The 57,671-nt window shown below is 42.8% G+C and carries 47 protein-coding genes and 2 pseudogenes (1 of these 49 running past the window's edge); 31 read left to right on the top strand and 18 right to left on the bottom strand.

All coding sequences use genetic code 11. The features are described 5' to 3' along the window. The 9 genes from idi to G7B18_RS17530 form a co-directional block, all read right to left on the bottom strand. Positions 1 to 292: the 5' portion of an isopentenyl-diphosphate Delta-isomerase gene (idi, locus tag G7B18_RS17570; RefSeq protein ID WP_164111754.1), read on the bottom strand. It extends 233 nt beyond the left edge of the window; only the first 292 of its 525 coding nucleotides appear in the window; its start codon is at positions 290 to 292; its stop codon lies beyond the left edge, outside the window. 47 nt (positions 293 to 339) lie between these two features. Continuing rightward, positions 340 to 1,029, bottom strand: a complete 690-nt coding sequence (locus G7B18_RS17565) for a lycopene cyclase domain-containing protein (RefSeq protein ID WP_164111755.1) — start codon at positions 1,027 to 1,029, stop codon at positions 340 to 342. Then, on the bottom strand, positions 1,026 to 1,484 hold the full coding sequence (locus G7B18_RS17560) for a sterol desaturase family protein (RefSeq protein ID WP_164111756.1): 459 nt from the start codon (positions 1,482 to 1,484) through the stop codon (positions 1,026 to 1,028). The genes G7B18_RS17565 and G7B18_RS17560 overlap by 4 nt, the downstream gene beginning before the upstream one ends. Before the next feature lie 2 nt (positions 1,485 to 1,486). Next, positions 1,487 to 2,323 carry a phytoene/squalene synthase family protein gene (locus G7B18_RS17555; protein ID WP_164111757.1) on the bottom strand — a complete coding sequence of 279 codons (837 nt, stop codon included), beginning with the start codon at positions 2,321 to 2,323 and terminating at the stop codon, positions 1,487 to 1,489. A 114-nt stretch (positions 2,324 to 2,437) separates the two neighbouring features. Next, positions 2,438 to 3,919, bottom strand: coding sequence for a phytoene desaturase family protein (locus G7B18_RS17550; protein WP_164111758.1), 1,482 nt, complete (start codon positions 3,917 to 3,919; stop codon positions 2,438 to 2,440). An 8-nt stretch (positions 3,920 to 3,927) separates the two neighbouring features. Next, positions 3,928 to 4,338 (bottom strand): hydroxyisourate hydrolase, encoded by a 411-nt coding sequence (gene uraH / locus G7B18_RS17545; protein WP_164111759.1) that lies wholly within the window; start codon positions 4,336 to 4,338, stop codon positions 3,928 to 3,930. A 39-nt stretch (positions 4,339 to 4,377) separates the two neighbouring features. Then, positions 4,378 to 4,971 (bottom strand): MarR family winged helix-turn-helix transcriptional regulator, encoded by a 594-nt coding sequence (locus G7B18_RS17540; protein WP_164111760.1) that lies wholly within the window; start codon positions 4,969 to 4,971, stop codon positions 4,378 to 4,380. 243 nt (positions 4,972 to 5,214) lie between these two features. Next, positions 5,215 to 5,541 (bottom strand): zf-TFIIB domain-containing protein, encoded by a 327-nt coding sequence (locus tag G7B18_RS17535; protein ID WP_164111761.1) that lies wholly within the window; start codon positions 5,539 to 5,541, stop codon positions 5,215 to 5,217. A gap of 104 nt (positions 5,542 to 5,645) precedes the next feature. After that, positions 5,646 to 6,290: an HdeD family acid-resistance protein gene (locus tag G7B18_RS17530; RefSeq protein WP_164111762.1), complete on the bottom strand. Its 645-nt coding sequence runs from the start codon at positions 6,288 to 6,290 to the stop codon at positions 5,646 to 5,648. Positions 6,291 to 6,588: 298 nt separating this feature from the next. On the opposite strand from G7B18_RS17530, the gene G7B18_RS17525 reads away from it, so the two are divergent. From G7B18_RS17525 to G7B18_RS17435, 20 genes and pseudogenes are all read left to right on the top strand, one after another. Then, entirely contained in the window at positions 6,589 to 8,529 is a 1,941-nt protein-coding gene (locus G7B18_RS17525) for a polysaccharide biosynthesis protein (protein ID WP_164111763.1), read from the top strand. 365 nt (positions 8,530 to 8,894) lie between these two features. Next, positions 8,895 to 11,804: a SusC/RagA family TonB-linked outer membrane protein gene (locus G7B18_RS17520; protein WP_164111764.1), complete on the top strand. Its 2,910-nt coding sequence runs from the start codon at positions 8,895 to 8,897 to the stop codon at positions 11,802 to 11,804. 19 nt (positions 11,805 to 11,823) lie between these two features. After that, positions 11,824 to 13,422, top strand: coding sequence for a RagB/SusD family nutrient uptake outer membrane protein (locus G7B18_RS17515; RefSeq protein WP_164111765.1), 1,599 nt, complete (start codon positions 11,824 to 11,826; stop codon positions 13,420 to 13,422). 479 nt (positions 13,423 to 13,901) lie between these two features. Then, on the top strand, positions 13,902 to 14,483 hold the full coding sequence (locus G7B18_RS17510) for an RNA polymerase sigma factor (protein WP_164111766.1): 582 nt from the start codon (positions 13,902 to 13,904) through the stop codon (positions 14,481 to 14,483). Between the two features lie 108 nt (positions 14,484 to 14,591). Next, positions 14,592 to 15,776 carry a FecR domain-containing protein gene (locus G7B18_RS17505; RefSeq protein ID WP_164111767.1) on the top strand — a complete coding sequence of 395 codons (1,185 nt, stop codon included), beginning with the start codon at positions 14,592 to 14,594 and terminating at the stop codon, positions 15,774 to 15,776. Positions 15,777 to 15,946: 170 nt separating this feature from the next. Next, on the top strand, positions 15,947 to 19,456 hold the full coding sequence (locus tag G7B18_RS17500) for a TonB-dependent receptor (protein ID WP_240452898.1): 3,510 nt from the start codon (positions 15,947 to 15,949) through the stop codon (positions 19,454 to 19,456). A 13-nt stretch (positions 19,457 to 19,469) separates the two neighbouring features. Continuing rightward, the gene (locus G7B18_RS17495; protein ID WP_164111768.1) at positions 19,470 to 21,257 is read left to right on the top strand and encodes a RagB/SusD family nutrient uptake outer membrane protein; all 1,788 of its coding nucleotides are present in this window, start codon (positions 19,470 to 19,472) and stop codon (positions 21,255 to 21,257) included. A 47-nt stretch (positions 21,258 to 21,304) separates the two neighbouring features. Next, positions 21,305 to 22,999 carry a right-handed parallel beta-helix repeat-containing protein gene (locus tag G7B18_RS17490; protein ID WP_164111769.1) on the top strand — a complete coding sequence of 565 codons (1,695 nt, stop codon included), beginning with the start codon at positions 21,305 to 21,307 and terminating at the stop codon, positions 22,997 to 22,999. Between the two features lie 6 nt (positions 23,000 to 23,005). Continuing rightward, a complete protein-coding gene (locus tag G7B18_RS17485) occupies positions 23,006 to 24,157 on the top strand; it encodes a YdcF family protein (protein WP_164111770.1) in 1,152 nt (383 codons plus the stop codon). A 21-nt stretch (positions 24,158 to 24,178) separates the two neighbouring features. Next, positions 24,179 to 25,054 carry a phosphodiester glycosidase family protein gene (locus G7B18_RS17480; protein ID WP_164111771.1) on the top strand — a complete coding sequence of 292 codons (876 nt, stop codon included), beginning with the start codon at positions 24,179 to 24,181 and terminating at the stop codon, positions 25,052 to 25,054. Positions 25,055 to 25,312: 258 nt separating this feature from the next. Beyond that, on the top strand, positions 25,313 to 25,930 hold the full coding sequence (locus G7B18_RS17475; RefSeq protein WP_240452897.1) for an RNA polymerase sigma factor: 618 nt from the start codon (positions 25,313 to 25,315) through the stop codon (positions 25,928 to 25,930). A gap of 73 nt (positions 25,931 to 26,003) precedes the next feature. Then, positions 26,004 to 27,206, top strand: a complete 1,203-nt coding sequence (locus G7B18_RS17470) for a FecR family protein (RefSeq protein ID WP_164111772.1) — start codon at positions 26,004 to 26,006, stop codon at positions 27,204 to 27,206. Between the two features lie 108 nt (positions 27,207 to 27,314). Then, complete coding sequence (locus tag G7B18_RS17465) at positions 27,315 to 30,824, top strand: SusC/RagA family TonB-linked outer membrane protein (protein WP_164123621.1); 3,510 nt, start codon at positions 27,315 to 27,317, stop codon at positions 30,822 to 30,824. A gap of 10 nt (positions 30,825 to 30,834) precedes the next feature. Beyond that, complete coding sequence (locus G7B18_RS17460; RefSeq protein WP_164111774.1) at positions 30,835 to 32,175, top strand: RagB/SusD family nutrient uptake outer membrane protein; 1,341 nt, start codon at positions 30,835 to 30,837, stop codon at positions 32,173 to 32,175. Between the two features lie 174 nt (positions 32,176 to 32,349). Further along, the gene (locus tag G7B18_RS17455; protein ID WP_164111775.1) at positions 32,350 to 33,492 is read left to right on the top strand and encodes an Sb-PDE family phosphodiesterase; all 1,143 of its coding nucleotides are present in this window, start codon (positions 32,350 to 32,352) and stop codon (positions 33,490 to 33,492) included. Positions 33,493 to 33,508: 16 nt separating this feature from the next. Beyond that, the gene (locus tag G7B18_RS17450; RefSeq protein WP_164111776.1) at positions 33,509 to 36,763 is read left to right on the top strand and encodes a SusC/RagA family TonB-linked outer membrane protein; all 3,255 of its coding nucleotides are present in this window, start codon (positions 33,509 to 33,511) and stop codon (positions 36,761 to 36,763) included. 47 nt (positions 36,764 to 36,810) lie between these two features. Continuing rightward, positions 36,811 to 38,556 (top strand): RagB/SusD family nutrient uptake outer membrane protein, encoded by a 1,746-nt coding sequence (locus tag G7B18_RS17445; RefSeq protein ID WP_164111803.1) that lies wholly within the window; start codon positions 36,811 to 36,813, stop codon positions 38,554 to 38,556. 14 nt (positions 38,557 to 38,570) lie between these two features. Then, the gene (locus G7B18_RS19160) at positions 38,571 to 38,933 is read left to right on the top strand and encodes a hypothetical protein (RefSeq protein WP_240452896.1); all 363 of its coding nucleotides are present in this window, start codon (positions 38,571 to 38,573) and stop codon (positions 38,931 to 38,933) included. Beyond that, positions 38,934 to 39,446, top strand: a pseudogene (locus G7B18_RS17440) (AGE family epimerase/isomerase). Continuing rightward, positions 39,370 to 40,527: a sialidase family protein gene (locus tag G7B18_RS17435; protein ID WP_164111777.1), complete on the top strand. Its 1,158-nt coding sequence runs from the start codon at positions 39,370 to 39,372 to the stop codon at positions 40,525 to 40,527. The pseudogene G7B18_RS17440 and the gene G7B18_RS17435 overlap by 77 nt, the downstream one beginning before the upstream one ends. Positions 40,528 to 40,883: 356 nt before the next feature. Here the strand turns inward: G7B18_RS17435 and G7B18_RS17430 are convergent, their stop codons facing one another. Continuing rightward, entirely contained in the window at positions 40,884 to 41,384 is a 501-nt protein-coding gene (locus tag G7B18_RS17430; RefSeq protein WP_205600275.1) for a GNAT family N-acetyltransferase, read from the bottom strand. Between the two features lie 566 nt (positions 41,385 to 41,950). Between G7B18_RS17430 and G7B18_RS17425 the strand changes: the two genes are divergently transcribed. Beyond that, complete coding sequence (locus G7B18_RS17425; protein WP_164111778.1) at positions 41,951 to 42,547, top strand: TetR/AcrR family transcriptional regulator; 597 nt, start codon at positions 41,951 to 41,953, stop codon at positions 42,545 to 42,547. A gap of 107 nt (positions 42,548 to 42,654) precedes the next feature. On the opposite strand, the gene G7B18_RS17420 is transcribed toward G7B18_RS17425, so the two are convergent. The 3 genes from G7B18_RS17420 to G7B18_RS17410 form a co-directional block, all read right to left on the bottom strand. Next, complete coding sequence (locus tag G7B18_RS17420; RefSeq protein ID WP_164111779.1) at positions 42,655 to 43,692, bottom strand: LacI family DNA-binding transcriptional regulator; 1,038 nt, start codon at positions 43,690 to 43,692, stop codon at positions 42,655 to 42,657. Positions 43,693 to 43,760: 68 nt separating this feature from the next. After that, a complete protein-coding gene (locus G7B18_RS17415) occupies positions 43,761 to 44,096 on the bottom strand; it encodes a phosphoribosylpyrophosphate synthetase (RefSeq protein ID WP_164111780.1) in 336 nt (111 codons plus the stop codon). Positions 44,097 to 44,271: 175 nt separating this feature from the next. Continuing rightward, positions 44,272 to 44,640 carry a hypothetical protein gene (locus G7B18_RS17410; protein ID WP_164111781.1) on the bottom strand — a complete coding sequence of 123 codons (369 nt, stop codon included), beginning with the start codon at positions 44,638 to 44,640 and terminating at the stop codon, positions 44,272 to 44,274. 217 nt (positions 44,641 to 44,857) lie between these two features. Between G7B18_RS17410 and G7B18_RS19320 the strand changes: the two genes are divergently transcribed. After that, a complete protein-coding gene (locus tag G7B18_RS19320; protein WP_317164279.1) occupies positions 44,858 to 45,541 on the top strand; it encodes a helix-turn-helix transcriptional regulator in 684 nt (227 codons plus the stop codon). Positions 45,542 to 45,546: 5 nt separating this feature from the next. Here G7B18_RS19320 and G7B18_RS17400 read toward each other — a convergent pair whose 3' ends face one another. Then, a complete protein-coding gene (locus tag G7B18_RS17400; protein WP_205600274.1) occupies positions 45,547 to 46,932 on the bottom strand; it encodes a nucleotide sugar dehydrogenase in 1,386 nt (461 codons plus the stop codon). 151 nt (positions 46,933 to 47,083) lie between these two features. Here G7B18_RS17400 and G7B18_RS17395 point away from each other — a divergent pair, with 151 nt between their 5' ends. The 4 genes from G7B18_RS17395 (at position 47,084) to G7B18_RS17380 (ending at position 50,809) form a co-directional block, all read left to right on the top strand. Next, complete coding sequence (locus tag G7B18_RS17395; protein WP_164111782.1) at positions 47,084 to 47,284, top strand: PLDc N-terminal domain-containing protein; 201 nt, start codon at positions 47,084 to 47,086, stop codon at positions 47,282 to 47,284. Positions 47,285 to 47,314: 30 nt separating this feature from the next. Next, on the top strand, positions 47,315 to 49,306 hold the full coding sequence (dnaG, locus tag G7B18_RS17390; RefSeq protein WP_164111783.1) for a DNA primase: 1,992 nt from the start codon (positions 47,315 to 47,317) through the stop codon (positions 49,304 to 49,306). Between the two features lie 74 nt (positions 49,307 to 49,380). Further along, positions 49,381 to 49,734 carry a YraN family protein gene (locus tag G7B18_RS17385; RefSeq protein WP_164111784.1) on the top strand — a complete coding sequence of 118 codons (354 nt, stop codon included), beginning with the start codon at positions 49,381 to 49,383 and terminating at the stop codon, positions 49,732 to 49,734. A 37-nt stretch (positions 49,735 to 49,771) separates the two neighbouring features. Then, entirely contained in the window at positions 49,772 to 50,809 is a 1,038-nt protein-coding gene (locus G7B18_RS17380) for a glutaminyl-peptide cyclotransferase (protein ID WP_164123619.1), read from the top strand. 11 nt (positions 50,810 to 50,820) lie between these two features. Here G7B18_RS17380 and def read toward each other — a convergent pair whose 3' ends face one another. Beyond that, a complete protein-coding gene (gene def / locus G7B18_RS17375; RefSeq protein WP_164111807.1) occupies positions 50,821 to 51,438 on the bottom strand; it encodes a peptide deformylase in 618 nt (205 codons plus the stop codon). A gap of 224 nt (positions 51,439 to 51,662) precedes the next feature. Between def and ruvX the strand changes: the two genes are divergently transcribed. Both ruvX and ybeY read left to right on the top strand, forming a co-directional pair. Next, positions 51,663 to 52,076 (top strand): Holliday junction resolvase RuvX, encoded by a 414-nt coding sequence (gene ruvX / locus G7B18_RS17370; protein ID WP_164111786.1) that lies wholly within the window; start codon positions 51,663 to 51,665, stop codon positions 52,074 to 52,076. A gap of 2 nt (positions 52,077 to 52,078) precedes the next feature. Beyond that, positions 52,079 to 52,513, top strand: coding sequence for an rRNA maturation RNase YbeY (ybeY, locus tag G7B18_RS17365; protein ID WP_164111787.1), 435 nt, complete (start codon positions 52,079 to 52,081; stop codon positions 52,511 to 52,513). 59 nt (positions 52,514 to 52,572) lie between these two features. Here the strand turns inward: ybeY and G7B18_RS17360 are convergent, their stop codons facing one another. Further along, positions 52,573 to 52,992, bottom strand: coding sequence for a nucleoside-diphosphate kinase (locus tag G7B18_RS17360; RefSeq protein WP_164111788.1), 420 nt, complete (start codon positions 52,990 to 52,992; stop codon positions 52,573 to 52,575). 105 nt (positions 52,993 to 53,097) lie between these two features. Between G7B18_RS17360 and G7B18_RS17355 the strand changes: the two genes are divergently transcribed. The 3 genes from G7B18_RS17355 to G7B18_RS17345 all read left to right on the top strand — a co-directional run bounded on the left by G7B18_RS17355 (position 53,098) and on the right by G7B18_RS17345 (position 56,310). Beyond that, on the top strand, positions 53,098 to 53,946 hold the full coding sequence (locus G7B18_RS17355) for a 4-hydroxy-3-methylbut-2-enyl diphosphate reductase (RefSeq protein ID WP_164111789.1): 849 nt from the start codon (positions 53,098 to 53,100) through the stop codon (positions 53,944 to 53,946). A 71-nt stretch (positions 53,947 to 54,017) separates the two neighbouring features. Beyond that, positions 54,018 to 55,046: a ferrochelatase gene (hemH, locus tag G7B18_RS17350; protein ID WP_164111790.1), complete on the top strand. Its 1,029-nt coding sequence runs from the start codon at positions 54,018 to 54,020 to the stop codon at positions 55,044 to 55,046. A gap of 7 nt (positions 55,047 to 55,053) precedes the next feature. Next, a complete protein-coding gene (locus G7B18_RS17345) occupies positions 55,054 to 56,310 on the top strand; it encodes a metallophosphoesterase (protein ID WP_164111791.1) in 1,257 nt (418 codons plus the stop codon). Positions 56,311 to 56,350: 40 nt separating this feature from the next. On the opposite strand, the gene pfkA is transcribed toward G7B18_RS17345, so the two are convergent. Continuing rightward, the gene (gene pfkA, locus G7B18_RS17340; protein WP_164111792.1) at positions 56,351 to 57,325 is read right to left on the bottom strand and encodes a 6-phosphofructokinase; all 975 of its coding nucleotides are present in this window, start codon (positions 57,323 to 57,325) and stop codon (positions 56,351 to 56,353) included. Positions 57,326 to 57,447: 122 nt separating this feature from the next. Then, positions 57,448 to 57,671 (bottom strand): annotated as a pseudogene (locus G7B18_RS17335) (hypothetical protein); the annotation flags it as partial.

The following is a 57,671-nucleotide window of genomic DNA, read 5'->3' as shown; positions in this document are numbered from 1 at the left end:
AGTAAAGGTGGCGGAGCTCGCAGCGTATGCCCATCTCGTACTCCAGGCGCTCGAGTGCTGCGCAATGGATGTCCTCGTCCAGCTGGGGGTGCGAACAGCAGGTATTGGTCCATAGACCGCCGCCGTGGTATTTGGAGTCGGCACGTTGCTGCAGCAGAAGCTCGCCCTGCGCATTAAATATAAATACAGAAAAGGCCCGGTGCAGCAGGCCTTGCTCGTGGGCAAGTAGCTTGTCCATCTCCCCTATTGTCTGATCATGCTCGTCTACGAGTACAACTTTGTTTCTGTCCATTGGTAATGTTTTTGTTTTTTTTATTGTGGAATAAAGGGTGATCCGCACTATACGTCGGACTTTTTGAATCTTTTGAAGAAATACAGTACCAGCAAGAACTGGCTATAGCCGTATACGGCGTCTTCGATCGGTATACTGAGTATGCGGATACCGAGAAACTCCTCGGGGTTGTAATTTACGATAGGCGAAGGAAGGCCTGTGCCCGTGAGCACACCGTTGACCGGGAAAAAGCCCAGCATAAGGCAGCTGAATACGAACGATGCTTTGCCGATCCAGTCTGCCCGCTTAATGAAATGCAGGTAGACCAGCGTTAAAATAGTCACCACCGCTGTCAGATGGGTATACATGCGATCCTGGTATACTAAAGCGACGACGGCGCAGATGATGACGCTCACAAATACGATAAGATTGTTGAAGCCCTGGAGCCAGGCCAGCTGGTAATACTTGTCTACGCAGTAGTAGGTAAATATGCAGGAGAACGGGATAAAAATGAAAAAGAGCCATTCTTCGATGGGGAGCCCCGCGAGGCGGAATCCCAGGGTATAGGAGCTGTCAAACCACCATACCCCCTGAGCGGTAAACCAGATGTCCCAGGCAATAAACGGAAGGGCAACAAGAGCCGAAGCCTTGAGGAACGCAGCAAAGTGTAAATGGAACGGAATACGCTTATCAAAAGAGGCTACAAAGCAGATGATAACGGTAAAAAATAAGACGAGGGCGTAGGTATAATGCATCATCGGGGACTGTTTTTAAAATACATCTTGAAATATTTGATGGGCACGTACAGGAAGCCGAAGCACTCGCCGTGGTATTTGCCGGTGTGTCGGTGGTGCTGCTTGTGTGCACGTCGAAGGGCTAAAAAGTAGGGGTTGCGCGTGCGTGTGAAATATTGGAGACGCTGATGGATAAAAATATCGTGCACGAAGAAATAGGCCATGCCGTAAAGCATGATGCCCAGGCCGATGTAGAAAAGGTAGCTGATGCCATCCATCGTGCCTACATACAGCAGGGCTATCGTAGGTAGGGCAAAAATGACAAAGAAATAGTCGTTTTTCTCTAAAGGGCCCTCGGTACTGTGGTCGTGATGGTCGCGGTGCAAAAACCATAGGAAGCCGTGCATGACGTATTTGTGGATCAGCCAGGTGGCGCCTTCCATAAGCGTAAAGGTGGCAAGGGTGATGAGTATGTTCATGGCTATAAATAGGCAGTTTTGTAACGTAAATAACTTTTTAAGGCTACGAATGCTTTTTGTGTATCCGGAATGCGTACCCGGCTGTGCAGGATGTCCTGCGAAGACTTTTTCTTGATCTTACGGAACAGCGATAGGTAGTATTTGTAGGCCAGGTATACCCCAAACATAGCGCAGTGCGGTAGCCGCTTGATGCCGACCAGGGCCTCGCGAAACTCGGCTTCGATCTCTTGCTCGATCTGGCACTTGACCGTATTGTCAAATACGGCCATATCGATATTGGGGAAATAGGTGCGCCCCAGGATGTGGTAGTCCTCTTTGAGGTCACGTAGGAAATTTATTTTTTGGAAGGCCGATCCCAGCTTCATCGCATAGGGCCTGAGCTCCTGGTACTGCGCTGTATCGCCCTTGGTAAACACCTGAAGGCACATCAGCCCGACCACCTCCGCCGATCCAAAGATGTACTCTTGGTACAGCGATGGGCTGTAGTCCAGCTGCTGTAGGTCCATCTCCATACTGTGCAGGAACTGATCGATCAGGGTATGGTCGATCTGGTAGCGGCGTACGGTCTCCTGAAAGGACTGTAAGATGGGATTGAGCGATATGCCCTCTTCAAGGGCTACTGCCGTCTCTACCTTCAGCCTGCTGAGCAGGCGCGCTTTGTCGTAGCCATGAAAACTGTCTACAATCTCGTCGGCCAGGCGTACGTAGCCGTAGATGGCGTAAATGGCGCTGCGGATAGAGGGCTTGAGGGCTAAGATACCCAGGGAAAAACTGGTGCTGTATTTCTGCGTGGTGATCTTGCTTACTGCGTACGAAAGATCGTCAAATAGCTGTTTCATAGCGGGTTGGTTTGTTTTTTAATGGGCCTGTGGAATATCCGGATATACCCTGCTGCAAATGCTGTGCAGGGGGCTTCGTATGCATCGTACTCGTCAAGTTGCTACATGGATATCTCATAATACCTGGGTTTTAAGTTTATGGACTTCATGGGCTACTATCTTGCCGGATATGATGGACGGTGGTACACCGGGGCCAGGTACCGTGAGCTGGCCGGTATAAAAAAGGTTCTTGAGCTGTTTGTTGCGGATTTTGGGCTTTAACACGGCGGTCTGGCTTAGCGTATTGGCCAGGCCATAGGCATTGCCCCCGTAGGCGCTGTAGTCGGCTATAAAGTCGCTTACGCAATAGCTACGCTGGTAGACAATCTGTGAACGTAGATCGGTCAGTCCCGCGTGCCGCTCGATACGGGCCAGCATCTTGTCCAGGTACTGCTCGCGAAGCGACTCCCCGTCCTGTATACCGATGGCCAGGGGCATCAGTAAAAACAGGTTCTCGGCACCGGAGGGTGCTACCGATGGGTCGGTCCTTGAAGGACAGCAGACGTAAAATAACGGGTTTTCCGGCCATTTTTGCGCGCCATAGATATTGTCGATGTGCGCATCGAGATCATGCTCAAAAAATAGGGTATGATGCTTGAGCTGGGGTATCGCTGTATGGATGCCCAGGTAGTAGATCAGACTGGATGGCGCGAAGGTGCGCTGCTGCCAATAGGCCTCGGTATAGTTTTTTTGACTATCCTCGAGCAGGGTCTCCGTATGGTGGTAGTCGGATGAGGCAATAACGGCATCGAAGCGACGTATTGTGCCATTTATCGTCAAAGAGCTCACCCGGTCGCTACTGGTATTTATCTTTTGGACGGTATGGCCAAAGTGAAAACGGGCACCCTGTGCCTCTGCTACCTTTTGCATGGCTAATACCAACTGGTAGAAGCCGCCCATGGGATAATGGGTGCCGAGGCCATAGCCGCCATAGTTCATCAGGCTGTAAAGGGCCGGGATGTTTTTGGGGGATGCACCCAGGAATATTACCGGAAACTCCATCAGCGTACGGAGCTTGGGATTTTTGAAATACCGGGCCACATAGGTCCTGAAATCGGTGAGTAGATCCAACTTTAAGGCGCTTTTGGCAATCTTGGGCGATATAAACTCCAGCCAGCTGTGGGATGGTTTGTTGACGAAGTCTTGCATGCCTACTTCGTACTTGAACTGGGCAGACTGCATGAATTTTTCAAACTGGGCGCCAGCCCCCGGTTCCAGCTGTTCGAACAGCGATCGTAGTTCGGCTATATGGGATGGCACTGCCAGCGGCGTATCCTGGAATACCATTTCGAACTGTGGATCTAAGGGTACCAGCTCGAAAAAATCGGAAGCCTGGTAGCCGAAATCACTAAAAAAACGCTCCATGATGTCGGGCATCCAGTACCAACTGGGGCCCATGTCGAATACAAATCCTTCGTCCGTACGGAACTGCCGCGCCCGCCCGCCCGGCTGGTCATGCCGCTCGAAGACATGGACTTCATGGCCTGCCTGAGCGGCATATGCCGCTGCAGACAGCCCGGAAAACCCAGAACCTATGATTGCTATTTTCTTCTTCATAATCCAGTCTAGTTGCCTTTGTAGGTGGCGTAGCCATAAGGGCTGATCGTAATTGGGACATGGTAATGCGCCTGGTCTTTGATCGCAAAGACAACCGCTACAAAGGGATAAAAACTATCACCGCCATGTTTTGTGAAGTAGGGATAGGTCTCAAAAATAAGTTTGTACGTCCCTTTGTTGTCTTTCGCCTCATCATAAGGTAGGAAATCGCCGACCCGGCCATTGGCGTCGGTCTTTTTGACGCTGACAGGCTCCCATTGATTTTTATCGTTTAATTTTTCCAGTTTAATGACCACATCGGCCGCAGGCTGTCCCGTAGTTATGTTGAGTATATGGCTGGATAGTTGGTGGCTTTTTGACTGGCCGTAGGCTAACGCGCATACCACCAGTAATGTAAATGTACTTATTATAGTTTTCATTGTTGAAATGTGTTTTTAGTTTATAAATTGTTCTTTTGTCTATTTTTGATTTAAATGGATATGGAAATCGTTGAGCTTGTTCAGCAGCCGGGTAAGCTCGGAAAGCTCGGTAACGGAAAGATCGCCGCCTATAATATTGGACAGCTTGCGCATCTTTTCGAGGTGTTGATCCAGCACGCTGCTACCCGCTGCGGTCAGGAAAATCAATTTGCTCCGCCTATCGGCAGCCGAATTCTCTTGTGCCACCCAGTTCTTGGCGATAAGCCGGTTGATCGTCAACATGCCGACGGGCTTGTCGTGGCCCAACGTATTGATCAGCGCCGTCTTGGTAGTCTTGCCGGATAAATTAATATGTAAAAGGTATAAAAAGTCATTTTGACTCGAAAAATCGGAGTCTGAAACGGTGACCCGTGAATAAATACCCGCTATCTTTTTTATTAAGACCAACAGTTCTATCCTGTCTTTTGCCAGATCATCGGTATCGGCACTGGCCGTCGTTCCGGTAGATAAGGCATAGTCTTCGTAAACCCATTTTTTAAAGCCCTGTATCGTAGCGTCGTAAGAGGACTCTGCGTTGGCAGATTCGAAATCTTTTACGAGGTCAATAATATTATTAATCATATTATAATGCATAAGTAGCCTTATTTAGAATACAAGTATACTAAAATATTTTATATTAGTAAAAAAGTAAACTAAATAAACGAATTTGGTATCTTAATATACTATGTGTAGCGGGATAGGGGAATAAGGGCTCTACGACGCCAAAGTAAGGGAGGTATAAATGGAACTGTTTATTGGCGTCGTAGAGCGCTAGGGGGGCTGTCGCCCGGCTACTTGCGAAGGGGCATGGGTGAGATCTTGAAACGGCTGCGCCTGTTAATCAAAATCAAAGAAATCGGAAAGAAAGGATTTCTTTTTTCGAGGGTACTGCTGGTTGTAGTCTCGGCTATCCTTATGGTCTCTGCTGTCGCGATGATCGCGGTGCTGGTGCCGATCGGAGCGGTCGTAGTGGCTGTCGCGCGGACGCTCTTCATAGCGTGGTGCGGCTGCTGCTGGCGCTTGGCTCTGTGCTGCGGCATAATCCATAAGTTTGTCGAGCTCGCCTTTGTCCAGCCAGATGCCTCGGCAGCTCGGGCAGTAATCGATCTCGACCTGATGACGCTCGGTCATGAGTAATGTTTCGTTGCAATTGGGACACTTCATAGTTTTATTTTTTTTAAATAAATAGTCTAACAAATCAAACGGCAAGCTAAGGATTTTGGTTTGTTCTCCCGCTCGCCGTGCTGAAATTTTACCGTTTTTTAACGTTAGGCTCCTCCTTTATGCTGTCTGTGGAACTCATCTTTTAGACTTTGGTACTTTTCTTTCCACGCTGCCGACATGTTGGAATATTTGTTCTTTAGGTTTTTCAGCTGGAAGGCTAATAAGCAGGCCGAGAATCCGACCGCCGTGATGGCGAGTCCTGTCCATATGACCAAGGAAAGCCCTGCAAAGGCCGGGTTCCAGAGCAGGATAAAGCTGAAAATCAGTCCCAATACGGCCCAGGCAGTCATCCAGCCCCAATTCTTGCTGCCGTAATTTTTCAGATCGAAAGAGAAGGACATAAGCTGTATCGATCGGAACATCACGTAAAAGCCGACAATAAAGCTCAACGTGGCAGCGGATAACAGCGGATTGCTGAAAAGCAGTATGCCGAAGAGCGTGTACAGGATACCTCCGGTAAGGTACCAGCCCCAGCCTTCGATCTCCCGCTTGTTTTGTACAGCGAAAATAATCTCAAGTACCCCGGAAATAATAAAGGACCAGGAAAAAAGAAATGTTAACGCCAGAAAAGAAGCTAGGGGCGTGCTGATGGTGTAAAAACCCAATAGGATCAATAGTACCCCGATGATCAAGGGGATGTACCAGTGTTTTACCGAGTTTTGGATCGTTTTGAAAAATGTGTGTTGCATATCTGTGTTGTTTAAGGTATTAAATTAACAAAAAAGGAGGCTATAGGTTTTGTTAATACGCCATGGAATCTAATTGGATAATGGATAAGTTACGATAAATAATACAAATCGGATTGAATGTTTTTTATATCTTGCGTACTATTCGGACTTAATTATATTTTGTTTTCTGTTTTTTGGTATCTTTTTTGTTTAGTTAAATGGTGTTAATCCAGAATAACTGAAAATTAATCAAGGAGATATCTGTAACCAGCACTCCTGTGGGAGTGGACTGGGTGAAACTTAGTTTGTTGTATACTACATGATAGATATTTGGAGAGAAGGACTGCGGATGAACAAGCCGCGCTGGGTGATCCTATTGATCGACCTGCTGTTAATGGCTGGAGCATTTGTCCTGAGTTATGTGTTGATCTTTAAAGAGCGTAATGGAATAACGACGCATAATCTGGTGAATCTGCTGGATCGTATGCTGGGGCAGCTGGCTGTCGTGGGAATGATCTACTTGCTGTGCTTTCTGGGTTTTCAGACCTATCGTTCGGTGATACGCCGTACGGGGATCCGTGACCTGCAACAGGTGTCGATCACGGTATTTACAGCATTAGCGCTGGTCGAAGTGGTAACGCATCTGATTCATTGGAAAATTGAGTTTCTTCCTTTTATGCGGTATATACTGCCTTTTTCGGATACGCAATTGCTCTTTCATGCGTTTATCACTGGTTTTAGTATGTCGTTTGCACGGGTGCTCTATCGGGCGCTATACCACGAACTGTTATGGAACCGTAAGGACAACCGTATCCCGGTGATCTTGTTCGGGGCGGGCAATATGGGGAATACAACGTTTAATTTTATCCAGTCGACCTCTCGGAACAAATACCGTATCGTAGCGATAATGGACGATAACCCAACGCGTATCGGCAAACGGTTGCAGGGATTTAAGATCCATGATGTCTCTAAATTGAATAAGGAGTTTGTACAGCAATATGGAAATGCGCATGAACTGATCATCGCGACAGACCGTAATGTGCCGGAACGCCTACAGCGGGTCGTAAAATTGGCAGAGCCTATTCCTTTGATTGTCAAGATAATACCGGATAGTGCGCGTCTGATGGCCGGTGAGGTGGCTACCCGGCAGATCCGTAGCTTGCGCATAGAGGATTTGTTGGGGCGTAAGGCCATCGATCTGGATAACCCGGAAATACAGCAGGAAATGTGCGATAAGGTGGTCTTGATAACTGGAGGGGCTGGATCTATCGGGGCTGAGCTGGTAAGGCAGATCGGACGTACTGGCTGTTCAAAATTGATTGTGCTGGACCAGGCGGAATCTGCGCTATATGAGGTACAGCAAGAACTGCAGCGTTATAAGGGAAGCGATCGCTTCGTATTTATTGTGGGGAATATCCGTAATGAGGCTTTCATGCGCCGTGTTTTTGAGAAGTATAGTCCGCAGTATGTATTCCACGCGGCAGCGTACAAGCATGTCCCGCTGATGGAGGAAAACCCTTATGAGGCGGTAATGACAAACGTTTGGGGATCATGCAACGTGGCCCTGCTGGCCGATCGGTATGGCGTGGAGAAATTTGTGATGGTCTCGACAGATAAGGCGGTAAATCCGACGAATGTCATGGGAGCAACGAAGCGGGTGGCTGAGATAATCGTGTCCTGCATAAATAAAGATTCTAAAACCAATTATATCGTGACACGCTTTGGTAATGTGCTGGGATCGAATGGCTCGGTAATCCCATTGTTTGAAAAGCAGATGCTCAAAGGGGGGCCGCTGACTATTACGCATCCGGATATTACGCGTTACTTTATGACTATTCCTGAGGCTTGTCAGCTGGTGCAGGAAGCGGGGGTGATGGGCGCAGGAGGGGAGGTCTTCGTGTTTGATATGGGCCAGCCGGTAAAAATCATGGATCTGGCCAAGCAGATGATCCGCCTAAAAGGCTACAGCCACCCCGAGGATATCGATATCAAGGTGGTAGGGCTGCGCCCGGGTGAAAAAATATTTGAAGAGCTCCTGGCAAATGGAGAAACTACCGAAAAGACCCATCACGAGAAGATTATGATAGCCAAGGTCAATACCGATGATCTGGAGCTTAAAAGGCTGAAGATCGAGCTGTTGTGCAATCTCGTAAAGACGGCAGATCCGGAAGAGCATAAGATGGAACTGGTACGGCTTATCAAAGAGATCGTGCCGGAGTTTAAATCGCAGAACTCGGTGTTTGAGCGATTGGACAGCTAAGCTCGATCGTGTCAAAAGAAACTCCCGATAGATAGGCTACAAAATAGTGTACCACCTAAAAAATTTATGATAACAGGCTGATAATAAACTAACGAATCGTATTAAAAGAAGTTTTTTTTTATTTCGAAATCGAAAGTCATGGCCTTTTTTTTCTTTTTTTTGTTACGATACCTTTCATAATTAATAATTTCTTAACATAGGCAGCGAAATGCTTTGTAAGGGATTTAAACTGCTTTTTATGCTATTTTGCTGCTTTTTTTTCATTTAGATTTTAAAGCTTATGGTTTTTGTTTGTTGTTTTTTTTAATAAAGTTGGTTAACTATGCACAAGAATTCCTAAATATTAAAAACAATTTAAAAACTAAATGAAAGCAATTTTACTTTTTTTTAACCTACTTTGCTTTACGACCTGGTCGCTGGCACAGACGGGTGCAGGGCTGACAGGACGGGTCAAAGATAACCTGAACCGACCCGTAGCTAATGCTTCTATTTTGATCAAAGGGTCAAACGTGGGGACGGAGACAGATGCGGGGGGAAACTTTGACCTAAAGTCGAATTCGTCGGCTGTAACGCTGATCATCTCTGCGGTGGGCTATGAAACGCAGGAAATCGTGATTAGGGACTTTTCGAAAACGGTCAATGTCATCCTGGAGGAAGCGCAGCTAGGGCTCGATGAAGTCGTAGTGATGGGCTATAATAAGGTGGATAGGCAGCACGTGGCCTCGTCGGTAGGTCAGTTGGATATGGAGCAGACCAAGTCCAGGCCCATTATGAAAATGCAACAGGCATTTAGCGGAACTATACCTGGGGTGACTATGATGCAGGGCAACTCGCTGCCGGGAAGTACCTTTGGTAGTATCAATATCCGTGGTGTCAGTACGCTGCAGAATGCGGAGCCTCTAGTCATCGTAGACGGAATGGAAATGGATATATCGGACCTAGATCCCAATCAGATAAAGAGTCTGACCGTATTGAAGGATGCGGCTTCGGCCTCCATGTATGGATCGAGAGGGGCCAATGGGGTTATTATTATTGAGACGGAAAGAGGGACTACAGGTAAGTTTAAAGTCAATCTGAATGCTTGGTCTGGATTTAATAAAGCCATAGATCTGCCTCAATTTGTAAATGCAGAAAACTATATGCGCCTCAATAATGAGGCTAGCGGATACCAGGGACAGTCGCTGTCCTACTCGGATGCTGATATCGCTAGGGCACAGTCCGGTGACATAAAGTCGGTAGACTGGTTGAAGGAAGTCATGCAGCGTACGTCTATGGCCCATAACCAATCCGCCAATGTATCGGGCGGTGGTGGTGTGGGGACCTTCAACCTGATGATGGGGCACCTGCGCGAAACAGGCCTCAATGCGATCGAAGGATCACAGAAATTTACGGCACGCTTCAACACGAATGTCAATATCGCAAACAAATTTGTGCTATTGGCGGATTTTTACGCGCAACGCCTCCAAAATGACCGTCTCTTGCAGAATGACGATGGTAACGGTCTCTATAAAGTCGCTTGGCGCATGAATCCAACCCAACAGGTATACTACGATAGTGGGCTGCCAGAGCATTATATATTGCACAATGACCTGAATCCGGTAGCGCGTATCAACCGAGGGGGAATCAAGAACTATATGCACGACAAAAGTGTAATAAATCTACGCCCGCGCTATAATATAACCGATAAACTGAATATTGAAGGAAATGTCTCGTATATGGTCAGTAAATCGGCCAATAAGGAAGAAGTAAAATCTTTTAGATACCTTGACGAAAACGGTAAACCGATACAGATCGTGTCGAACAAAGTGGATGCCTCTCAGGGGGTGAGTGAAAGCCAATTGACGGCTCGTGCACTACTCAATTATACCAACTCCCTGCGTGGCGGAAAAGATAAAATCTACTTTACGGCAGGTACCGAGGTGATGGATCTGACTTATACCAGCTATAAGCAGATATCGAAGGCTTCGTTTTTTGGAAAGCTGAACTATGCATTCGATAATCGTTATATCCTAGAGGCTACTGGCCGTGCAGATGGTAGTAGTAAGTTTGCACCAGGGCATAAATGGGGATTTTTCCCTTCGGCAGCGGTAGCATGGAATATCCACAACGAGAACTTTATGCAAGGACTGAAGGATGCTAAGGTATTGTCTAATCTGAAACTGAGAGGATCATACGGGCTGATCGGTAACGAGAATGTAGACCCTTACCTTTGGGAGGAAGTGGTGAATAATTATGGATGGACGATGCGGGTGCCAAATCCTGATTTCTCCTGGGAAAAGCAAAAGCAATGGAATGTGGGGGTAGATGTGACTACGTTGAAAGATCGGTTGACATTAACCGCTGAGCTGTATGATAAATTCTCTTATGATCTGATCTATTCCAAATTTCCGGTACCTCCACTTACGGGATCGCACTCATTGACGACTGCAGTGAATATCGGGGAGGTGCGCAACAAGGGGGTAGAACTATCTGCAAACTGGAGCGATAAAATCGGAAATGTAACTTACAGTATCGGTGGTGCGTTCTTCGATAATAACAACGAGGTATTGAAAGCAGGATATAAGGATAGCGACACCTTGGTCTTTACAGATAATACAGACAAAATATGGTACAAAGGAATCGCTATAGACAACTATTATGGATTCCAGACTAATGGTTTTTTTAGGGACGCCGACGATGTAGCGAATACGGCAGCTAAAATGGCAAATACACTGCCTGGAGATATTAAGTATGTGGATCAGAATGGCGACGGTATCATCAATGATGCGGACCGCGTCTATCTTGGAGACCCATCGCCGCGCTATAACTACAATGTCAATATGAGTCTGAAATATAAGGGCTTTGACTTTAGTATGGTGGGACAAGGCGTAGGTAAACGTACGGCGAGAATAAGCGATCAAGAGGGCTATCCGGTATTGGTGGACGGTAATACAAACGCATTAGGTGCTCCTAGACAGTATTATGCGGATAATCGCTGGACACCTGAAAACCAAAACAGTAGATTCCCAAGGGTATGGACCGGGACAAGTACGAATGCGTACCTGAGTGATGTGTGGATCGGTAATGCGGCTTACTTTCGTATCAAGGTGCTGCAACTGGGCTATACGGTCAAGAAAATTGGAAAGGCATTCCACAATACGAGGGTATATGTCAATGCACAGGATGCCATTACCTTTACGAAATGGGAAGGCCTAGAGCCTGAAAGAAATGGTGGCGGTGGTAACTATCCGCGTATGGCGACGTATACCATTGGTGTATCTACTTCTATATTTTAAAAGTTAAAGATTGAGAAAGATGAAAAAATCGAATCTATTCTATATTATACTGGCATCGGCTACATTGTCGCTCACAGGTTGTGAGAAGTTCCTGGACAAGACCGACCCTACTGCGACTGATTTTGTGGAATTTTTTAATACCGAGGCCGATGTGCTAAGGGTACTCTACAGTAGTTATATGGATCCGTTTTCGCACGGCACTTATAGACACATCTTGTTCTATATGGAAGATGGAAAGTCGGACAATGCGTATAGCCGTATATCGGGCGATAGGCATCAGCAGGTAGCTAATGGTAATATCAACTCGAATACCGAACCGTTCTTGTTCTACTATCAATTGCATATGAAGCACTTGGGCCGTCTCAATACCTTTATCGCGAGTATGGATGTGCCGTATATGGAAGATGAAGCGTTGCGCAGTAGGTATAAATCTATATTTGAGGCATTGCGTTGCTGGCACTATTTTAAGCTCACGAGCCGCTGGGGAGATGTCCCGTTCCACCTGGAACCAGCCGACCTCGGCTCGGCTCTGCAGCCGACGAAGACAAAAGAAGAGATATTGGAAATATTGTTTCCGCTTGCGGAGGAGATTGCCAATAGATTGCCTAAAGAAATATATACGACAAACGCCTACCTTTTTAATCAATATTCGTTTAAAGCGCTGATTATGCGCTATGCATTGATCAATGGACGCTATGAATTGGCTGCTAGACTCGCCAAAGAGGTGATGGATGGAGGGCTATATGAGCTACATGGAAAATACGGTGATATGTTTAACTATAAAGCCGATAAGACGAATAAGGAATTTGTGATGCGCTTTGATCGCGACAGTAGATCGGGAGGAAGTATTACATTCAATGTCATGGCGCCGCAGTCGAAAACGGGGCATGGACAATCTTATCTAGTGCCTCTTAAGGCATTGGTAGATGCTTACTGGACAAAACAGGGAAGGCCGATCGATGCTTGTCCATTGCATACAAAAGAGGAATACGAACTGAATCCTAAACTGAACCGAGACCCGAGACTGGCGGAAAGTATATTTATGCACGGGGATACATTCAACGGTGAAAAACTGGATATCTATGATCCAAGTACATCGGTATACCACGAGAAGGCTAGAGCGGGTAAGTCGGGATTTTGGTTCAAGAAATGGGTAGACCAAGCCGATGCGGCCAAATCATCCGGTAATATGGATGTTGGTTTCTTGCGCTATGCGGAGGTATTGCTGACCTATGCGGAAGCTAAGATCATGATGAATGATGTGGATGACCTCGCTAAAAAATGTATCAATGATGTACGGCGTAGAGCAGGATTGGACATGAGTGTGGCGGATGTGACACTGACTGCCAAGTCGCAACAGCAGTGGATCGATCTGATACGGAACGAGCGCCGTACGGAATTTGCGGGTGAAGGCTTGCGCTATGATGATATCCTGAGATGGAAAATAGCAGAACAGGTGATGAACCAACCGGCAATGGGACACAGTAGATTGGTAGATGGCAAGGTGGAGACGCTGAAGGTGGAAGACCGATCCTTTAAGGATAATAACTACCTGTGGCCATTCCATGAGAATAGCCTCCGCGTAGAACCGGCCCTCAAGCAAAATCCAGGCTATTAATAGTTTAATGGATACGAATATGAAAACGCCCACCTTGGTAAAAGGTGGGCGTTGTTTTTTTTATTATCCGTTGAAAGTAAATGGTTTGGGGGCTGCCTGAATTAGTAAAAAAATAGCTCGATAAAAAATGGCTTAATAATTGTATAAGGTTGCACATTAAAAAGATAGAACTAAGCTTAATATTAGAGAAAGTTCCGGTTTTGTCGGAACTTGCAGGCGCCGGTAGTACATCGACGCCTGCTTTTTTTTGCTCGATAAAATCCGCAGTTGAACCAAATGGGGCTAATTTGTTCTCCGGTAATGGAATTCAAGAAAAGAATGCATTTCTTTCTACCCCGTTGGCGTAAATGTAGAGCGGTAATTTATTCCTTAACATTGGGCTAACATTGGAGTGGTATCTTTGGCGCAGATTGGATTTTTAGATAAATGTGTATACCTTTATCCTGAATCTAAATTGTCTGCGGTAACTGCTGGAGATCATGGTAACAAGCACAAAGGAGATATTGGTACAAATCAAAAATGGTGACAGGGAAGCCTTTAGGTCGCTATATGATACATATGCCCCTTTTGTATTTGATTTGGGATCTAAACTCTTGAAAGATTCTGGACTGGCCGAAGAGATGGTGCAGGATTGTTTTGTTAAAATATGGGCTGCCCGTAGCGAGATTCGGGAGGATCAAGAGATATGGCCACTGATCTATGTGGTAGCGAAGCGACTTTGCTTTAATCAATTGCGGCACGCCCGTGTAGCAAGAAAATATCTGGTTCAGCTGGATGATGTGCTGATCAACGATGTGGAACAGCGCTTAAACGTACGCGAACTGGAAAGCCAATTGGAATATTCCATAGAAAACTTACCCGAACAGCAAAAAAGGGCTTTAAAATTGAGCCGAATGGAAGGCTACACCCATCAGCAGATAGCGGTAGAGATGGGGATCTCGCCAAATACGGTCAAAAATCATATCACCCAAGCGCTCAAGAATCTAAAAAAGACGCTGCCCCAAGCGGATTATAACTTCTTGATAATAGCTTATGGCGTATGGCTAATGGCGTATGGCTAATGGCTTATGGCTTTTGGCTAATGGCGTATAGCTTTTAAAAGAAAATACACTTTCGACTAGTCCTATCACTCGACTTGGGTGTACTACCTATAATCAAGGATAAGAAAATTGGACAAAAATAGATTACGACTTCTTTTTAATAAATACCTGAAAGGTACGCTGGACGCTTCGGAAGAGGAAGAGTTTGATGCAATGATGGCTGCTGTGGAAAAATCTGAGTTCTCAAATTTGGTGGATGAATCTATTGAATTGGTGGAAAATACGGCTTTCGAACGGGATAAAGTCTATCAGAACATTGAAGCAGAAATGGACGATAAAGAACCTGCGCTTGTACTACCGCTGTATGCAAGATGGAAGCAATGGGGTAAGATTGCTGCGGTGCTCTTATTAGCTGGACTAGTGGGTATGGTCGCTTATCGGTTGTGGCCAGGAGATCTTGCGGTGGAAAATTTGACCGAAGCCCCCTCGATGGAGCTATCCAAAGATATCGAATTGCCGGAAGAGGACGCTATGATCACATTGGCGGATGGAAAGCAGCTATCACTGGCGGATGTGGGCAAGGATACGCTGCATTATAAAGGGCTTGCCCTGTTGCGCGCTAAAGACGGAACGATTGAGCTAAAGCAGGATCGTGCGGGTGATTTTTTTAAGGCCGACGAAAAACATCGGTTTGCAGCGCCTAAGGGACAGACCTTAAGGTTGAAGTTGCCTGATGCTTCGGTAGTGAACCTCAATTCGGATTCGCAGGTGGAAATTTATGCTTCATTTGGTAAAAGACAGCGTGAGTTGACATTGTCCGGGGAAGCTTTTTTTGAGGTCGCTCATGATAAGGCTATTCCCTTTGTGGTTCATGCGAAAAATACAGCGGTCACTGTATTAGGAACACAGTTTAATATGTCGGCATATAAAGAAGATGGTCTGACGGCAACGACGCTGGTGTCGGGTTCGGTACAGGTGGAAGCAGGAAATGGGCAGGTGCGTATAAAGCCGGGGCAACAGGCACGGGCAGGAGCTACCGCTAAAATACAGGTGGAAGATAATGTGGATATGGGGAGCATTTTAGCATGGCGGGATGGCTATTTTCGATTTAGAGATGTGCCGATACGCCTTATTATGGCCGATCTGGCCAAGTGGTATGCCATAGAAGGGGTCGAATTTAAAGCGGGCTCTACCGATAGATTTACAGGGAGCCTTAAGCGCTCCAAGAAGCTGAGTGATGTCTTGGCGAGTATAGAACAGGTATCTGATTTACGTTTTGATATTCAAGAAGGGAGGGTGATCGTAATGAAATAAGGACGGAAATCATATCAGGAGAAGAGGAGATGCGACAACACCCCCTCTTCGGTAGTACCTGGAAATAGCATCAGTTTTGAATTAATAATATTTTACCAAATACCTATCAAATGTATAAAAATATTACCGCAATCGGAGGAGCTCACCGCCGATTGATAACGTGTTTACTAATGATGAAGTTATATTCATTTTTGCTAATCGGCTTTTTCATGCAGGCAAATGGAAATACCTATGCGCAAAAAGTAAGTTTGTCGGTGAAGCGGGCGGAGCTCGCCGATGTGCTGATAAAGATCCAAGAGCAGACCAACCTCGATTTTTTTTATAACAGCAGTCAACTCAAAGAGGTGGATAAAATCGATCTGGATGTAAAAAATATGGATCTGAAAAAGGTGTTGGATGCTTGTCTGACACCGCGGGGATTATTCTATGTGGTGCAGAACAAGACTGTACTGATAAAAAAGGCTTCGGAGCTGGAAAGTAAGGAGATCGAAGGGCAACAACAGCACATCCAAGGGAAAGTGCTGAATAGTGGAGGGCAACCCCTGGCGGGGGCTTCGGTACGTATACAGCAAAGTAATATTGCTACAGCGACCAAAGCGGATGGCTCGTTTACAATGCCGGTGGTGCAGGCCGATGGACAATTGCTGATCACGGCACTGGGCTATGAAGATAAGACTGTGTCCTATAAAGTGGGCGCAGAACTGCTGATACGGATGCTGGAGTCTATCAGTGATCTGGACGAGGTGGTCGTCGTAGGCTACGGTACGCAAAAGAAGGCTAACCTGACGGGAGCTGTAGCGCAGATCAATGCCGAGGATATCGCTTTACGTCCTGATGCTAATATTGCCGCTACACTACAGGGCTTGATGCCGGGCCTGAATATTCAGATCAATAATGGCGACCCCGGTGCTACACCGGATATCAACGTGAGGGGGTTTAACTCCATAAACGGAGGAAACCCGCTGGTGCTGATCGACGGGATAGAGGGAAATATCACACGGGTCAATCCGAATGATATTGAAGCGGTCACCGTACTTAAAGATGCGGCTTCTTCGGCGATATATGGTGCACGGGGTGCTTTTGGAGTAATCTTGATAACGACTAAGTCGGGCAAGTCGGGTAAAATGGAAATTAATTATTCGAACAATTTTGCCTGGACTACGCCAGCGGCACGTACGGATTACATCACCGATCCTTATGTATATGGAAAGACGGTAGATGCAGCGATATATGGATACAACGGAAGTAGCTATACCCGCTATAATGAGATGGATTGGGAGGCGATAAAGATGGTGTCCAGAGGTGAAATTGCGCCTTTTCACGAATTGCAGCCGGATGGTACGAACAAGTTTTTCTACCAGACGGATTGGTGGGACTATTTGTTCCGTAAATATCAGGCTTCTAATTTTCACAACATTTCGATATCGGGCGGTAGTGACAAGTTGAAAGGTTATCTATCGGGAAGGGTGTATGATCGACAAAGTATCAACAACATCAATAAAGATGCAGGTATAGGCCGTAATAATATGAAGGCTAACATCGTGTTTACACCTTATGATTGGTTGGAGGTATCCAATAATGTGCAGTTTATAAACGAGAGGGATAAAGACTATGGTGGCTTCTCGAACGGTTTTGGTGGGTTGTGGAGTACGACGACCTGGTACAACCTGATGCCTTTTTACCCGAATTTTGTAGATGGTATACCTACGGATATCGGTACGGGATCGGGTGGCCAGGGCGGCAATGCCGGTCTGTATTCGGGTAAGAGCTGGCGCGATATCGGCACGGAGGAATTTACCAATACGTTTCGCGTGGTGGCTCGTCCGCTGAAAGGACTGGAGTTTAACTTTGACTACAGCAACCGTATCGAGAATAAAAGTCTGGCCTTGCGTCTGAATCCTTTTACCTATCTGTCCGGAAATCGTTTGAATCCACTGACCGTGGGACTGAACCGTCTGGAAGAACAGCGTACAAAAGATAAGTATAATGCCTTGAACTTTTTCGGGACGTATAATACCTCGGTAGCGGATAGACATAATTTTAAACTGTTGCTGGGCTTTAACCAGGAGGAGTATGATCAGGATTTTATTGGTGTAAAAGGAGATGATCTGCTGTTGGAGGATCTATCCAACCTATCGCTGTCTACCGTGATGAATGCAATGACGGGGAGTGCGACAAACTGGGCTGTGCGGGGATTTTTTGGTCGTTTTAACTACGATTACGATGGGAAATACCTCATGGAGGTCAATGCGCGCTATGATGGGTCATCCCGCTTTCCGGCGGATAGCAGATGGGGATTCTTTCCGTCGCTTTCTCTGGGATGGCAAGTGGATAGAGAAAACTTTTGGCAGGAGATAAAGCCCTATGTGTCTTCGCTCAAGCTGAGGGGGTCGTATGGGGCATTGGGCAACCAGACCGTATCGGTAAATACTTTTAAAGAGCTGATGGCGGTGAGACGGATCTCCTGGTTGAACAGTGGCTTGCCCCTGACGGGTGCACAGATGCCTGCACCACTGCCGAGTGTGGTGACCTGGGAGCGTACAAAAAGTTTGAACCTAGGGGCCGATATCGGTCTGATGAACAACCGGTTATTTGTCAATGCGGACTGGTACCGCAAGAATGTAGAAGGTATGTATCTACCTGGAGAACCACTGCCAGGTGTATTTGGAGCCAGTGAACCGCGTGAAAATTATGCAGCATTGCGTAATGATGGCTGGGAGGTTGCGGTATCGTACCGCGATAAGTTTGATGTAGCGGGTGCTCCTTTGCAGTTTAATGTGACGGCGAATGTCTCTAATTTTAAAGGTACGATTACGAAATATAATAACCCAAAGGGATTGCTGAGCTCCTACTACGAGGGACAGCGCCTGGGGGAAATATGGGGATACCGTATCGATGGTCAATTCCAATCGGATGAGGAGGCTTTTGCTTACCAAAATTCGTTTGATAACCCGTCCACAAATCTTGGACAGGTCTATGATGATGTGTTGAACATTATGCAGAATAGCGAATGGAATCACCTCCGGGGTGGAGATATTAAGTACTTGGATCTGAATGGAGACGGGAAGATAAATAAGGGCGATAATACGCTAGCCAATCACGGGGATCTGGAAAAGATCGGTAACGCTATGCCGCAGTACTTATTCGGCTTGAACCTCAATGCTCGATGGAAGGGATTTGATGTGTCTACAGCCTTGTCGGGTGTAGGACGTCAGGATTGGTATCCGACAGGGGAGCTGTACTGGGGAACTTACCAAAGACCTTATCTGTCCTTTATCCGTAAGGACTTGGTCGACAATGCATGGACGCCGGATAAACCGGAAAATACGTATCCACAGATCTATAGAGGATATTCTTCGCTACAGGCAAGACGCTCCCTATACGAGCTTAACGATTATTACCTGACAAATTTAGGCTTTCTCCGTGTCAAAAACTTGACAGTAGGCTATACCCTGCCACAAGAATGGACGCGTAAAGCTAAAGTGGATCGTCTACGCGTATTTTTTAGTGGAGAAAATATGTTTACCTGGAGCTTTGGCAAATTGACCAAGTACATCGATCCAGAGCAGGCGGGTGCAGGTGTAAGTTATTCTGCACCTAAGGATGCTACGGATAGGGGGGATCAACGGGTGTATCCAATGGGAAAAACCTATTCTTTTGGTGTAATGTTGGGTTTATAATAGGAGAAAAGTCATGAAATTAAGATTAATAATATTCGGAATTGTTTTAGGGGGAATGTCGGCTTCATGTGATGATGGTTTCTTGGATAGACCATCGGAAGATCAGGTGGAGGCTCCTTATTTTTTTAATACGGCTAAAGATCTGGAGGTCGCAACGAATGATTTTTACAAAGCGTTTTCTAAGGACTACGAAGGGGACGACTGGACATCGGTATATACAGAAGATGCTGCTTCGGACAACCTGATGCCGCTGAATCCAGCGCCAAGAGTAAGGGGTTCGAGGGTGGTTCCGGTAGGTCGGCGGTCGGGGGGCTGGAACTGGTCTGGCCTGCGTAAGATAAATTATTTCTTAGGGAACTATCATAAGGTGAAAGATGAGGCCGCTAAAGCTAAATACGGCGGTATAGCCCGTTTCTTCAGAGCGTATTTCTATTACGATAAGGTAAAGACTTTTGGCGATGTGCCTTGGTATAGTGGTGTACTGGATGCAAAGGATCCGGAACTGTATAAAGCTCGGGATTCGAGGGCCTTGGTGATGGACTCGGTGATGGCTGATCTGGACTTTGCCATAGCTAATATACCCGCTGAAAAGCAAGTAAACCTGATCACACGCTATACGGCCATGTTGTTGAAAGCCCGTGTGGCGCTGTTTGAGGGAACTTTTCGCAAGTATCATGGCCTCGAGGGAGCTGATCAATACCTGATATTGGCTGCAGATGCGGCGCAGGCATTGATCACGACCAATGCGTATTCTTTATATACAGAGGGTGGAGCCGAAGGGGCGTATAGAAATCTATTCGCACGCAATAATCAGAATAATACGGAGACCCTATTGGCGGTAGATTATGAATTGGGACTGAAGGTACACTCGCTAGGCAATTCATTTACTTCGGCGACACAGGGATCGTATGGGGTGCCAAAAGATTTGATAAACAGTTACCTTATGCGCGATGGTTCACGATTTACGGATAGGCCCAATTACAAGACCATGGGCTTTTTTGAAGAGATGCAAAACCGGGATCCACGATTGACTCAAACCACGGCGGGACCTGAATTTAGGGTGAACGGCGAGACTAAAAATGAACCGGTAAATCTCTCCATAACAACTACGGGCTATCGCTTGATCAAAGCGCTTCCTGACCGCGCACAGTGGACGACATCGGGCGCTTATTTTGATATTATCTTATTCCGCTATGCGGAAGCATTGCTGGTATTGGCGGAAGCGAAGGCGGAGTTAGGGACCTTAACGCAGGCAGATCTGAATATTTCGATCAATAGATTGAGAGCGCGGGCAGGGATGCCTAACCTGGATATGGCGCAGGCGAACGCAAATCCAGACCCCTACTTGATGGCGATGTACCCGAACGTGAAAAATGACCATGGCATGCAGGGGGTAATCTTGGAAATCAGAAGGGAACGTAGGGCTGAATTATTTAATGAAGGGTTCCGTTGGGACGATCTGATGCGCTGGAAAGAAGGTCAAAAGGTGATGCAGCCTATTGTTGGCGTTTATTTTCCGGGAGTGGGGGCTTATGATTTTACGGGAGATGGACTAGCGGATGTGTTTGTGCATACGGGAAGTACTTCTGGCGCTCCTTCATCGGTGACTTCGATGGTGAATATCAGACAACGCACGTTGCGCGATCCGTTGACAGGTAACCGAAATAGTGATTTCGGAAATATAGATCCTTTTGTGGATGGCGGTAAGTTTAGAGAGGATAGGGATTACCTAGCGCCTATCCCTTCGGAAGAATTGTTGTTGAATGAAAACCTGCGCCAAAACCCAAAATGGGACGAGTAATCTGTTTGTATGGAAGCGGTGATTGTAAATTTAAAGATGATATTGTAATGAACATAATAAACTATATACTGCTGGGCTTATTTCTTTTTATAGGAGTAACAGGCTGTAAGAAAGATAAAGAGGCCTTTGAAGAAAAACTGCTGATCGGAACGGAATATATGGAGGTGGGTAGTAAGGCGAATACCTATAATTTTGAGGTGTTATCCAACACAACGATGCAGGTGGAAACGGATGCCGAGTGGATCGTACTGGATACAACGGTATACGAAAAAGGAAAGCAACGTATCGGTTTTTCCATCGTTACGAATACCGACGACGAACGGTCGGGAATGGTGATCGTACGTACCAATGCGGAGACAACCAGGCAGGTGCTGGTGGTACAGGAGTCGGGTAAAGTGCCTGTATTTTACGTAAAGACGGATGGTACGGGCGATGGTAAATCCTGGAATACAGCTACGGACCTGAACACGGCAATAGAGAAAGCGACAACCAATAGTACAATTTATCTCGCGGAAGGCGTGTACGTGCCATCAAAGACTATCCGTAACGGAGATGCAAACCTACTGGCGGATCGTACTTTTGAAATTTCGAAAAATATATCCTTGATCGGTGGTTTTGCAGCGGACGCTCTACCTGGGGCTAAGCCTAACGCAGCGCTTTATAAAACGATCTTGGACGGGACTATAGCAGCAGGTAAAAAGGCCTATCATACGGTCACGGTGACCGCGCCGCTGGATAACGAGTCGAAGGTGTATTTAGAAGGTCTCACCATCCGTGGGGGAGAAGCAACGAATAGAGGAAGCAATGTGAGTATCAATAGTGTACAGTATAACCGCGGTCATGGTGGTGGAATGCTGATAGCGAATACCATCGTGCATTTGAAACAGGTGGAAGTTGTAGCGAATGAGGCCTCTAATAGCGGAGGAACGGTGGGATATGCAGCTGGAATGTATGTTTTTGCCGGAGCAAAGGTAACGATGGAAGACTCAAAGGTGAACAACAACTCCAATAACAATAATAATGGCGGTGGGGTATGGGTGGCCGATGCCAGTCTGACGGCTTATCGATGTCAATTTAATGGCAACTATGCGAGAGGAACGGCGGGTGCTGTACATGGCTACCCCAATGCAAGTATCTCTTTGTACAACTCGCAGGTCATGAATAACAGCAACACATCTTATGGTGCTGGTGTCTATGTGAGGGAGAATTCAAACGCGCTATTGGTCAACTGTCTTTTGGTCGGAAATAAGAGTACATCGGCCAACGGCGGTGGCGCAGTAATGCAGTATGGTGGAACTACCGTGGACATTATAAGCTGTACGATAACAGGGAATGAAATCGTCGGTCCAGGTGCTGGGGTGTATCGACGTGATAAGGTGAATAACCTGACTGTCATTAATTCAATCATATCGGGGAATAAGCAGGCGGGTAACTCAAAAGATGTGGATGCCCATACGGATAACGCAGCGGTGATCCCTGTGATTAAGAATGCTATTACTACGGCCTCGGTTTATGGAGATGCGGGAACAATTGTAGCAGGTGCGGTATTTACACCCTCTTCGATGTTGAGTACAGGTTACCTGCCTATTGGTGCCAATAATCCGGCATTGGTTTATGGATTGACAGGTACCAGCCTGACGGGTATAGGACAGACTTATAACCCGGTGCTGAATGAGGCTATTGCAAAGGATATGAATGGCGAATCGCGAACTTTGACAGTAATGGGAGCTAAAGTAAAGTAGACCGTGATGAAGAAGTTATTCTGGTTATTTATTTGTTGGGGCTTGTCGGTAAAGCTATGTATAGCAGCCGACCCCAAGACCGTCATGCTGGTCTTGGGATCGGCAGACCCGCAGGTGTTGGAAGAGCGCATTGGGATAGCAGCGCGGCTGTACCAAACGCAACCTATCCAAAAGATTATTGTGAGTGGGGGCTGTGGAGCGCATGGCTCAGGTATCTGTGAGGCCTCTGTGATGCAGCAAGGACTGGTCGCTAGAGGAGTGGATCGACATAAAATCTACAAGGAAGAGAATGCAAAGACAACCGTCCAAAATTATGTGTTTAGCAGAATACTTCGCGATGAAAAGGATCAGATCATTATGCAGCCTGGAGATACGGTATTGGTCGTGTCTAACCATTGGCATGCGATAGCTGTTGCGGCGCGATTGCGCGAATACGATGGACTGGAGGCTCGTTTTTCTATCGAGGGAAGTATCCGGCCTAAGGATACGGACAAACTGGATTATGTGGGGATTTTTAATGGACAGGCAGATAATGAGAAGTTTGTATTGAAAGGAGCTTGGCTTACACCGGAAGCGGTGTGGACGCATCAAGATACGACCTATTATCTCCGGGATAACCTGGTGTATGGAACGGACAAAGAAAACAGCTCTTTTTCAATCCAGCGGGGGTTGGAAGTGCTCCCTTTTTTGAATGAGCTGGACGTAAAGCATTCGCGGGCCTTTATAGACGGCGGTGACTTCTGGTGGGTGCGCAACGGCAAGACGCTCTGGAAAGTTGCAAAGCACGCTAAGAAAACCGTGGCGCGTGCCGAGTGGCCCGATTGGGTAATAGGAATGCCGGTATCTTGGAAAGAAGGTGCTTTTGAAACAGGAGTGATCTGGGATAGGACCTTATTGTTATTTGCCAATGACCGTATCCTGATTGCCAAGAAGGAAAAGAACAGATTCGTATTTGTAAAGGAGATGGCCGCAGATAAGTATTTTAAAAGCTGGCCGTTTGCTTGGGGAAAGAGTAATGTGGCCTGTGCTGAAGTGGACCACATGACAGGGCAATTGCTGCTGTACCGTAATATGGAAATGGTCCGGGTCGATAAGGATCGTCAGTTGATCGGAATGCCGATGCCTTTTAAATTAAAGTGGATCGAAAATACCAAGTAATAACATTGTAATTTGATAAAGATGAAAAAGAATTTTTTATACAGTTTAATGTTGCTTTTTCTCGTCTTCGGGTGTACTGCGAAGGAGGAAGGAACACAGTTGCCTTACGATTATTCTCAGGTTGAAAAAGATAATCTAAAAGATATACTGGCGAAGGCGGATTGGAAAACAAAAGTGGTGTCTGATGGTGTGATCTGGAAATATTATCAATTTCCGCAGATTTTTGAATCGAGACAGTACATTAATATTTTGGAAATTGACTTGACCAAAGGGCTAAAAATAGAGATTCCCTATGTGAAGGCTGGTTTTTTGAAGACGAGTGACGCAGCGGCTAGTAAAGATGCTCTGGTAGCATTTAATGGAAGCTATTTTAATACAACGACAGGTGGGTCTACGGTATTTTTTAAAAATGATGGACAGGTTGTGAATAATACCGTTTCGGGGTTTACGGCTTATCGGGAGAATGGAGCCGTGGTACTGGATAATACAGGGCTACCACGGGTAATAGGAAAGCCGGCTTCAGGTTGGCAGGGGCTTACTGAACCGGTAGCGCTGGCCGCAGGACCACTGTTGTTATTGGATGGAAAGGAACTCGGGCAACTGGTGGTGGATTTTAACACGACGAGGCACCCGCGTACCGCTTTAGGTATTACTCCCGAGAAGAAGATGATCGTAGTGGTGGTTGATGGCCGTTCATCACAGTCACAGGGCCTGACAATTCCACAGCTATCTCAATTGATGGGAGCCTTGGGCTGTACGCAAGCAATCAATCTAGATGGGGGTGGATCCTCTACGGCTTGGGTAAAGGGAGAGGGCGTCGTTAATTTTCCGTCGGATAATGGTAAGTTTGATCATGAGGGCGAGCGCGGTGTTGCAACTGTATTTACGGTAAAGTAAATGTTGGGCTTAAAAATTTAAACTAATCTTAGTGTCTTTAGGGATCTTGAACAGTAGAGTTTGGGATCAATCTATTATAAAAAACAGCAGTATGACTCGGTCTACTGCTGTTTTTTGTTTCTGCAAAAGGGAGTAATGTGTAAGGAAGTTTTAGCTTAAATATCGATTGATGAAACGTAGTTTGTACGGATAGCTCTTGGATTGTTTTTTTAACTTTATTTTAAAATTGTACCTTTATTACTCACTGTCTCTTAGATTATGAAGCTGACGATAACCGGTATGCAAGATGAAAGAGAATTGCTTAAAGCAATTAGTAAAGGGAATCATGATGGTTTTGAACGTCTTTTCTTGCACTATTATAGAGCCTTGGGTAATTATATATACAGACTCCTGGAAGATCAGGATTCTACCGCAGACTTGGTGCAGGAAGTCTTTTTGGGCCTGTGGGTAGAACGCGAACGTCTGGCTGACGTAGAGAGCTTTAAGGATTATCTTTTTATTATAACAAGGAATAGGATTTATAATCAACTCAAACTAAAGGCTAAAGATAGTCTGATGTTTGAGTCCCTGGAAATGCATCTGACGCAGCTAACGGAAAGGTCTGAACAATCGGACGATCCTAAGGAGAGGGAAAGGTATTTTAAGCTGTTGGAGGAAGAAATAGAAAAACTTCCCCTGCAGCAACAAAGGGTATTCAAACTGGCCAAGATGAAAAAAATGAAGTATGAACAAATCGCACAGTTTCTTGATCTTTCTGTTGAAACGGTGCGCAAACATATGTATCTGGCGCAACGAACGCTCAGAAATCAATTGAAAGGAAAGGAAGGAGGCATACTCTTGCTGATTCTTTCATCAATTTATTTTACAAAATTTTAATTTTCCATTACCACTTTTCGAAATCTGTTTGTCTTTAGTATGATTAGGATTCGAATTTTACGCTAATTAACCAATGATAGACGAAAGGATAATTTATTTATTTGATAATTATTGTCGTAAGACTGCGTCTGATGAGGAACGGGTGGAGTTCTTTAATTGGATAGCTGATTCTAATAATAGTGAAGATGCCCAATTCTTGATGGCTTCGTTATATGATCGGGAAATGGAAGGGCAGAATGAAACGATAGTGGATCTAGACAAAGAGGCTATCCTAAAGTATTTGGTGGGCTATCAAAGGGAAGAACTCAAGGAGCTAAGAAGACATGAAAAAATAAGGTTAATGCGAAGGTGGGCTGTTACTGCTGCCGCAAGCATAGTAATCTTTCTGATCTCGTCGTGGCTCGTGACGGTATGGTATGCTGATGATACGGCAGAAAGTAGGGCTGTGAGCACAAAATATAATATACCTGCAGGTGGTAATAAGGCGATATTGACACTGGGGGATGGTAGAAAGGTGTTATTGGATACACTGACTCAAGGGGTATCCATATATGACGGAAAACTCCAAATTACGAAAATGGATGATGGTAGTATCGTGTACGCAAGTGTCGCATCGGAAGGAGGGGAGATTCTTTATAATACCATGCAAACTCCTGTAGGGGGTACTTTTCAGGTGTTGCTCCCTGATGGAAGTCGCGTTTGGCTAAATGCGATGTCGCAACTCCGCTACCCGACTTCATTTGCCAAGCAAGAGAGAAGAGTAGAGTTGAACGGGGAAGCGTATTTTGAGGTGGCCAAAGATAAAGGAAAGCCATTTGTGGTCGATGTATATGGTTTGGACGTAAGGGTGTTAGGTACTTGTTTTAATATTAATTCGTATCAGAATAGAAATTTGATAAAGACTACAGTAGTGGAGGGGGCTGTCGAAGTGGGAAAAGAAAATAGAGCAACTGTTTTGTATCCGGGACAGCAGTTGGAATATAGGTCTGATCATAGCAGCAGGCTCTTGAAAAATGTTAATCTGGTCGAAATAATGGCTTGGAAAGATGGTTTTTTCTCTACCTCGTCTATCACACTGGGTGCATTGATGGATGAAGTAGAACGCTGGTATGGAGTAGATGTGGAATATGTGGAGCCCTTGGATATGGAGTTTGTCTTAAAACTGAGTAAAAAAATAAGTCTCCTGGAATTGATTACAATACTGGAACTGACCGAAGAGGTAAAAGTAGAACTGATAGAAAAAAAACTAAGAATTATGAAGAGAAAAAAAGTGTAACATGTGGAAGCCTAAAAAGACCGATCTGCTGCTAACAAATCGGTCTGGAACGGATGGCTTCTAAATCGAGTGGTTAACAAGATTTTAAACCTAATTAAAAACTAATTTATGAATTTTTTCGGTAAAGAAAGAGGCCGGGTAGACCTGTCGTGCAAAAAGGTTAAGGCAAGCATTTTTTTGATAATGAAACTTACTATCTTAATATCGTGTTGTTTTGTGATGTTGAGCTTTGTCGAGGGGCATGCTCAGCGATTCTCATTTAAGGTAAAAAAGGGAACGCTTCAAACAGCTTTTGAAATGATAGAAAAACAGTCTGATTACGTGTTTTTCTATAAAAAGGATCTTCTAAAGGATGCTAAAGAGGTTGATATCGATATACGTGGATTAAATCTGAAGGAGGCTTTGGATCAGATTTTAGAAAACCAACCTGTAACATATAAAATATATCAAGAATATGTGGTGCTGCATTCTAAAAGCCAAACGCCAAAAGGGGAGATACTTCAAATAGAGAGTGACGGGCTTTTGCAGTCCAAGGTGACGGGACAAGTGGTAGATAGTGCCGGAAGTGTTATATCCGGTGCAACGGTGAGGATCAAAGGGACGGATAGGATAACACAAACGGATAAGGAGGGCTATTTTTCGTTTGACAATGTAGACCGGGATGCCGTAATTGTGATTAGTTGTCTTGGACATCGGGTGGAGCAAAGAAAGGTATCTGACGGTGTAAAGCTAATTCGGATGCGGGCTTTTGTTTCGGAGTTGTCTTCGGTAGAAGTGGTGGCAAGTACAGGGTACCAAAAAATTCCTAAGGAGAGGGCTACAGGTAGTTTTGAAATTGTAGATAATAATACGATTAACCAATTGGTGGGCTCCAATATTATTGATCGATTGAAGGGGACAACTTCATTGCTATTTGACAATGCTCTCAATCGTCCTGCATTGGCCCTAAGGGGATTTAGTACCATCAAAGGTGAGAAGGATCTGTTGGTGGTATTGGATAATTTTCCATATGAGGGGGATATAGAGAATATAAATCCTAACGACATAGAGAATATTACGCTCCTAAAAGATGCGGCAGCACAATCAATTTGGGGAACACGCGCCGGAAATGGTGTGATCGTAATCACGACAAAAAAGGGGAAACTAAACTCGCCGAGTACAATCAGTTTTAGTAATAGTACGCAGATCGGACAAAAGCCTGATCTGGACTATTATAATCTGATGTCGAGCTCGGAGGTGATCGACCTGGAAGTCGAATTGTATAAAGCGGGTCTCTATAAAAATTCGGAAAACTTAAGATCCAAATCTTATATCTCTCCGGTGGTAGCGATGTTGATCGCCAATAATAAGGATAAAACGAAGCTAAGTGATGAAGCTCTAGCGATAGAACTGGACAAGTTGCGCGGGATTGATAACAGAAAGCAATACATGGACGGTGTGTATAGAAATGCGTTGAATCAACAATATGCATTGAACTTGACCTCGGGATGGGATAAACTATCTCTTTTTATGGGAGTGGGGTATGATAAATCTCGTAGCTCACTGGAAAGCTATGGGGATAGGCTGAGCCTGCGAAACAATATTACTTATAAGTTGTCCAATGCTATTAATTTCAATATGGGATTGAACTATTCGCAGCGTAACAGTAGGTCCGGAAGGGAAGGCTATGGGCAGTTAAAACCATATATTAATCTATACGATGAGGATAAAAATGCGCTAGCTATGCCAGGCCTAAATCCTTTCTATTTGGAGACCGTGAAAGATTATGATTTGCTGGATTGGAATAAATACCCCTATGCAGAATATAAGTTTAATAGAAACCGTGGGTTTTCTCAAAACTACAATTTTAGTTTTGACCTGAACTATAAGGCTTTCGATTGGCTAAACTTTAATCTGATGTATAATGTGGATAGACAGAATGAGCGTAACAGGCTTACCAATAATGTGGAAGGGTATTATGCGCGAGATCTGATTAATATGTTTAGTGAGCTAGATCCTATTAGTGGAAAAATAAAACGAAATATACCTTATGGAAGTATATTGAGAAATTCGCAAAATGAGTTGGTCGCTAATAATTATCGATTGCAAATGAATATTGCGAAAAAATGGAGAGATCATCAAGTCGATGCGGTCGTAGGGGGAGAGATTAGAACGATCAAAGCGGATGGATATCGGTTTTTGACCTATGGTTTTGATGAAGAAGTACTGACAACCAGCGATATCAATTATAATCTTTTATACCAGGATTTTGTGTATGGGGATAGAAGGTATATACCGTCGGACGAAGAGTATAATTCGACACAGAATAATTTTATTTCGCAGTATTTTAACGGTAGTTATACGTATCAGTCAAAATATGTATTGTCTGCAAGTGCAAGACAGGATGCGTCTAATCTCTTTGGACTAGAGACCAACGATAAATGGCAACCTTTGTGGTCTATTGGGGGGGCATGGAATATTTCTGAAGAGAGTTTTTACAAAGATAAGGGGCTACCGTATTTGAAATTAAGAGCTACCTACGGTAAAAGTGGATTGGTAAACCAGGCTCTTTCGGCGGTCTCTATCATAAGATATGGAACGGCATATATTACAAATTTCCAAAAGGCAAATATTACACAATATAATAATCCGGAATTGAGATGGGAAAAATCAGCCATGTTTAATGTCGGTTTTGATATCGGGTCATCAAGAGATAGGGTTTATGGTAATGTAAATTATTACAGAAAGAAAGGAATCGATTTATATGGTCCGTCTGAAATGGACCTCACTGCAGGTGTGGGAAAGACAATCAGCAAAAACGTCGCTAATATGGCGGGTTATGGATGGGAAGTGAATGTCGGCGCGAAAATTATTGATAAGGCATTCAAATGGAATAGTAATATTGCTTTTAACTATACTAAATCTAAGGTTACTAAGTATTTCAATGATTCACAATCTGCTCGTGATTTTACTACGGATGGGGGGTCTATATCTCCTCAAGTGGGACAACCGCTGTATCAAATTGTATTGTTTCCTTTCTTGAGAGTGAACGATAAAGGTGAACCTGTGTTTTCTTTGGATGGTCAGGAAAGTACAAACTATGTGGATATTTACAACTCTCATTATTCTAATCTTGTGTATGCGGGGTCTACGGTACCGGTGGCTTATGGATTTTTTACGAATACATTCTCTTATAAAAGAGTAAGTCTAGGTATTAATCTGACCTATAAACTCGGACATCACTACCAAGGGCCAAAAGTAGGATTTGGTACTATAGCGGCTTTGGGTATAGCCAATGGTAGTGGGAATTTTAAAAACCGCTGGCAAAAACCTGGTGACGAAAACTTTACGAATGTCCCAAAATTTGTATACCCGTTGAATTCATATCAAAATCTTGTGTATAAAAGTATAAACCCTGATGTTTATAAAGCGGATCACATTAGGCTAAATTATATCCGTCTAGATTATGCGGTTAATCCCATCACCGTAGGAAATAGACGTATGAACATAAGGGTATTTGCTAACGGAGAGAATCTTGGAATTCTGTGGAAGGCAGCAAAAACTCCTTATGACCCTGACTTCATAGAGAATCTGCCCAGTGCTAAACGTTTTTCTATCGGTGTGAATATTAACCTTTAAAATGAAAGAAATGAAATCTATTGTATATATTTTAGGAATAATACTGTTGACAGCCTTGACGGGTTGTGAAAAGCTACTGGAGACTAAGCCGGATAAGAAACTGGCTACGCCAAATTCGCTGAAAGCTCTTAGAGCACTATTGGATGACTATTTTCAGCTCAATTATGTTGGTGGTGGACTAGGTGAGGCCAGTGCCGACAACTATTATCTGGACCAAAAGGATTTTGACGCACAATCTTCTTCTTTGAGGAATACGTACACCTGGGAGGCAGAGATATCCTCGGAAAATGTGTATGAGGTGTTGTATAAGCGGATAAATGTTACGAATGTGGTCCTCGATGAGCTGAAAAACCTACCGGAAACCGGGGATGCAGGAGAAAGGAGAGAGATAAGAGGGCAGGCGCTATTTGTAAGGGCATATACGTATTTAATTCTCGCTACAACATTTACGAAACAATATGATAAGGGGACTGCAGCTGGTAATATGGGATTGGCGTTGAGGCTTTCATCAAACTTTAATGATAAATCTGTTAGGTCTTCTCTTGAAGAAACTTATCGACAGATAGAAAAAGATGCCTTGGAAGCGGTAGATCTTTTACCCGAATTTCCGGCGCACCAAATGAGAGGTAGTAAGTGGGCTGCATATGCATTTTTGTCTCGGATGTATCTGGCGATGAAGAACTATGAGAAGGCTGAGTTATATGCCGATATGTGTTTATCGCTGAGTAATCGATTGATGGATTATAATGAGTTGGATGAAAAATTGAGATACCCTATTCCTACGTATAATGTGGAGCTGATTTATTATACTTATGGCTCTTCGCGCCTTCCGTCGCTCACGGTTCTGAAGATCCCATCGGAATTGTATGATCTGTACGAAGAACATGACCGTAGAAAAGTGTTGTTTTTTAAAGAAAATCAGGATGGCACAAAGGCTTATTGTGGAGGTTACACGGGGTCTAGTCTCCTGTTTACCGGGATATCAGTTGATGAGGTGTACTTGACCAAGGCGGAATGCCTCGCCCGAATGGGGGATTCTGATAAGGCATTGGAAGTGCTTAATGCGTTATTGCTTAAAAGGTATGTAACGGGCGAATTTGTTGAAAAACAGGCGGCAAATGCTAGGGAAGCACTAAAGTTGGTATTGGATGAGAGAAGAAAGGAGCTGTTGATGAGGGATCTGCGTTGGATGGACCTTAAGAGATTGAATACGGAGGTGGATTTGCAAAAAACACTTACTCGAACCATAGACGGCCGCACGATAGAATTGCTACCTAATGAAAATAGATATGCGTTGCCATTTCCGAACTCGGTTATTCAGATAACTGGGATGAAGCAGAATGAGCGATAGCTATTCCTTACGATGGTCTTCGGTATAGTGTTTATAATACCGAAGACCATGTATATTGGGTTTTTGATTGTAATTTGATCAAAAACAAATATTAAAATTAACCTGAAAAGTATCTTTATTTAATGTTATCGTAATGTAGGCTCAATATTTTTGTGCCAAAATTGATAAGTTAGTATGAAGAAAACTTTACTTCTGACTGCCGTAGCGTTAATGCTAGCAGGGGTAGCTATGGCACAGGATGATGCCGGTATAATGAAACTCAACGAATTACGCTACCCGAAACAACGCAAATTAATCGATATTCCCGATGTAAATGGCTTACAGGTATTGAAGTGTGACTTTCATATGCATACGGTATTTACCGATGGACACGTATGGCCCAATGTACGGGTGCAAGAGGCCTGGAAAGAGGGCTTGGATGCGATTTCGTTTACGGAGCATGTCGAGTATATGCCGCATAAAGACGATGTAAAACCAGGTAATCTACGTCCGCATGAACTGGCCAAGAATATGGCAGAAGAACAGAACATCCTTTTGATCAAAGGTACAGAGGTAACGCGTAACACGCCTCCTGGTCACTTTAATGCTTTATTTATACAAGACGATAAGAATCTAGTCGTGTCCAGGGAATCGGAATTGGATAAGCAGGCTATTCAGGCGGTCGTGGATCAAAAGGCTTTTATCTTCTGGAACCATCCGGGTTGGAAAGCTACGCAGATAGAAGGATCATATGAATGGATTCCATTCGTGGATAAAATGTATAAAGACAAGCATCTGCACGGTATAGAGGTGGTCAATGGCTTCGGTTTTCATAAAAAAGCATTGGACTGGGCTTTGGATAGAAATCTAACCGTTATCGGCAATACGGATATCCATAACTTGATCGCGCATGAATATGATATCGAACGTGCCGGCGTACATCGTACCATGACTCTGGTGATGGCGAAAGATCGATCGGCTGAAGGGATACGTGCGGCTTTGGAAGCGGGTAATACGGTGGCCTGGTCGAGCAACTACCTCTTTGGAAAGGAAGAACATGTACGTGATTTGTTCCACGCCTGTGTAAAGTTGAGCCCGACATTTTATACCAAAACCAATGCTAAGAAAGCGAGCAGTAAGTATTATGAGCTGCAAAACAACTCGGACCTGTATTTTGAGCTAAAACTTGTGGATGGAAAGGCTACTAAAAGTATTGTATTGCAACCGAAGTCTTCGCAGATCCTAATAGCGGATGACGGTCAACGAAAATTATCCTATGAAGTGGTGTCTACCTATGTGCGTAGCGACAAGCATCTGAAAATAGAACTAAGCCTATAATTTATATCAATAAATCATGAATAAGCGAATTCCAATTTTTTTATTGGCAGGGATAGCTATGTCCCAAAATCTCCAGGCTATGGAGCTAGGCTCATCGATTAAAGAGGGGAGAACGGTAGAATGGCAGCAGCAGAAAGTGGCTGGTCGTGTGGTGGATGGTAGTGGAAGGGCTATTCCGCATGCAAATGTGTCGATCAAAGGTACGCTGTTGAATGTGAGTACGAATGCGAAAGGGGAATTTGAATTTAACCATACGAATGGCGCTAAAGTGGTTCTGACGGTTAGTTGTGTGGGCTTTTCGACGAAAGATTTTGAAGTCAACTTCGGGACGGATATCCTCCTTACCTTGGACAACAAGAACGATCTGGATGAGGTGGTGGTCGTGGGGTATGGTACACAGAAGAAGGTTAACCTAACGGGGGCGGTATCGCAGGTATCCTCTGAAGTATTAGAAAATAGACCGGCCCCTAATCTAAGCCGGATGCTACAGGGCACGCTACCTAACCTGAACCTCAAAATGGTGGACGGTAGTCCTACTCGTGGCGCCGAATTTAATGTGCGTGGTACAACCTCGATAGGTGCCGGGGGATCGGCTTTGGTACTGATCGACGGTGTGGAAGGCGACGCAAATATGATCAACCCGAACGATATCGAATCGGTGACCGTATTGAAGGATGCGTCGTCTGCTGCAATATATGGCTCGAGAGCTGCCTTTGGGGTGGTACTGATCACCACCAAAAATCCGGTTAAAGGACAGGCAAAAGTAACCTTAAACTCTAATTACTCCTTTAATCAACGCACGGTAGAACCTAAGCTAGTGACTAACGGCTACCAATGGGCTAAAAATTTTAACGATTCTTTCAATGCCTGGTATGACTATAAGTCTACACCGATATCGGTCAATAATATATATCCTTTCTCTTTGGAATATCTAGAAGCATTGGGAAAATACGCAGAAAATCCTACCGGTGAGGAGGCTGTATTTAACCCGGTGAAGAATAGGTATGAGTATTTCGGTAATACGGACTGGTACAATATGATCTATAAAGATGTCATGCCGGCTACTGAACAGGCGATGAGTGTGTCAGGAGGGGGAGATAAGGCATCGTATTATCTGTCGGGTAGGTACTATCATCAGGACGGTATATTTAAGTATAACCCGGACAAATTTAATAAGTACAATTTACGGGCTAAAGGGGATGTGAAACTCAACGATTGGATTACTTTTCAGAACAATACCGAGTTGAGTACCTACGATTATCACTACCCGATGTTTGCGGACGGCGATGGGAATATATGGCGTCAGTTTGAACATCAGGGATATCCAATGGCTGTAGTCTATAATCCGGACGGTACCTATACGCATACGGCCGTGTATACAGGGGTAGCGTCTTTTATGGAAGGTAATAATGCTTCAGATCTGAATAATACGGTGCTAAGAAATACCGCAGGACTGATCGTAAGACCTGTGAAAGGTCTGACACTAAAAGGGGATATGACGTATGGAAGGACTTGGGAGAACGAGGTACGTACCAACAATTATATGGACTACAGTAATTCGCCCGGTGTAATATCGAGATTTGGAAGGTCTTTGTTGCGGGAGTGGAATGAAAACACAACCTATCTAGCAGGTAATATTACAGCAAATTATGTGAATAAGTTTGCTGATAAGCACGATTTGAATGTGTTGATAGGCTATAACGTAGAGTCATCGCGAACAAAAATGCTACGTGCACAGCGTGATGGTATCCTGGTCGAATCGAAACCTGATTTCAATCTGATGGACGGGTTGAATTACAATATAACTGGTGGGGGTAACGAATGGGCCTATCTGGGTGTATTTTATCGCTTGAATTATGCTTATGATAATCGGTATCTGTTGGAACTTAATGGTCGCTATGATGGGTCTTCTAAGTTTCCTGAGCATCAACGCTACGGATTCTTTCCATCGGTATCGGGAGGCTGGATTGTATCTAATGAAGGATTTTTTGACCCGTTAAAACCTGTGGTAAGTAATTTTAAATTGCGGGCATCCTATGGTTCGCTCGGAAATGGAAATGTGGCTCCATATCGATACCTAGAGCAGATGGGGGTAAGCAAAACGTCGGTCGTGCTGAATGGCGTACAGACAAACTATACAAAATTGCCTGGTGTGATCCCGGATGGTCTGACCTGGGAGCGCTCTACGACAGCTAACTTTGGAGTGGATCTGGGCGTTTTTGGGAATAGTCTAAACTTTACTTTTGACTGGTACAACCGTATGACCTACGATATGTTTACAGCGGGTCAGCCGCTGCCAAATGTATTTGGTGCAGCAGTGCCTTTTGGCAACTATGCGGATATGTCGACCAAGGGATGGGAGCTGACGGCAAATTATAACTCGCAGTTTGAACTGGCTGGAAAACCTTTTAATTGGGGGATAAACGGATCTCTTTGGGATAGTAGGTCAAAGATAGAGCGCTTTAATAACCCGAATAAACTATTATCTACTTATTATGTGGGGCAGCAAGTCGGTGAGATCTGGGGCTATGAAACATTGGGATTCTTTACATCGGAGGAAGATGTGAAAAATCATGCTAATCAGAAATTCCTGAAAAACTCAAACAATAATGTCTGGCTACCTGGAGACTTAAAGTTTGCCGATCTGGATAATAATGATGTTATCAATCATGGGGATAATACGGTGAATAATCCAGGTGACCGTAGGATAATTGGTAACGATAGTCCGAGGTACCAATATGGTTTTACACTATCGGGTAATTGGAATGGTATAGGGCTGTCTGCTTTCTTCCAAGGTATAGGTAAGCGGGATTGGTATTTTGCGCCTGAGGCAGGCCTTTTCTGGGGTCCGTACAATAGACCATACGGTTATCAGCCGACAAAGATGATGGAGGATATATGGACCGAGGAGAACCCGGAGGCCTATTTCCCACGCTATAGGGGGTACACTGCATTGGGAACCGACCGGTCTCTGGGAGCTCCGCAGACCCGCTATTTACAGGATGTGTCTTATCTGCGTCTTAAAACATTGACGGTGGACTATACACTGCCCAAGGAGTGGGTCAATAGAATGAAGATCAACAATGCACAGATCTTTGTGACGGCTCAGAACTTATTTACATTCTCGGGACTATTCAAACATACGGACAACTTTGACCCAGAGGTAATGGAAAAGCCAAAAACTAATGGTGACCTGACCAATGGATCGGGACAGGGATATGCCTATCCTATGTTGAAGAGTACAACGATAGGGATAAACTTAACATTTTAATGGGTAATAGGATACTGGATATTTTGAATTTTTTTGTGATGAATCGGATGAAAACAAAATTTATATTGGGTCTGTTGACAACTGTTGTGTTGGCCAGCTCCTGTAAGGATTTTCTGGATAAGGAGCCTTTTGATAAGCTGGTGCCGGCTTCTTTCTTTAACACGGAAGCGGACTTACAGTTGTATACCAATTCTTTCTATCAGGATTTTATTCCGAATGGACTAGCGATTGTACAGGCTGATGAGATGGGAGACTATACGTCTAAAAATAACTCGCCAACATTTATTGCTGGTAATTTTTCTCCAGTGGATCAGGGCAAATGGGATTGGACAAAGCTGCGGAACGTAAACTACTTTCTATCACGCTACGACAATGTGGCTATACCGGAAGAAGCGAGGAAGCACTATGCAGGGGTAGCTCGCTTTTTTAGGGCTTACTTTTATTTTGATAAGGTGAAAACCTATGGTAATGTGCCTTGGTACAGTAAACCGCTTGCTACGGATGATCCGGATCTCTATAAGAAGCAAGATCCAAGGTCACTGGTCATGGACTCGGTATTGGCAGATATTGACTTTGCGATAGCAAATATCAGAACGAATAAAGATAACTCGTCGAGTATGATTACTAAATGGGTGGCTTTAGGACTGAAGTCCAGGATATGTCTTTTTGAAGGTACTTTCCGAAAATACCATGATAATTTAGGGTTGAAATCTTCAGCGGACAAATGGTTGGAAGAGTCTGCAAAGGCGGCGAAGGAAGTGATCGATAGTAAGCAATATGCGGTTTATAATACGGGAAAACCGAATTCGGATTATAGGACACTTTTTATCAGTGAAAATCCGGTGTCGACAGAGGTCATGTGGGCAAATACATTCAATAATGCATTGAAGCGCTGGCACGAGATCACCTGGAAATTTAACTCGGCTACCTATGGGGCACGTTGGGGATTGAATAAGCAGTTTGTAAATACGTATCTAAATACTGATGGTACGCGCTTTACGGATAAAGCGGGTTACGACGAATTGGAGTTTAAGGAGGAGATGAAAGGGAGGGATGCGCGATTGGGGCAGTCGGTGCGCTCGCTTGGCTATAAACGTTCGGATGGATCGGCAGCTCCTCCAAACTTTGGGTATACGTTTACAGGTTATCATATCCATAAGTTCAGCTTGGACGATAAGCGCTTGGATGGTGTAGCCGAGGGATTCAATTCGATAACGATGATGCGCTATGCTGAGATACTATTGAACTATGCAGAGGCAAAGGCCGAGCTGGGCTTGATGAACGATGTGATATGGGGGGAGACTATAGGTGCGCTGCGCAAGCGCGCAGGGGTGAATCCCGCGGTACCAATGGCGGTGGATCTTTACATGCAAAAGGTTTATTTTCCAGAAGTGTCTGATAAATACCTGATGGAAGTGAGACGTGAACGTGGAATAGAATTGGTGTACGAAGGATTAAGGTATGACGATCTGTTACGCTGGCGTAAAGGAAAATTGTTGGAGATGGACTGGAAGGGGATATATGTACCTGGAATGAATATCGAAATGGATCTGGACGGTAATAATACGCCTGATGTATGTTTTGTGAAGTCTATTCCGAGTAAGACCACGCCAGGGGTGGTGTACTTTGTAGTAGATGATAAAGCAGCCAAGCTGTCCGAAGGAACTAAAGGTCATATCATATGGCGTATAGACGAAGAAAGAAGATTTGAAGACAAAAAGTACTTTAGACCAATTGCAAACGCGGATATAGTCGATAATAATAAATTGGAACAAAATCCAGGCTGGGATTAATCGTTGGTTAAATCGTGCAAAGCCGAAGGCTAAAGAGCCTGTATCTAATCGAGATACAGGCTTTTTTATTGTTAAATTCTGTCGTGTCCGCTTGTGCAACCTATGCTAAGGCATCGGGAGATGAGGGTGCTGCTCGACTGGCCAGAGATCTGTTTGGTGTATGTATGGAGTATACCGCAGGCCAACGGCTGATGGAACCAAAGTTTGAAAGTACTCGTCCTACAAAAGGGATAGGTATTCTTATGATCATGATTACTACCGCACAACAATTGCACGTGACTATAGGCGATACACGATGTGATGATGCTATTGTACACTGGATGAGTGAGATAGAAGCATTGTTTGTGAAGGATGATATACGCTGTGTGATGGAATAGGTGGCTCTAGATGGGAGTATTGTTGATTATGTGGATGGACGAACACTAAATCCAGGACATGCTATTGAAGGGGCTTGGATTATTCTCCATGAGGCCCGGTATAGGAATAACGATCCCCAGCTGATCGATCTGGGCTGCCGTATGCTGGATTATATGTGGGAACGAGGTTGGTACAAAGAATATGGCGGAATTCTTTATTTTTGAGATGTATATCATAATCCTGTGCAAGAGTACTGCCAGGATATGAAGTTTTGGTGGCTGCAGCATGAGACAATCATCGCTATCTTGCTGGCTTATCTCATGACGGACAAGGATAAATACGCAATGATGCATCAACAGATCTACGAATATGCATACAGTCATTTTCGTGATAAGGAACGAGTGGATATAGTTTGGATATTCCATACGACCATTAAAAAGAAAAAAACACACACATATGAACAGAATACTAATTACATTGATTTCGTTGGCTCTTGTATCCAGATTGGAAGCGCAAGAGGTGACTGTTTTTAAATCGGGTAGCGAGGGTTATGCTAGTTATCGGATACCTGCCGTGGTTAAGGACAAAAGTGGACAGCTGATCGCATTTTCCGAGGGGAGAGTAGATCATGCCGGTGATTATGGCAACGTAGATATTGTATATAAAATCAGCAAGGATAACGGTAAGACGTGGGGAAGCTTGAAAATTGCGGCAGACTATGACAAGTTGCAGGCCGGTAATGCTGCTCCTGTTGTCGATCTGCTGGATCCCCAATACCCAAAAGGTAGAATTCTTCTGTTCTATAATACAGGTAATAACCATGAACATGAGGTACGTGAGGGAAATGGATTGCGAGAGGCTTGGTACATTACTTCTACAGATGGTGCATTGACCTGGTCTGAACCTGTAAATATCACGACACAGGTGCATCGACCTAACCAACCTGATGTAAACCCAGCGTATAATTTTAAGGAAGACTGGAGAGCGTATGCAAATACGCCGGGACACGCCCTTCAATTTGATAGCGGTGTGTATAAAGGAAGGATTTATATCCCGGCCAATCATTCAATAGGCGAACCGAAATCACAGGGCAGAGATTATTTTGCACATGCTTACTATTCGGATGACCACGGTAAAACATTTAAACTTGCTGATAAGATTGTCTTCGAAGGAGGAAATGAGACGATGGCTGCTCAGCTATCGGATACTGAACTGTATATGAATACGAGAAATCAGCAAGGAAATGTACGTGCCCGTATCGTAAGCTATTCAAAGGATGGTGGCGTCAGTTGGGACACCACTTTTTATGATAATAATCTGCCAGATCCTGTAAATCAAGGAAGCACTTTGTCTTGGAAGAAAGGAAAGAGCTATATCTTGGCTGTGTGCAATGCTGCTGACGCGAAGGAAAGGGATAAGCTGACTTTACGTCTGTCAAAAGACAAAGGGAAGAAGTGGTATTTTGAAAAGATTATCGCAAAAGCACCGGAAGGATATAAAGGTGCATATTCTGCTTACTCGGATATGGTAAAAGTTGATAACCGTACAATCGGAGTTCTATATGAAAAAGATAACTATAAAGAGATCGTATTTTTGCCAGTATCTATAAAGTAGTAGTGGTTTTTAGGGAAGTAGATGAAGGGCACCCAAACCATTGAAAAATCTGCATTGTCCGAAAAGGGTAATGATCTACTTGGAAGCTAGGGAAGAAGGTCGTTTGGATCTGAACAGGTATCTGTTTTGGGACGGCTTTCTTAAACGCGAATAAGGGATTAAAGTATGACATGAAACGAGTTGTGAAATTCTGGACGAATGGGGAAAGCTGGTGTAGTGATGGTATCTATGAAGTTTTAAAACTTTATACGTATAGATTATGTATCGCTAAGTCGGGGGGATATTTGTGTAAGTGCTTAGCGGCCTGTCCCGTGTGGGGACAGGCTTTTTTATCGAAGGAAATGTAGCCTAATATGTTAATGCAGTTGACGTTCCATAATATAATCTTCCATCAGAAATCCATTACCAATAGAAATATCTTCTTGACCCACAATTTCAAAGCCTATTTTTTGATAGAAATTTACAGCCGTATTGTCCCGGTTTACGTTAAGCGATAAGGTACGGTTAGTGTTAATAAGTGCTATTCTAGATACCTCATCAAATAGTTGTCGGCCAACTCCTTTTCCCTGTGTATCGGGCAAAAGATAAATTTTGTGAATTTTTGTCTTTTGTTGGTTTTTATAGTTTAGCTCGAAGGACAGATACCCTATATTTTTGTCCTCTTCTTTAGCGATTAAAAATGAATGATTACCTGTGGTTATTTGTTCTTCAAGAGCTGTTGTTGAATACATCATTTCCATCATATAGGTAATCTGTTCTGCAGACAGAATGTCGCTAAAGGCTACAGGCCAAGCTTCTGCTGCTATGGATTGTATAATAGGTATATCTTCTAATTGAGCCGTTACTATTTTAATCATATTGGATGATTTTGTTTGCGATAAAAATAGGGGTTCTATTGTAAATCACCAAAATTAGATTTTTTCATTTCTGGTAAATAATAAAGCCGATCTGTTGGCTTCAAATGTTCAATAATATAGGATTTCATAGTCTAGATTAAAAGGGTTTGTATAACCCTGAGATGCTAGCTTCGGGGCTGTTTTTTGAAAGGATGGACTATGGGATCATTGACCGAGTTGTTATAAGATTCTTTCGTAATCGGAAATAGGATTAGGCTGTTGTGATAGGCTAAAAAGTAGCATATGTTGTTGCAAAGTATATTTTTTTGACCGTATGATAATTATTTTTTTGAAAATTTATGAAATGTAGTATTGTCAAAAAATTACACTATAATTGAATTATATTATCCTAAATATAATAAATAAATAGTCCAAATAATGGATTTGACCTCTTATGAAAATGATGTTTAAACGTGCTTTGTTTTTCAGTTCTTAGTTATACGGAGAATTCCCTCTTTTGGGGGCGTGAAACGGGCTGAGAGTTCAAAAGGTGTTGATAAAAAGATATTTAGTAGTATATTTATAATATGAAAGTAAATAAGAAAACGCTTCAATCGGAATCAACTAAGCGAAAATTACTTCAAGCGGTAGAAGATATTCTGTCAAATGAAGGATTTATTGCGTTGAAAGTTGAAAACATCAGTAGGGTATCTGGAGTTGACAAAAAGTTAATCTATTTTCATTTCGGAGATTTAAAAGGTCTTTTTAATGCATTTCTTCGGAGTAAGGATTTTTGGTTTTCTAAGGCCTATGCAGAGATCCCTGAAAAGCTTGATAAGCAAGCTGTAGTTGAGGTATTGCTCAATCAATTTGCCGAGATGAAAAACAATAAATTATTAACACAACTCTTAATCTGGGAGCTTAGCGAAAAAAATGAAGTCCTCTCTGCCCTTGCTGATGAAAGAGATGAGGTTGGGAATAGTTTATTGCAGAAGATTATCGAAAAGGAAAGTTTCAAAGATGACGTACAACCTTTGTTGGCGTTATTGATAGGAGGTGTTTATTACTTGTCTATGCATGCTACTGTAAACGGGAGTTTGTTTTGTGGTCTAGATATCAATAAAGAGGAGGATGCTAATCGGGTATCAGATACTTTAGAGCGGATTTTGAAGAAGATCAAATAATATATCGTCAGATCTAACCAGTGTCTTACGTTTTTCTTTGTTTATGAATGAAACAAGGATCGAGTGAATTTAACCTTTTATTAAGATAACTATCAAAGTTTTTAATGCTATTGAATCAGTTTTACGTTGAACTCAATGCGTTTAGATAATGGAAGACCCTGGTTATTCAGGTATTCAAATGCAGTTTGTATTGCTTCTTTTCCTATATCGAATGCATTTTGTTCGATACGTATTATGGGATTCTTAAAGTTTGATAAGTATTCCATGTTTGAAAAACCGGCAATGATAACGTCTTTTGGCACACTGATTTTCTTGTCGCGGAGAATGTCGTAGATATTGTTTGTAATATTGTCCATCGCACAAAAAATAGCGTTTGGTCTACTTCTTATTTTCCAAAGTGTACTGATACATTTTTCTAGTTCTGCATAGAGCTCGTCGTTATTATTTACCTGGATTTTTTGGATGTATTTATCATTGATCTTAATATTGTGATTTTTGAGACATTCCTTAAATCCATTGAATCTTTCTTGAGATACTCCTTTGGCATTCAGTGTTATGTGGGCTATCCGATCACGACCCATTTCGATGAGTTGTTTGGTTGCTAGGTAGGCTCCTTCATAATTTTTACTGCCGATTTTAATGGTCTGTAATCTGTTGTTTATTCGGTCTACAGCGATAACCATGCATCTATTGATATGGAGCTTTTGGAGATATTCGATGTTATCGCTATTGCCTATTGGCGATATAATAAGAGCATCTACACCTATAGACACTAATGTTGTTATACATTTTTTTTCTTCGCCCGGATTATCGTTACTCTGCATCACAATAATAGAATAGCTTGATTCTCTAGCACCTTGGTGTATGCCTTCTAGCAAAGCTGAAAAAAATGAGTTCCCTGAATTTCCAACGACAACGCCAATGAGGTTGCTCTTGCCTCTTTTTAGCGTTTTAGCAAGGTTGTTGAAAATATAATTGTGTTTATTTGCATATTCAACAATGCGTTTTTTTGTCTTTTCGCCAATTTCATGGCTATCACTGAGGGCTCTTGAAACGGTAGAAACAGAGCAATTATTTGCTTTGGCTATGTCTACCAATGTGACCTTTTGTCCAATTTCTTTTTTCTGTACCAATTTTTTATTCAAAAGTTTAACTGCAGATGATGTAAGCTTTTTGATATGTAGTGTATTATCTCGTTGCTTTTAGTTCAGGTCTATTGTCTTGATCTCCGATAAAGGTATTCGACGATTTTAGAGGAGCGATAGCCAAAGTCTGCTCCAAAGCTATTTATTACCAGTCCTTTAATGTCATATTCTTCGGATGCTATGGCAAATACAATACTCTCATCCCCTGGATCTGTCATTCCTTCAAAACGGTAGATTTCCTCAATTTTGAAATCGTCGGGAGATAACTCTAAAGACTTTTCGATGCAATAGATGCATTCCTTATCTTCCGGAATCAAAAAATCGTGTGTGTATCCTCGTTTTTGTAAGTCATTAACGGCTTCACTTAAGGTGTCGTAAACGTATCTTTGTTGATTATCTCCCATGACGCTGTGCCAATATATGATTGTTGAAAAATAACTTTTTGTTTTTCAGTTTATTATGTATGTGTGCGCTATTTAGTTAAAGATACTAAATTTTATGCGATTGAAAATGTCACTTAATTGCTACCAAATTGGAGTCCAATTGAAAGGTAAATTAAGACATAGGGTTTAATCAGTTTTATTTGATGTAATTTTTCTTTATATCGGCAAGATCCAGACTTTTACTAAGGAATTCGATTTGCTTACCACGGAATACCATCTTTGATGCAATATGTTCGCTGTCTTTGACAAATTGCATGAACTCTTTAAAATTTCTAGATCTTTGTTTTTTGTCTGATTGACTGTTGTCGCCGATCAATTGGGCTAGATTAAAATCGATGTGTAGAGCAACAGAATCTTTTTTTGTCTGCTCAAACCAGATTAGAGGTGAGGTGTGATCGTCCAAAAAAATACCGAAACAGACTTCCTCGTGATTGTTTTCGAAGATAAAGGCTCTAAAATAAAAGAGTCCTATGTTGGCGGCGTCAACGAAAATAATATGCTTCATTAGGACTCCTATTGGTTCATAGTCTTAAATCTACATAAATTCATTTTTATATCCAATTTAATTGTGTTCTCAGATCAAGCGAATTGAAATTTAGGATATTAACGTTTTGCTATTTTTTTGTGAAGTAAATTGTTTATAGCTATTTTATTCTTCGCCTATGCTCAAATTTGTTATTTTTGGGTGGGTATTATGAAAAAACCACATTAACCAAATTAGCATGAATCCATTTCCAATATTAGAAACAGAACTGCAACGTATCGAAAAAGAAATGTTGTTTCTGGATTGTATGTATTTGAGTATGATATATGATGATAAATTTATTAATGTGTTAAACCAATCGTCATTTCTAATCACTGTCCATGATGTGGAGGCATTTAAACCATTGTATATTAATGATAAGATGCGTTCGTTTTATGGGTTTCGGGAAAATAAATTGAAGGGAATGGACTATTTGTATTACTTGACAACTATACATACGTCGACATATCATACGCTGGTAGAATCTATTTCCTTTTTCCGAAAAAATAAAGGAGGGTATTTGAACTTGAGGTATAAGCTTAAAAACTATCAGAATATTTGGAAAGATACTGTGGGAAGTACAAAAACGGTAATTTGGAACAAACAGGGACAGGCTAAAATAGGGATTACGGTTATGGAAGAAAGGTTGTTAGAAAAAGATCCTTCTGTCTTTTCGGAATTGCTTAAGCTGACAGTGAGAGAAAGGGAAGTGATCCATCTATTGGTTTCTGGGCTTACCAAAAAAGAAGCCGCTACAAAGCTTTTTATTTCTGTAGCGACCGTCGAGACACATACTAAAAATGTGTATAAAAAGCTGAAAGTTAATAAAATAGTTGAAGTAGCACAGCTGCTTGAACAATTTCAAGCTACTATGGACGAATAATCTTATTATTCGCCTATGCCATAGTAAATAAAGCCTAACTTTTCTAACTCTTCTCTATTAAGGAGCTTACGTCCATCAAATATGAAGGAAGGGCTTTTCATGCTTTGCTTGATCCGTTGCCAGTCGTACGATTTGAATTCGTCCCATTCGGTAAGAATAGCAATAGCATGCGCACTTTTACAGGCTTCGTATGGGTCGTCATTAACCACGACTAAAGATTGTGTCTCTATAGCTGGACGGCTGTTTAAATATTCTAAATCAATAAACACCTTTTCTGCTGGCACCTTAGGATCGTATACACTAATACTGGCTTGTTCGTTTAGAAGATGATCGGTAACATATATCGCTGCAGATTCACGGGTGTCATTGGTATCTTTTTTAAATGCCCAACCTAGAATAGCAATTTTTTTTCCATTCACGGTGTTGTATAATGTCTGAATGATGTTGTCTGCGAAGCGCTGTTTTTGATGGTCATTCATTCGGATCACCTGGTCCCAGTAATCTGCGACTTCATGCAGGTTGTAAGAGCGAGCGATGTAAACTAAGTTAAGGATGTCTTTTTGAAAGCAAGATCCTCCAAATCCTACAGAAGCTTTTAGAAATTTAGACCCTATGCGAGAATCCATTCCTATGGCTTTGGCAACCTCTTGAACATCAGCACCTGTTTTTTCACAGAGTTCGGAGATCGAGTTTATCGAAGATACGCGTTGCGCTAGGAAGGCATTGGCCGTGAGCTTGGATAGCTCCGAAGACCAGAGGTTGGTCGTCAAGATCTTGTCGCGGTCTACCCATCTTGCGTAGACATCGACCAATGCTTGGATAGCGTCTTGGTCTTCTCCTCCGATGAGGACACGATCCGGTTGGAGGAGATCCTGTACCGCTGTGCCTTCGGCCAAAAATTCAGGATTCGAAAGAATGTGAAAGTTTACTCCTGAGTTGGTATTGTGCAAGATGCTTTTTAAAGCTGCAGCAGTGCGAACAGGAAGTGTTGACTTTTCGACTACAATTTTATCGGAAGTCGCGACATCGGCAATCTGACGGGCGCATAATTCGATGTATTTAAGATCGGCGGCCATACCTTTGCCTTTACCATAGTTTTTGGTCGGTGTATTTACAGAGATGAAAATCATGTCTGCTTCGTCGATAGCCTTTTCAACATCCGTAGAGAAAAAAAGGTTACGCCCTCGGGACTCGGCGACAATGGCTGAAAGACCAGGCTCGTATATAGGGAGCTGCTCCAAATCCGGATTATTCCATGCTGCAATTCGTTCTGCATTCATGTCTACCAGTGTGATCTGAATATCTGGACATTGCTGGGCGATGACCGACATGGTAGGACCTCCTACATAACCAGCACCGATGCAGCATATTTTTTTTATGGTAATAGCCATTGACAATCAAATTTTGTAATGCAAAAATAGCTAATTTATCGTTCTTAACGCAATATAACTTCTTAACTTTATCTAACTCTCTTCAGCTCGAATGTGGGGAATTTTGATTTTTAATTTTTAATTTTGATCTGAAGGCATTTTATAATTGAGTATGGATATACAACAGTTTTTTACCTATGCATTTGGAGCATTGATTGTTCTAGTGCCCTTGTTTGCGTTCTACAGATGTATGGTAAATCCGCGTATGGGCAAAGTAGACAAATTGTTGTGGAGTGTGGGGATCATAATTATTCCTGTATTTGGAGGATTGGTATATCTGTTTCTGAATGAGGTGCCAAAGGAGCGGTTGTAGGAATTGGAGTTAAAAAGTTAGGGGGCATAGTTGATTACGAAAGAAACAATTGATAAGGTACTGGATACGGCTCGTATCGAAGAGGTCGTAGGTGAATTTGTCGATCTCAAAAAGAGGGGTACATCACTTATTGGTAATTGTCCTTTTCATAATGAAAAGACACCGTCATTTCATGTTTCGGTAGCTAAGGGAATCTATAAATGCTTTGGCTGTGGTGCTGGAGGAGATTCGCTCAAGTTTGTGATGGAACTGGAGAAATTTTCGTATCCAGAGGCAATTCGTTACTTAGCCAGTAAATATAGCATTGAGATCGAGGAGGTAGAGCGTAGTCCGGCACAGATGGCTGCTCAGGATAAGCGGGAGTCCTTGTATGTATTGAGCCAGTGGGCCGGGAAGTTTTTCAAGCAACAGATCTGGGAGACAGATCTGGGAAAATCGATTGGATTATCTTATTTTAAGGAAAGGGGCTATCGGGACGATATTATCAAAAAGTTTGATTTGGGATATTCGCCAGATCAATGGACAGCTTTGGTAGATGCTGCAAAAAAAGATGGATTCCAGGAAGCGTATATTGCCGAGATTGGCTTAGCCATAGAAAGAGATGATAAAAGTCTGTATGATCGGTTTCGGGGAAGAGTGATTTTTCCTATACATAATCTGACCGGGAGAATTATCGGTTTTGGTGGACGTACATTGAAGACCGAGAAATCGGTGCCTAAATATGTTAACTCTCCAGAAAGTGAAATATACCATAAGTCTGATGTCTTATATGGTCTAAATCATGCTAAGAAGGCCATAATGGATGCTGATCTGTGTTATCTGGTCGAAGGGTATGCTGATGTCATAGCGATGCATCAGGCTGGAGTTGAGAATGTAGTGTCCTCCTCGGGGACATCGCTTACTTCGGGACAGATTAAGCTTATTTCACGTTTTACTAAGAACGTGGTAATTCTGTACGATGGAGATGCGGCAGGTATTAAAGCTTCACTCCGAGGAACAGATATGTTGCTCGAAGAAGGTCTGAATGTGAAGGTTTTGCTTTTTCCTGATGGGAATGATCCAGACTCTTATATTAAAGAGGTGGGATCTAATGCTTTTATAGAATATATCGCGGCACACCAAGAGGATTTTATTTTTTATAAGACCCATATTCTACTTAAAGACGCTAAGGATGATCCGATAAAGCGAGCTGAGGTGATTCGGGAAGTGGTCGAGAGTATTGCTTTGATTCCGGATGAAATCAAGGTTTCCGTTTTCATCCGTCAGTGTAGTTCGTTGTTAGATATCGAAGAACGAATCTTATTATCCGAGCTGAATAAAATCCGCCTCACCCGTGCAAAAGCACAAGATAAAAAAGGCGGAGGTAAGATGCCGTCAGCTCCGGTTTTTGTGGGGCCAGAAGGGGATATGCCTCCACCTGATTTTTTCATGACCGAAGATGAAAGGGGTGAAAGTGGATTGGGTACTGACTCGGTGTCGCAGCCGATTACTGCAGAGATATTACAGGAACGGGAGATTGTTCGGATTTTGCTGAATTATGGTCGTGAGCTGGTCAGTTGGGAAGGTAATGGTGATATTCCTGTCGCTCCTTATCTGCTGGGAAGCATAGATGATCTGACTTTTGAAGATCGACCCAGTGCTGTGATCGTAGATGAATTTAGAAAGCAAGCGGAGGCTTTTGAAGTGCCAGAAGCTCGTTTTTTCTTCGCTCACGAGAATGAGGACGTAGCTAAACTAGCCATCGATAGTATCGCTACACGGTATGAAATTAGTGCTAACTGGAATGACGATAAGCGGAAAATATATGTGACTAGGGAGATAGAGCATCTGAAGGAATTGGTGATTCAAGCTATATACCGAATTAAGAAAAGAAAGTTTGCTTCTGAAATGCATAAGATAAGAGAGGAACTCAAGCAGCCGCTTAATGCGCAGGATATGGAGATCGCGTTGCATAAGTACCAAAAGCTGAAAGAGGGAGAACAATTGCTCGGTAATCTATTGGGTAATACGATCGTGAAATAAATGTTGTTTTTTACTGATCAAGGCGGTGAATATAAAGCTTTTTCTCTAAGTTTACATAAAGCTTGTCTAAGTATATGGCGCAGCATCTATCATCGGGTCGATATGGGGAGCAGCTTGGAGTCGATTATATCCTTAAAGCTGGATATATAGTTTTGTATACCAACTGGAGATACCGGTATTGGGAGGTGGATATAATAGCTATGGATGGGGATACGCTGGTCTTTATAGAGGTGAAGAGCCGTACAAATACGGCATTTGGCGAGCCGGTGGAATTTGTGAATTGGAAGAAAAAAAGAAATTTGGTCAAACTGGCTGAAGCTTATATAAAAATAAATAGTTTTCAGGGAGAGATACGATTTGATATTATCGCTGTATACCTGAAATCTGGAAAGATTGAATTGATTAAAGATGCCTTTTGGAACGAATAGTCTAAATAAGTAGGCCGTAAAAATTAAAAACATCCCGATGAAGAAAAAATCAGTCGCTCTAATGTGTGTAGCAATGCTGGCTACAGTAATAGGTTGTAAAACGCAAAAAGGTAAATTAGAATTTATTAGCCCGGATTCGGGAAAACGGATCGCCTATGGAGAACAAGTGAAATTGACCCTGAATTTTCCAAATGCGACGATAGATTCTGTTGTGTATTCGATCGATGGCAATGTGATTGAAACAAAAAGAGATACAGCTTCTATATCATTTGATACAAAACAGTATGGTCTAGGGGACCGTTCGCTGTCTGCGAAAGTTTATGTTGAAGGAAAGGAAGATATTGCCTATAGCAATGTGATGGTGGTACCCGCCAACGCAAAGAATTACGGATTTGAGGTGGTTAACACTTTTCCGCACGACTCCGAGTCTTTTACCCAAGGATTACAGTATCACGATGGTGTCATGTATGAATCTTCAGGTAGATATGAAAAATCTCAATTGAGAAAGGTTGACCTTCAGACCGGGAAGGTTTTGAAGTCTGTTAAATTGGATGATAAGTATTTTGCAGAGGGGATGACAATCGTAGATGGTAAAATCGTACTGTTGACCTGGCAGGAAAATATAGCGCTGATTTATAATAAGGATAATTTTGCCCAGGTAGGATCTTTTAACTATAGTAATAGCAAAGAGGGGTGGGGATTGACCTATGACGGACAAAGAATGATCAAATCTGATGGAACTAATCGTTTGTATTTCTTAAATGCGAAGACAGGGACAGAGGAAGCATCTATAGCTGTGTACGATGAAAATGGAGCCGTGGACAATCTCAACGAATTGGAGTTTATTGATGGGAAAGTGTATGCAAATGTTTACGGTCAGGAAGTTATTGTAATCATTGATCCTAAAACGGGGGCTGTCGAGGGAAGGATCAATTTGGTAGGTATGTATGATGAAAATCGCCAACCGGTAGACAATGAATTAAATGGAATAGCTTATGACCATCAGACGAAACGATTGTTTGTAACGGGTAAGTTGTGGTCTAAGTTATTTGAAATAAAGTTGGTTGCCCGTTAACTTTTTCTGTCTTACGGTAATATAGTTTTTCCTTGGATCTGAAGAGAAAATGGGATTTTTTCGTTCAATTCAACATACCCAACAGACGACTGCTCTTCAAGACGGTCGGGATATAGAATTCCGTTTAGGTGGTCAATTTCGTGTTGGAATATTACGGCTGTAAATCCTTCAATATTCTCTTCTATAACTTGACCTTCTTTATCTTGGTATTGGATTCGGATTGCATAGCTGCGATGTATACTTTCTTTTCGGTCTGGAATAGAAAGGCAACCCTCGGTTCCTAGGCGAATAAGTTGCGACTTCCAAGTTATTTTTGGATTAATATAGAATTCAAAAGGCTCATCATTTTTATCAAACCGTTGTACCCATATTATATTCCTGTTGATGCCAATTTGGGGAGCAGCGATTCCTACACCAGGATGTGTGGGATCTTGCACAGTGAGAAGCATGCGTGCCTTTAAGATAGGTAATAAGGGGTCAGCGTAATAGATATCTAATGATAGGTTTTTCAAAACTTTAAACTCCGATTCATCGGTTGTTTGATAGACATGTAACTTGCTGTGTTGGTCGCCGAAAAGAATGATCTCTTTTTCATGTTTGTTAAAGCCTTCGTTTTTAGTGTGTTTCATTGTGCTCTTTTCCATTGTTGACATTACCTTTACCTGAGCAAGTGTGGGAGTGCTCGCTGCAAGCAAGAAGTACGAGATGACAGTGTAACTATTTTTTAATTTCATGCTACCTTGAAAATAGAATTAAATCTACACTTTTTTTCAATTAGACAAATCTTATTTGTTTTTAAATAGATGGATGTTATCCTCGAAATGGAATTGTACCTTTGTGAAAAAAGAAGATTATGCGGTTAATGGCATTTGATTATGGGACTAAGCGGATTGGAATTGCAGTTTCTGACCCTCTAAAGATCATTGCTACGGCATTGGATACAGTTCATCCGGAGAAAATCTGGGATTTTTTAAAGAACTACCTGCAACATGAGCAAGTGGAGACATTTGTCGTGGGTAAACCCCTGCAGACGGATGGAACCGATTCGGAATCTGCGCAGCATGTCGTTGGTTTTGTCCGTAAATTGCAGCGGGAGTACCCTGGAATATCAATAGTCCATGTTGACGAAAGATTTACCTCAAAAATAGCTTCTCAAGCTATTGCGCAAAGTGGGATAAAAAAACACAAAAGAAAAGAAAAAGGTCTTGTAGATACGATATCTGCAACGCTTATATTGCAGACTTATATGAATACGCAAAAATACTAATTATGGCATTAAGGAATATAGCTTTTTTTTCGGAAGACACGGATTATATGTTGAAGGAAAAAGCGAAGATCCGTGAATGGATTAATCTTGCCATTCAAGGAGAAGGCTTTAAGAGAGTGAGTGAATTGAATTTTATATTTTGTTCGGATGAATATCTTCTCGATATCAACAAGCAATATCTTAATCATGATACCTATACCGATATTGTAACATTTGATTCGTCCGAGGAGGAGGAGGTAATAGCAGGCGATGTATTTATCTCTATTGATAGGATTAGAGACAACTCTTCTAAGTTTAAGGTTTCAGAAAGAGACGAGTTGCATCGTGTTATTATCCATGGGGTGATGCACCTATGTGGTTATCATGATAAAAAGAAAGCGGATAAGGAATTGATGACTGCCAAAGAAAACGAATACCTTAGCAAACGAGCCTTTTAGTCAAATTAAAAAGCTCCTAAAACCATGGTTTTAGGAGCTTTTTAAATATTTAGATTAGCTTAAAATCTTTCGAATTGCGAAAAGAAGAAACTGCCTTCAATCGCTGCATTCTCGTCCGAGTCAGAACCGTGAATTGCGTTAGCATCGATAGATTTAGCATATTTATTACGGATTGTGCCTTCAGCGGCTTCCGCTGGGTTTGTTGCTCCGATCAATGTACGGAAGTCTTCAATTGCGTTATCCTTTTCAAGGATTGCAGCTACGATAGGGCCAGAAGACATGAAGTCTACCAATTCCCCGTAAAAAGGACGTGCTTTATGAACCGCGTAAAACTCGCCTGCTGTTTCTTTTGTAAGGCTAATGTATTTCATTGCGACGATTTTGAAGCCACCTGCAATAATGTCATTTAAAATAGCTCCGATATGCCCATTTGCTACTGCATCTGGCTTGATCATCGTAAATGTTCTGTTTGTTGCCATTGTATTATAATTTTTTTGCAAAGATAAAAGAATAATGATAAAAGATTCAAGATTGGCGATAAAAGATTCCTTCTCACTTATCTAAAAGTTATTTAACTTTGTAGTATGTCAAAAAATCTGCAGGTTACGATTGATAAGGATTCAGGATTTTGCTTCGGTGTGGTGTATGCTATTGATATGGCCGAAGAAATACTAGAAGAAGAGGGGTATCTTTATTGTCTAGGAGATATTGTCCACAATGATGAGGAGGTGGCTCGCTTAAAAGCTAAAGGATTACGTATTATTAGTCATGACGCACTTCCTGACTTGCAGAATGAAAAGGTTTTGATTCGTGCTCATGGCGAAGCCCCTGAAACCTACCGTATTGCCTTGGAGAATAATATCACGCTTATCGACGCTTCTTGTCCTGTCGTGCTAAAGCTTCAGAATAGGATAAAAACCTCTTATGACGATTCTGAGAAAATTTTGATCTTTGGTAAGCATGGGCATGCTGAAGTAATAGGCCTTCAAGGTCAAACTAATAATGAGGCGCTGGTATTTCAGGATATTGATGAGCTGGATAATATAGAATTGCCCCAGTCTTTCACCTTGTATAGCCAAACTACCAAAAGTGTTGATAAGTTTTATGCCATAAAAAAGGAACTCATAAATAGGGGCTATGAAGTGAAAGCAAACGACACTATCTGCAGGCAGGTGTCTAACCGTTATGAAGATTTAGGTGATTTTGCAAAGCAATATGATCGCGTGGTGTTTGTTTCAGGAAAGAAATCTTCTAATGGGAAAGTTCTTTATGACGTTTGTAAGGCAGCAAATCCCAACTCTTATTTTATATCTGAGGTAGAAGAATTAGATTTGACGTTGTTTAATGAAGGCGAAACGATAGGAATCTGCGGCGCTACTTCCACACCTATGTGGTTGATGAAGGAAATTAAAGTTGCCCTCGAATCATTGTAACTGGGTCATACAATTTTCATATTAAATGTGCCTCACGGGCATAATCTATTTTTTTGTATAATTTTGTACTAATGGACAAACAAGCTAAAAAAGGAGTCTTGTTGGTGCAATTGGGTACCCCCGATTCGCCTGAGACTACTGACGTAAGAAGATATCTCAATGAGTTCTTGATGGATGGACGTGTAATAGATGTTCCTTATTTCAGTCGGTCACTATTGGTGAAAGGTGTTATCGTACCAAAGCGCGCCGCTAATTCTGCAGCAACCTATAAGACGATTTGGGACGAGGATACAGGATCCCCACTGATGTATTACAGCTTGCTACAAAAGGAAATGCTGCAAGTAGAGTTAGGAGAGGAGTATCACGTCGAACTTGCGATGAGATATCAAAATCCTTCTATAGCGTCTGCATTAAAAAAGATGGAAGGAATGCTGTTGGAATCTATAAAAGTAGTGCCCCTATTTCCGCAGTACGCATCGGCTACTACAGGCTCAGTCATAGAGAAAGTGATGGAAATTATGCGAAAATGGCAATATTTTCCGAATGTTTCTTTTGTAAATAGCTACTGTGAAGATGAAGATATGGTGACGGTGTTTGCGGAGAATGGTAAAAAACATAATATAGATGAATTTGATCATATTTTGTTTAGTTATCACGGCTTACCCGTTCGTCAATTAGGAAAGGTGGATCCTACCGGTGAATTGAAATGTCCAGATACGGGTTGTGACAGCTGTCGAACAGAGCTTAATACTTTTTGCTATCTTTCACAATGCTATGCAACGACACGTGCTATTTCTTCTAAACTAGGATTGTCATCGGATCGATTCACAGTTTGTTTTCAATCCCGATTAGGTAAGACGCCGTGGATACAGCCTTATACGTCCGATGTGTTACATGATTTGGCGCAAAAGGGAGTCAAAAAATTATTGGTATTTAGTCCTGCATTTGTAGCTGACTGTATTGAAACATTAGATGAGATCCAGGTTGAATATGCGGATGAATTTAAAGCATTAGGTGGAGAGGAAGTAGTGATGGTGGAAAGCTTAAATGATAATCCGAGATGGATCGCTTCGCTAAAGCGATTGGTACTCTCAAATTGATAAAACTATGTTGATCTTCAACTCTATTTTCTTATTTTTCTTAGATTTCTATATCTTTTTTGCTCTTAGAGCAACAAAGATAAGTTTCGCTCGAAAGAAATGGTTTACGGTAATTTGGTGGGCCTATTCCTTAAGTTTATTGGCGGGGGTGTTTATAGCTTTCAAGTTTAATATCCCCTTGATGTACCGCTCCATTATTTTGGTGCTTTTTTTCATGACAGCAGTTAGCAAATTTATATACGTTATTGTTTTGCTAATTGACGACTTAAGACGTGGTGGTGTGTGGGTTTCCCGACTTTTTTCGCCAAAAGTTGGGAAATCGATAGAAGAAAGGGTTGAAGAGCTGGAAAAGCCTCTTCCTGAGCAACCGAAAAATGGGATTAGTCGATCCGATTTTTTACTGAAATCAGGGCTTGTAGTGGCTTCGTTACCTATGTTTCCGCTTGCTTGGGGGGTGCTCTCAAGTTCCTATGATTATCGTGTCAGGCGGCAAAAGTTAGTGTTACCCAACCTTCCCAAATCCTTCCATGGTTTTAAAATTGCACAGATATCCGATGTTCACTCTGGGTCTTTTTATAATAAGAAGGCTGTCTTGGGAGGCATAGAGATGCTTTTGGGTGAAAAGCCAGATGCGATCTTCTTTACAGGTGATCTCGTTAATAATGTAGCTTCCGAAATGAGAGATTATCAAGATATTTTTTCAAAGCTACATGCAGATTTTGGAGTGTATTCTACTTTGGGAAATCATGATTATGGAGATTATTATTATGGAAAAGAAGATAGCGCTGCAAAACGTAAGAACCTAAAAGACGTAATCGATACCCACAAGGTAATGGGGTGGGATCTTCTTATGGATGAGAATCGGACATTAAAAGTCGGTAATGGAGAAATCTCTATAGTTGGCGTTCAAAATTGGGGAACTGGCAGATTCCCAAAAAAGGGAGATTTAAATAAAGCACTTATTGGCACAGAGGACAAAGCTGTTAAGTTGTTATTATCGCACGATCCCTCACATTGGCGGGCGCAAGTGTTAGATACAGATATTGATGTTATGTTTGCAGGGCATACGCACGGTATGCAGTTCGGCGTTCGTGGTGAGCATTTCCAATGGAGTCCAGCAAAATATATTTATAAAGAATGGGCAGGCATGTATGAAGAAAATCACCAAAAGCTCTATGTTAATACGGGATATGGCTTTTTGGGCTATCCTGGAAGGGTTGGGATACTGCCCGAAATAACTATTTTTGAGTTAGTTGCCTCATAAAAAACAAAGCCTGTAGAAGTTTTATACAGGCTTTGTTTTTTTACAAAGATAATATTTCTACGATCCGTAAGAGGTTGTCGTTGATTTTATCAATATGCTTGATTGCTTTATCAAAAGGTGTAAATTGCACTTGACCACATATTAACCCGGCCATTTCGCCTCTTCTTCCTTCCAGCAAGCCTTCTACGGATGCTACCCCAAGTCGGCTGGCAAGTACACGGTCCATGCATGACGGCTTTCCTCCACGTTGTATATGTCCCAGGATAGAAACACGGACATCGTAATGCGGAAAACTCTCTTTAATCTTTTCCGCTACAACGAGACCTCCCTCATTATCGCCTTCGGCAACGATGATAATTCGGGAAGATTTGTTTTTTCGGGTTTGATCCAAACGTTTCATGATCGCCTGGTAGTCTACCTCTAGCTCAGGGATAAGCACTGCCTCAGCTCCCGTACTGATGCCTGAACGGACAGCAATAAGCCCTGAATCACGGCCCATTACTTCGACGACAAATAATCTGTCGTGTGATTCGGCGGTATCTCTGATCTTGTCGACAGCGTCTACTACTGTATTGATAGCGGTATCATAGCCTATTGTGAAATCTGTTCCTGCAAGATCGTTATCAATTGTACCGGGTATACCTACAATGGGAATATCAAACTCTTCAATAAATTTAGAAGCCCCCGTAAATGTACCGTCCCCTCCAATAACAACAAGTGCATTAATGCCTAAATTTTTTATGTTCTCGTAGGCTTTTTTACGTCCTTCGATTGTTCTAAACTCATCACTTCGAGCTGTTTTTAGGATTGTTCCGCCTCGTTGGATAATATTAGCAACAGATTTAGCATCCATTGCTATAATCTCTCCATTAACTAATCCATCATATCCACGGCGTACACCAAACATATTGGCACCATGGTATATACCTGCCCGAACTACAGCACGTATCGCAGCATTCATTCCAGGAGAGTCTCCTCCTGAGGTTAAAACAGCTATATTCTTAATTTCACTCATATCTCCAAACCTAGATAAATTTATTTTCAAGTGCAAAATAATTGTTAGATGCATCGAAAATAACAATACAAAAATAACAACATTTGTTTTTACATGTTGTTATTTTTGTATTAAAAGTATGGTTATTTTGCTTTGAATGCATCGATTCCCGATTGCAGGAAGGCTATATACTTCTCAATGTCGTATACCGCTCCGCTTGTAGGAACCAATAGCTCACCTTCATTATCCAGCAGTGCATATAAAGGCTGTGAATTGCTCTGGAACTTAGAGATCTGGAAGTCTGCATTACGCTTGCTCACCGTATTGATTTTTTTACCTGTCTGTTTAGATACGTAGTGTTCGCTTT

Source organism: Sphingobacterium sp. xlx-130, assembly GCF_011007405.1.
GTDB classification, from domain to species: Bacteria; Bacteroidota; Bacteroidia; order Sphingobacteriales; family Sphingobacteriaceae; genus Sphingobacterium; species Sphingobacterium luzhongxinii.
This window is presented reverse-complemented; position numbering and strand designations above follow the sequence as displayed.

What these genes read in the sequence shown, in the direction of transcription:
- G7B18_RS17525 (WP_164111763.1), top strand. Translation starts at nt 6,589, where the DNA reads ATGATAGATATTTGGAGAGAAGGACTGCGGATGAACAAGCCGCGCTGG.
- G7B18_RS17470 (WP_164111772.1), top strand. Translation starts at nt 26,004, where the DNA reads ATGATAGACGAAAGGATAATTTATTTATTTGATAATTATTGTCGTAAG.
- G7B18_RS17400 (WP_205600274.1), bottom strand. Translation starts at nt 46,932, where the DNA reads ATGGCTATTACCATAAAAAAAATATGCTGCATCGGTGCTGGTTATGTA.
- G7B18_RS17555 (WP_164111757.1), bottom strand. Translation starts at nt 2,323, where the DNA reads ATGAAACAGCTATTTGACGATCTTTCGTACGCAGTAAGCAAGATCACC.
- pfkA (WP_164111792.1), bottom strand. Translation starts at nt 57,325, where the DNA reads ATGAGTGAAATTAAGAATATAGCTGTTTTAACCTCAGGAGGAGACTCT.
- ybeY (WP_164111787.1), top strand. Translation starts at nt 52,079, where the DNA reads ATGGCATTAAGGAATATAGCTTTTTTTTCGGAAGACACGGATTATATG.
- G7B18_RS17465 (WP_164123621.1), top strand. Translation starts at nt 27,315, where the DNA reads ATGAATTTTTTCGGTAAAGAAAGAGGCCGGGTAGACCTGTCGTGCAAA.
- hemH (WP_164111790.1), top strand. Translation starts at nt 54,018, where the DNA reads ATGGACAAACAAGCTAAAAAAGGAGTCTTGTTGGTGCAATTGGGTACC.
- G7B18_RS17445 (WP_164111803.1), top strand. Translation starts at nt 36,811, where the DNA reads ATGAAAACAAAATTTATATTGGGTCTGTTGACAACTGTTGTGTTGGCC.
- G7B18_RS17510 (WP_164111766.1), top strand. Translation starts at nt 13,902, where the DNA reads ATGGTAACAAGCACAAAGGAGATATTGGTACAAATCAAAAATGGTGAC.
- def (WP_164111807.1), bottom strand. Translation starts at nt 51,438, where the DNA reads ATGAAACACACTAAAAACGAAGGCTTTAACAAACATGAAAAAGAGATC.
- G7B18_RS17355 (WP_164111789.1), top strand. Translation starts at nt 53,098, where the DNA reads ATGTCAAAAAATCTGCAGGTTACGATTGATAAGGATTCAGGATTTTGC.
- G7B18_RS17485 (WP_164111770.1), top strand. Translation starts at nt 23,006, where the DNA reads ATGAAGAAGTTATTCTGGTTATTTATTTGTTGGGGCTTGTCGGTAAAG.
- G7B18_RS17410 (WP_164111781.1), bottom strand. Translation starts at nt 44,640, where the DNA reads ATGAAGCATATTATTTTCGTTGACGCCGCCAACATAGGACTCTTTTAT.
- G7B18_RS17415 (WP_164111780.1), bottom strand. Translation starts at nt 44,096, where the DNA reads ATGGGAGATAATCAACAAAGATACGTTTACGACACCTTAAGTGAAGCC.
- G7B18_RS17430 (WP_205600275.1), bottom strand. Translation starts at nt 41,384, where the DNA reads ATGATTAAAATAGTAACGGCTCAATTAGAAGATATACCTATTATACAA.
- G7B18_RS17535 (WP_164111761.1), bottom strand. Translation starts at nt 5,541, where the DNA reads ATGAAGTGTCCCAATTGCAACGAAACATTACTCATGACCGAGCGTCAT.
- G7B18_RS17550 (WP_164111758.1), bottom strand. Translation starts at nt 3,919, where the DNA reads ATGAAGAAGAAAATAGCAATCATAGGTTCTGGGTTTTCCGGGCTGTCT.
- G7B18_RS17455 (WP_164111775.1), top strand. Translation starts at nt 32,350, where the DNA reads ATGAAGAAAACTTTACTTCTGACTGCCGTAGCGTTAATGCTAGCAGGG.
- ruvX (WP_164111786.1), top strand. Translation starts at nt 51,663, where the DNA reads ATGCGGTTAATGGCATTTGATTATGGGACTAAGCGGATTGGAATTGCA.
- G7B18_RS17460 (WP_164111774.1), top strand. Translation starts at nt 30,835, where the DNA reads ATGAAATCTATTGTATATATTTTAGGAATAATACTGTTGACAGCCTTG.
- G7B18_RS17480 (WP_164111771.1), top strand. Translation starts at nt 24,179, where the DNA reads ATGAAAAAGAATTTTTTATACAGTTTAATGTTGCTTTTTCTCGTCTTC.
- G7B18_RS17520 (WP_164111764.1), top strand. Translation starts at nt 8,895, where the DNA reads ATGAAAGCAATTTTACTTTTTTTTAACCTACTTTGCTTTACGACCTGG.
- G7B18_RS17560 (WP_164111756.1), bottom strand. Translation starts at nt 1,484, where the DNA reads ATGAACATACTCATCACCCTTGCCACCTTTACGCTTATGGAAGGCGCC.
- G7B18_RS17450 (WP_164111776.1), top strand. Translation starts at nt 33,509, where the DNA reads ATGAATAAGCGAATTCCAATTTTTTTATTGGCAGGGATAGCTATGTCC.
- G7B18_RS19320 (WP_317164279.1), top strand. Translation starts at nt 44,858, where the DNA reads ATGAATCCATTTCCAATATTAGAAACAGAACTGCAACGTATCGAAAAA.
- G7B18_RS17360 (WP_164111788.1), bottom strand. Translation starts at nt 52,992, where the DNA reads ATGGCAACAAACAGAACATTTACGATGATCAAGCCAGATGCAGTAGCA.
- G7B18_RS17425 (WP_164111778.1), top strand. Translation starts at nt 41,951, where the DNA reads ATGAAAGTAAATAAGAAAACGCTTCAATCGGAATCAACTAAGCGAAAA.
- G7B18_RS17515 (WP_164111765.1), top strand. Translation starts at nt 11,824, where the DNA reads ATGAAAAAATCGAATCTATTCTATATTATACTGGCATCGGCTACATTG.
- G7B18_RS17500 (WP_240452898.1), top strand. Translation starts at nt 15,947, where the DNA reads ATGATGAAGTTATATTCATTTTTGCTAATCGGCTTTTTCATGCAGGCA.
- G7B18_RS17380 (WP_164123619.1), top strand. Translation starts at nt 49,772, where the DNA reads ATGAAGAAAAAATCAGTCGCTCTAATGTGTGTAGCAATGCTGGCTACA.
- G7B18_RS17530 (WP_164111762.1), bottom strand. Translation starts at nt 6,290, where the DNA reads ATGCAACACACATTTTTCAAAACGATCCAAAACTCGGTAAAACACTGG.
- G7B18_RS17565 (WP_164111755.1), bottom strand. Translation starts at nt 1,029, where the DNA reads ATGATGCATTATACCTACGCCCTCGTCTTATTTTTTACCGTTATCATC.
- G7B18_RS17495 (WP_164111768.1), top strand. Translation starts at nt 19,470, where the DNA reads ATGAAATTAAGATTAATAATATTCGGAATTGTTTTAGGGGGAATGTCG.
- G7B18_RS17490 (WP_164111769.1), top strand. Translation starts at nt 21,305, where the DNA reads ATGAACATAATAAACTATATACTGCTGGGCTTATTTCTTTTTATAGGA.
- G7B18_RS17395 (WP_164111782.1), top strand. Translation starts at nt 47,084, where the DNA reads ATGGATATACAACAGTTTTTTACCTATGCATTTGGAGCATTGATTGTT.
- G7B18_RS17540 (WP_164111760.1), bottom strand. Translation starts at nt 4,971, where the DNA reads ATGCATTATAATATGATTAATAATATTATTGACCTCGTAAAAGATTTC.
- G7B18_RS17435 (WP_164111777.1), top strand. Translation starts at nt 39,370, where the DNA reads ATGAACAGAATACTAATTACATTGATTTCGTTGGCTCTTGTATCCAGA.
- G7B18_RS17385 (WP_164111784.1), top strand. Translation starts at nt 49,381, where the DNA reads ATGGCGCAGCATCTATCATCGGGTCGATATGGGGAGCAGCTTGGAGTC.
- G7B18_RS17475 (WP_240452897.1), top strand. Translation starts at nt 25,313, where the DNA reads ATGAAGCTGACGATAACCGGTATGCAAGATGAAAGAGAATTGCTTAAA.
- uraH (WP_164111759.1), bottom strand. Translation starts at nt 4,338, where the DNA reads ATGAAAACTATAATAAGTACATTTACATTACTGGTGGTATGCGCGTTA.
- G7B18_RS17345 (WP_164111791.1), top strand. Translation starts at nt 55,054, where the DNA reads ATGTTGATCTTCAACTCTATTTTCTTATTTTTCTTAGATTTCTATATC.